The sequence below is a fragment of the Legionella jamestowniensis genome (genome assembly GCF_001467745.1).
Classification (GTDB): domain Bacteria; phylum Pseudomonadota; class Gammaproteobacteria; order Legionellales; family Legionellaceae; genus Tatlockia; species Tatlockia jamestowniensis.
In genome coordinates, this window is sequence record NZ_LNYG01000013.1 from 1,762,815 (window position 1) to 1,820,485 (window position 57,671).

Consider the following 57,671-nt stretch of genomic DNA (forward strand, 5'->3'; position numbering starts at 1 on the left):
GCCAATTGCTGAAAGTGTATTAGCAATAAAAAAGCGCCATTGACTCATTCCCATCATTCCCGCGATGACAGGTATAATTGAACGTAGCGGACCAACAAAACGACCTATCAAAACACTTTTACCCCCATGACGGGCAAAGTAGTCCTTTCCAAACAAAAGCCAGTTTGGATAACGGCTAAATGGCCAAACATTGATCAATCTTTCGCTAAATGTATAACCTAACATATAGCTTGCACTATCACCGGCAATGGCACCTAAAGTCGCTGCCAGTAATGTTAAATCAATGCGCATAACCCCAGAGCCGGCCAAAATGCCAATAGCAGTCATCGTAACGGAACCTGGAATAATACTACCAATGATAGCAAGGGACTCTGTGAATGAAATTAAAAAGGTAATCAACAAGGCCCAGTGAGGATGGGCATGAAGCCAAATAGTAAGTGGTTGAATATAATCAGAAAAAAAATGCATGCTTAATGTTCGAATTGAGTTAAAAATACCTCAGTAAATTGTTTACTGACACCCGCAACATTTACATCAGAAACATAGTCACTTATTTGTGACATTTGTAATTTGGCATATCCACAGGGATTGATACTATCAAAAGGGCTTAAATCCATTGCCACATTCAGAGCAATACCATGATAAGTACAACCATTTTTTACGCGCAACCCTATTGAGGCTATTTTTTTATCGTTAACATACACACCGGGAGCACCTGCTTTTATGGTTCCATCGATCTGGTAATAAGCTAGAAGGGATATTAAAACCTGCTCGAGTTGGCTAACCAATGTTCTTATTCCAAGATGTTGCCGTCGAATGTCCATAAGGATATAACCCACCATCTGTCCTGGGCCGTGAAAAGTAACTTGTCCTCCCCGATCACTTTGTACTACGGGTATAGAACTTGGATTAAGAATATGTTCTGCTTTACCGGCCTGGCCTTGTGTGTAAACGGGAGGATGTTCAAGCAGCCACAATTCATCAATAGTATGCTCATTCCTTGTGGAAGTAAATTCTTTCATATTATTCCAGGCCATTAAATAAGGTTGCAGGCCCAAATTTCTAATATTCCACATCATAATACCATTTTAATATCAGGATGCCGGGTTAACTCAAGATAAAGTGCATCCAGTGTAGCCTGGTTATGAACATAAACAGTCACTGTAATAGCGATATAACTACCTTGTTTACTCTCTTGACAAATAATTGCTTCATCCAAAGTTTCAGGAAAGTGCTTACGTGTAATTTCGGTAATTTCCTTGAAAAAGTCAGCGGTATTCGTGCCAATTATTTTTAAAGGAAAATCACAGGGAAACTCAATGAAAGATTTTTTTTCAGTCATGATTATTAAGAATTAGTTGTTGATACTTAGCATTAATTTGCTCCCAATATTGCCCGGCCACGCCATTTCCTATAAGAACATTATCAATCCTAGTTATCGGATAAATTTCTTTGGTAGTGCTTGTAATCCATACCTCATCGGCTTCAAAGAGAGCTTCAGCCGGCATAGATTCCTCTCGTAATGTCCATGATAAAGACTGTATAAGTTCAATGGTAACTTGCCGTGTAATACCTGGTAAGCATAGATGATTAAGAGGATGCGTGTAAATAATGTCCTTGCTGACTAAAAAAACATTGCTTGCACTTCCTTCAGTTAATAGTCCATCACGTTGTAAAATCGCTGTTTGAGCGCCAAGAGATATTGCATCATCATTGAGCAGGATATTGGCCAAAAGTGATGTGGTTTTAATATCGCAACGAAGCCAGCGTATATCTTCTGCAAGATGTGCATGTAAGCCTTTTCGTTTAAGCTCATCTGACGCATACAAGGTGTGGAGAGTGAAGATAACTACGGTTGGTTTCAAGCCAGCGGGAATGTCATGTTTGCGAACCCCTTGATCACCACGAGTGATTTGCACATAAATTTGTAAGTCACCGCCACCATTTTGTTGGATAAGATGTTGAAAAATTGCTAACCAATTCAATTTAGGGTTAGCAATTCTGGCGTTTTTCAAGCTTGCCTCTAAACGTTCTAAGTGTCTTTCAACAAAAAAAGGACGACTATTGTATACCGGAATAACTTCATAGATTGAATCCCCAAATAAAAAACCACGGTCAAACACCGAGATTTTTGCTTCGGATGCATTCACATACTCGCCATTAAGATAAACAATACCTGACATCTATAATCCTAACCAAACCAGCGTTGAAAAGCCAAGCGAACAGAATCTTTCATACGAGTAAATATACCCCCTTTAGGGACATCTTGAAGTGCATAAAGATCCTGCGTTTCTATCACGTTATTGTCGAACTTTATAACCAATTCGCCCACTTTATCTCCTTTTTTAATGGGGGCCTGTAAGTTTTGGGAAACTTTGGTATTAATACTTAATCGTTGGTACTGGCCATTAGGGATGGTGACAAACTGATCATTTCGCAAACCAATATTAATCCTGCTTACAGCTCCTTTATAGACAGGAATTTCAGTGATGCTTTTGCCGCTTTTGTAAAGTTCGTGAGTTTCAAAAAAGCGAAAACCATAATTTAATAAACGTTCACTGTCGTCAGCACGGGCAGTATCAGTAGGGGAGCCCATAACAACTGCTAAAAGTCGCATATTGTCTCGTTTTGCAGAAGAAACCAGACAAAAACCGGCCTCGTTAGTATGACCTGTCTTTACGCCATCAACTTGGCTGTCGCGCCAAAGCAGGCGGTTGCGGTTAGGTTGACGTATTCCATTATAAGTAAACCATTTTTGCTTATACCAATGATAATATTGAGGAAAATTAAGAATTAATGCACGTCCCAAAATAGCTAAATCCTTAGCACTGGTATATAAATTTTCATCTGGTAGGCCTGTGCTATCCGTAAAATGGCTGTCTTTCATTCCTAAGCTTTGCGCCTGTTGATTCATAATTTGCGCAAATCCTTGTTCGCTACCACCAAGATGCTCAGCCATGGCAACACAAGCATCATTACCAGAGTCAACAATAATACCCTTTAGCAAATCTTCAATAGCTACTTGTTGACCTTCTTTAATGAACATGCGTGAACCACCTGTTTTCCAGGCTTCACGACTAACTCTAACATTATCAGTTAAATGAATTTGCTGGTTGTGGAGTGCATTTGAAATGACATAGAGGGTCATCATTTTTGTTAAGCTGGCAGGAGGCAATTTTTGCTCACTGTTTTTCTCAGCAATAATTTTTCCGCTATTTACATCAATAAGGATATAAGCCTTTGCATTCAGTGTAGGTGCTGAAGGTGTAATGAGAGGTTTACTGCTAACCGGTGTTGTTGGAGAAACGGTACCAGACAAGCTGGTTGGGGGTAAGACGTCTGCGGCATAAAAAATACCTGATTTTACAAGCAAACTGGCTACTAATAATAATCGATGTGCTGAGAATGTTGACTTCATGTTTCTATACTCATGGTTACAAAAAAATACCGCCCATATTATCACAGCCTCAATCTTACAACCAAATTACATGAAGGGTATTTTCATAGTTTTTTTCTTTGTATATATTATGGTAAAAAAACAATAACTTGAGTATCAATAATGCAATTTGCCTTCTTTATTTTCTTTCTGTTGATTGGTGGCTGCGCTACATCTCCCACGTCAATGAATTCCACTGGTAAATTACCCAGGACAAAGCATATAAAAGCAACATCAACAACCAAAACACCCTCAAGATATACCCAAGAAAAAGATGGCGCTCCTAAAGGGCCTGTGCCTTCTTCATTTAAAGAAGTTAAACCCAAATCTGAACCTCTTAGTCGTTATGGAAATCCTGATACTTATGCTGTGGAAGGGCGAACTTATGAGGTATTGAAAAATTCCAGTGGTTATAAAGCACGTGGAATAGCCTCTTGGTATGGAACGAAGTTTCATAAACAACGAACATCAAGCGGTGATGATTATGATATGTATGCAATGACAGCCGCCCATAAAACATTGCCACTACCAACTTATGTAAAAGTAAAAAATTTGAGTAATGGGCGTGTTGCCGTTGTGAAAGTAAACGATAGAGGTCCTTTTCGAAATGATAGGGTAATTGATTTATCTTATGCGGCAGCAACAAAACTGGGACTACTCCCCCACGGCACAGCACCTGTTGAAATTGAAGCTTTGAACATTGGCAAGAGGGTCGCACATTATTATGTCCAGGCTGGTGCCTTTAGTTCCGAAAATTTAGCTGTTATTCTCCAAAGTAAATTAGCCAAATTAACTCCTTCCCCTGTACTCATTGAAAAATATGATCATCGTTTCATTGTTAGAGTAGGCCCTTTCGCAACGAAACAAATGACAGATTCTTTGAAAAGCAAACTTGCGGCCAACGGGGTAAATGGTGCTTTTGCATTATTACGTTAATGTGGAAACACTAAATGCCCAGGCGCCTGCAATGTTCCTAAACAGTTACTTCCTGTGCTATTCTTTACACTTATTTTTTTATTTAATTTGATTATAAATTTATCATTGAGAATCTAAAATTATCATATAACGACTCGAAAAATTTAGTAATCGGTTTAAGAGAAGTATTGAATGAGTAAAAGACGACAAAAATTACCAACCGAAACAATCATTGCTGAGATAGAAAAATTTAGTCATGATGGTCGTGGAATTGCTCGCATAAATGGAAAAACTACTTTTATTCAAGGTGCACTTCCGAATGAGAAAGTTTCATTTCAATATACCCGAAAAAAAAGTGATTTTGATGAGGGGAGGGTTGTTGCAATTCTCTCGCCCTCTACTGAACGTGTCGAACCTTCCTGCTCCCATTACACCCTTTGCGGTGGTTGCTCCTTACAGCATCTAAGTGAGCAGACGCAAATCCAGGTTAAACAGAAGTTGCTATTGGATTTGCTAAAACGAGTGGGTCATTGCGAACCTCAAACTATTTTGGCGCCACTGACCAGTGGTAGTTGGCACTATCGGAATAAAGCCAGGTTAAGCGTTCGTTATGTCGAGAAAAAGCAACGAAGTCTTGTGGGTTTTAGAGAAAAAAATAATCCGCGCTTTATCGCTGAAATCAATGAATGCCCCGTCTTAAATAAAAAAATTGATAAAGAAATCTCTAATTTACGTCTTTTAATTGATTCATTTGATGATCCGAAAATTATTGCTCAGATAGAAGTTGCAGCAGGGGAAAAGGACATTGCATTAATTTTTCGTAACTTAAGCCCATTAACCCATGGCGATGAAGAAAAGCTCCGTGCATTTGGCGAAAGAACGCAGTTTCGCTTATTCCTGCAACCAGGAGGAAATGATACGGTAGAGCTTTTTTATCCACCTGAAAGTCTTAGTTTTTTAACGTATACTCTTCCAAAAGAAAATATTGAATTCAAATTTTACCCTACTGATTTTACCCAGGTTAATTCAGGTTTAAATCCGTTGATGATTACACTGGCACTGGAACTAATGAATTTAGATTCTAAGGATGTCGTATTAGATCTATTTTGTGGTTTAGGTAATTTTTCACTACCTTTGGCAAAATATTGTGCGAGTGTAGTCGGCGTTGAAGGAAGTAACGCAATGGTTGAGCGCGCCAAAATGAATGCTCAGATAAATGGCTTAACCAATACCGAATTCTTCTGTGCTGATCTTGAAAAAATGGAAGAAATTGCAAAATTAAGCAGGCAACGTTTTACCAAACTTTTACTCGATCCTCCTCGCTCAGGGGCTGTGGAAGTCGTTAAACAAATTGAGAGTCTCAATCCTAAGCGTATTGTGTATGTCTCATGTAATCCAGCAACTTTAGCAAGGGATGCTGATATTCTTGTAAATCATAAAGGTTATCATTTAAAAGCCGCCGGTGTAATGGATATGTTTCCTCACACAGCCCATGTTGAATCGATAGCTTTATTTGAGAAAGGATAAATAGTTATGGTCAAAGTTAAAGAAGATACCCCTTGGTCAGTCGATGGTAACATCGATGTAGAACAATGGTTACAGCAATTAGGAAGCAAAGGGTATTTTCAAGACTTGGATTTAATTCGTAATGCTTGCACATTAAGTCAACTGGCAGGACAGGATCATGCTACGGAAACAGGAGTCTCCTGCCTGCAATTAGGTTTATCCATGGCTGATGTGCTTGCGGATTTAGAAGTTGATCAAGAAACGTTATGTGCGGCCATCATTTTTGAAAACGTCCATTATGCAGAATTATCCCTGGATGATGTTGAGGAACAATTAGGTAGTTCCATTGCCAAATTGGTAAAAGGAATTGAAAAAATGAGCGCCATGCATAATTTGCAGGCACTTAGTAAATACCCTCAAAATAAACATCAACTTGATAACATCCGCAAAATGCTATTAGCCATGGTTGATGATGTACGTGTTGTACTCATTAAACTGGCTGAGCGCTTGTGTATTTTACGTACCTCAGGGCAATTACCCGAGGGAATGCGTACTCAGGTTGCTAATGAAGCAATGGAAATATATGCCCCTCTTGCAAATCGGTTGGGGATAGGGGCTATCAAGTGGGAAATGGAGGATTTGGCGTTTCGCTATTTGCATCCTGAAGATTACAAAGAGATAGCCAAAGGGTTAAAAGCAAAACGCCTTGAGAGGGATCGTTATGTAGATTTTATTGTCGAAGAGTTAAATCGACAGATTCGCGCCACTGGTGCGCAACATTTTGCTGTTTATGGACGTTCCAAGCATATTCATAGTATTTATCGTAAAATGAAGCGCAAAAATGTTTCATTAGATGAAATTTATGATGCAACTGCAGTCAGGGTACTGGTTGAAACCAAAGAGCAGTGCTACGAAGTTTTGAGTATGGTACATGCTTTATGGAAACAAGTACCCGCTGAATTTGATGATTATATTGCTAATCCGAAATCTAATGGGTATCAATCCTTGCATACTGCGGTTGAAGGCCCTGAAGGACGTGTTTTTGAGGTACAAATTCGAACTTTTCACATGCACGACCTTGCAGAAATGGGAGTAGCAGCACATTGGAAATACAAAGAGGGCGGTGTTAGTCAAAAGGAAAGCCACGAACGTAAAATTGAATGGTTACGCGATGTATTGGCCTGGCATCGGGAAATGGCGGCTTCCAAGGGGGTCTCAGAAGCCATTGAAACAGAATTTCTTGAAGACAGGGTTTACGTATTTACACCCGATGGGGATGTACTGGATTTACCCCAAGGCGTAACTCCCTTAGATTTTGCATACCATGTCCACAGCCAAATAGGGCATCGCTGTCGTGGGGCAAAGGTAAATGGCACCATTGTCCCTTTAACGTATGAATTAAAAACAGGTGATAAGGTCGAGGTTCTAACCGGTAAGGATGAACGACCATCAAGAGACTGGATTAATCCGCATCTTAATTATTTAAAAACTTCACGGGCCAAAGCCAAGGTTTTGCATTGGTTCAAAATGCAAGACTATGATAAAAACAGAGATGAAGGCCATGAAATTCTTGATAAAGAATTAAAAAACTTAGGGATTAAAACGGATCGCTTAAATGATATTCTCTCTTCGTTCAATTTTAAGCGTATCGATGATCTGTTGGCAGCTCTTGGTAGGGGGGACATTAAGCTCGGACAAATACTTAACAAATTATCTCCGGCTGAATCTGTAACCCCTTCCATCCAACAGATTGTGAAGCCTCAGGCAAAACCAGAAACCACTGGGAGCGACCTGCGGATTGAAGGTGTAGGGAACTTGCTTACGCATATGGCGCGCTGTTGCCAGCCTGTACCAGGGGATGAGGTAATAGGCTATATCACCCTGGGCCGAGGCGTATCTGTGCATAAACAAGATTGTCCAAATATTTTACATGCCAGTGAAAAACAACGTCAGCGTTTTCTGCAGGTAAATTGGGGAAGTTCTACTCGTGATCATTACGTTGTTGATGTCTTAATTAAAGCGTTTGATCGGGCAGGCCTATTAAGAGATGTTACTTCTCTACTTGCTAATGAAAAGGCACATGTCTATGCTCTTCAAACACAAAGTCATAAACAGGACAATACCGCGCATATTAAGTTAACCGTAGAAATTGATGGACTTAATAGTCTTTCTCGGCTATTAAATAAACTGGAACAGATCCCGAATGTTCTGGAAGCAAGAAGGCAGGTTTAAATTATTTATCGACTATACTTAGCTGTATAAAATCTAGGGATAACAATTACAGGAGTTGATAATGTTAAAACAATCCAAAGCATTTAGCGGATTTTCCGTTAACGATCTCAAAAAAGCCAAGTCATTTTATGCTGACACCTTAGGTTTAAATGTAACTGAAGAAGAAAAAGAAGGTTTAATTTTACATCTTGCCACTGGTGCTGACATTTTTTTATATCAAAAACAAGATCATCAGCCTGCTACCTATACCGTTTTAAATTTTCCGGTAGACGATATAGACAAAGCTGTAGATGCACTTGCAGCGAAAGGGATTCAGTTTGAACACTATACAGGGGAATTGCAAACGGATAACAAAGGGATTTTCAGAAGCCAATCTAAAGATGAATGTCCCGATATTGCCTGGTTTAAGGATCCAGCGGGAAATATATTATCCGTGCTTGAAGAATAATAAACCAGGTTTTGTATAAGTCCTCTGTTCATTGTCTTAAATAGACTTTTTCCTACCCTAAGATGGGTACTTTTACCCATTGATACTGATTGCCATCAAATAGTATTATATTTATACAGTTTAGGTATTTATTTATAACATCGGTGAGAAAATGGCAATTCGATACTTAATTGATGTTGACTATACGTTAATGTCTATGAATGAGAAAGAGGGCATACCAGTTTTTAATCAGACTCTGATTGATGAACTTAAAAGAGCAGGGGTTAATAAAATTGATATTTTATCAAGAATGGACCCAACTGATCTTAAACCAAGTAAAAGCCTTAGGGTTCGTTTAATTGAACACCTGGAAAAAAACGGCATTAAAGTTGGAAAACTATTAACATCAATGGACATCATGTTTTTAAATTCAGGTTATTTTCCCAATTTTGAGTTAGGGGATACTTACGATAAATTAATGAAACCTCTTGAACAGGCGGTGAATAATCTTAATCAAATTAAAGATTATAATAAACGCTACGCCCGAACTACAGCACTTGTAGATGTGAAGAACGAGGAAAATTTAGATATTGCTCAATATAGAGAATACAAAAATACTGAAAAGAAAATCAGAATCATTGAATTTTTGGTCAAAAAAGGCGTCTTATCATTAGATGATACTCTTAAGGTAGCGATAAATAAGGTTATTACTCCGCGTGCACACGTTCTTTCTGATGTAATTAATGATGTTTTAACCAAGAAAGAAGATAAGGATTTCGACTATATTCTCCCTCTTATGTTGGAGTTTCTCAACGCAAATAACAAAGTTACGCTTAAAGGCTTCTACAATGAACTGGTTATAAGCGCCGAGGCTGAAAATTGTCCGCAGGAGAAACGTAGCGAATATCAAAGAAAAATGAAGCTTATTGATTTTTTAGTCAGCAATAACGTCTTGTCATTTGAAAATACTGCTAACCAAGCTGCTGCTAAAGGCTTGCATCTTCGACAAAAAGGGATGTCCAATACCATTAACGACATCATAATTGATCATAAAATTAGTAAAGATGATGATCCAATGTTTAATGATATTTATGGTTTTTTCGAGGAGTTGGAGTCAGAGAAATTAGATTCTAAGCTTGGAAGTTTTTACGACCAATTAGTCTTAAGTCACAAAATGTATGAGCCAGCTAAAACTCTCACGCTAGAAGAGCGACAACTAATTGATACCTCTTTATTAGAGCTGAAGCATTATAACAACCAGCGTTACATTGCTTCTCTAATGTATGGGAAGAATAGGCGTAATCACGACCCACATGGGAGCAAAGGTGAAATCTACCATTTATGGGTTAAACAAAATACCTGCAAAGATGCTGAGGTGGTATACATTGATGACTCTATTGGCGAGCGAGAAACCTTACAGGTAACTCACGACAATCTAAATAAAAATCCCAATGTTAAGTCTCTTTTACCGACTCAGCTTCGCATTTTCCGTCCTCCAATGCATGATGGTCTAGTAGCTGATTTTTCTAATTCAACTCATATGTTACCAAATGACTTTAAAAATGAGCATACTAAAATATATGAAGAAAGGTATAATAAACTACGCCAGGCGGGAGATGCAGCACTAAAATCCAAAAACTCACATTTGGCTGTAGAGTGTTATAAAGCAGCCTATATTTGGATTGATACTTTAGGAAGAGAGGATGTTGCTAAAGTCAAAGAAAAAGTGATTGAAAAGATTGTAGATGCCTATAAAGCACATCATCCTCAAGTACCTTACGCAGGCACAGAGAGCGAAATGTTTGTTGCCAGTTGTACCTCTGAGGTTAATCAGGGGGGAGTTAGAATTAAGTTAAGAGTTTTAGAGAGAGAGATAGCTATCCATAAGGGACGATATCCTGAGCTTTATGATGATTTTTCTCTTAGCGCTTTAATTAAAAATAGCTTCTTAACTAAAAATGAGAATGCTCCTACTCAAATAGATCGAGAGTTTAAGACCAAGATTTTAGGTATGCTTAATGAAATTCGGTACGATCTTCAAAATGAAGATGAAGGATATGCAGATGAAGTAAGAGTTGAATGCATTAAATTTTTAAGCTCTTGCGGCTGCAAACATGAAGTATATAAAAAGGCTGTATTTGAAGCAATGGTTGATATGGGGAAACCAGCAGTCGACAGGAAAGGAATTCAGTTATAATAAAAGCATGATTACGCGTGCCAATAGGCACGCAGTTTTTATCTAAAATGGATTAATATTTGCATTATTCTCATCAGTAGCCGTAATTGCTTTTTAGTTGGAAAACACCTGTTAAATATAAGCCATGTTTGCAAGAATGATCTTTTTAAGATACAAACCTTTTGGATTCACGTTCTGCCATACTTTCTTTTATTGAAAGCAATACTTCTCGACACTGACTTATAAAATTATCCTTTATTAACTCTGCCTCTGCAGTTGCAGAGGGTAGTGCGCCTATTTCAGGAATTAATTTTTCCAGGAACTGGGCACAATCTTCCGAGTCATGCTCATGAGATCTTTCCTCAAGAGTTAGCTTTTCTTTATTAAAGTGAACGATATTCGATTTACTTGGTGCACCAAGCATTTGTTCAAAATAGGGCGTAACAAAAGGACTTGCTTTCAACTCGTCATTACCACCATACCATCGTTTTAGTGCTTTTTTATATTCTTCAATTGCTTCAGGCTCAAGAAAATCAGTATAGTTATGAACTCCTGAAGGAAAATTTTTGCCTAAATGAAATCGAGGCTTTATTTTAATTTCAGCAAAATAGTTCAATAACTCTTCCTCGAAATGGGCAATACCAGGGGCATCAGGATGCGTTACTATATCAATTGCCAAAACATGCTCATCTTCTGAACTGGTGGTGGTAGTAGATAGGCCTCCTTTACTGCCTTTAATATAACGCGCATAAACAGCATAGGTAATAGGAAACTCTCCATGTTCTGCAGCAGCCTTTGTCAATAATTCAATTCTATGTAAAACATCCGCAAGAAGAGCCCCTGCATGTTTATCTTCAACAGGTAAAATATAACTTACATCTCGCATTGCTTTAGGGAACGCAACTTGGTAATGCGTAATACTATTTTCATGATCAACAAGAGGGGTGGTACCGCGCGTCCCCATAATAGTTGCTGCTGCAAGTAATAAATAGGGGGGAATAAGACTTTTAAGTTTATTATCCATAAGAAACTCTTGTATCGAATCGCCGACCCTCACACTCAGCTCTTGTGCCCAGGAACGTGCATCCGCAGCGTAAGGAGGTGCTTGCACTTTTGTGCGCGCTTCTTCTGTGTAATTCCAAAGGCGGATTTGCCATTTATCTTGGTTAAAAAGACCATCACCATGGCAAGGGATACCAATTAAACTAAAGTATTGGTTTTCTGTTAAAAATTCATTTAAACGAGGTTTCATCGTTTTTACATCAGGGAAATTATAGACCGTTTCTTTAAGGTTAAACGCCTCAACGGCTTTCATCTTCATGCTTAAAACGATGCCCAATGCACCGGAATGAGCTGAACATAAGGTAAGGAAGTCAGGATCATCCGCATTGATTTCACGAATTTCTCCGTCCTGATCACAAATTTTTAGACTAAGAATTTGGCCGCTGAAAGCAGGCTCATCACGCCCGGTTCCATGCCCACCTGTCCCTGCTAAACCCACAGCACTTGCCCAGGAGAGCATACTTGCAGTCCTTAAGGATAAATTCGCATCTCTTAGTTTTTGCGCCAGTTTTGCAATTTGTACGCCGGAGGTCACCAGCACTTCATATTCTTTGAGATGATCTAGAGGATTTTTTGTATCGACAGTGATAATTCGCTTTATTTGGCCTAATTTTTTTACTTTTTGATACTTAGGACTAAACCGAATAATGACATCTGCAACCGAACCATCCGAGAAAGAAAAGGATTCATTATAGCGTTGCTCCTGCTCTTTTGCCCAAGGAAAACAACACCGATTCGCTTTTTTATCGGCCCAACCAGCCGTCGCGCGTACTGTTATTTTTGTATCGGGATACTGCTTATTTTGTTCTTTGACAGCACGCATAACTGCTTGAACTTGTTCTTCGCTGTCTACTTGGACAATAACAGCCTGGCTTTTGCTTACATTTTCCATGTAGTTCTTCCAGGTTTTAACTTTGTATGAAATATTTTGTGTTGTGAGGTCGTGCAAGAGTGCGTTTTTTGATTCCAGGGTTGCAAATGGCATAGTCATTCCTTGAGTTAGGCCAATGAATTTATACTGTCATGTGTGTGGACAATTCGTCAATTAAAATTGTTTTCGCCTTCACGAGAAAGAAAAGTAGGTGAGGTGGTTTTTGATCTAACAAGCCATACTTACTAAGCATATGATTTATACATAAGTTAAATAATGTATAAATTCCTCATTCTTACCATGCACTAAATCCATATAGGCTTTTTTTATCATGGTAGTGATGTTGCCAACGTTTTTACTTAATTCTCTATCATTGATGGAGCGTATCGCTGTCACTTCTGCCGCGGTACCGGTAAAAAATGCTTCATCAGCTTGATAAGCCTCATCCAAAGTAATATCCGTTTCAAATACGTCCAAACCTAATTGATGGGCTAATTTTATGACAGTATCCCTTGTGATACCTGATAATATTCCCCCTAATTTCGGAGTATAAAGCCTGGTATTTTTTACAATGAAAAAATTTTCACCTACTCCTTCCATGATATTTCCATGGCTATCCAACAGTAGAGCTTCGTGGTAATGCGTTCCTTGTAATTCCAGGGATGCAAGAATGCTATTTACATAATGGCCGCAAATTTTGGCATCAACCACAGTGGACTCAGGATGAATACGAATAAAACTGCTCACTTTAACATCGATACTTTCATGCGGCAGATAAGCACCCCACGGCCAACAAGCGATAATTAAATCAGTAGGATTCCCTGTGGGATTTACCCCCATTTTACCATAACCATAAAATGCCAGCGGGCGAATATAACCTTCTTCCAATCGATTTATAACTACCACTTCTTTTATTGCGGCGGAAACCTCTTCTTTAGTATAAGGAATGGTCATTTTTAATACGGATGCTGAATAAAAAAGACGCTCTACATGGTCATTTAGTCGAAAAATGGCTGGTCCTTGCGCTGTCTTATAAAAACGAATACCTTCAAAAGCACCACCGCCATAATGAAGTGTATGGGATAGCACATGAACTTTAGCATCAGCCCATGGTATGAGGTTTCCGTTTTGCCAAATTGTTTCAGTGACTTGCATTATATTGCCCTAAAATCAGAGTAAACCTTTTTAGTACTGGACATTACCAGCATTCAGGTAATGTTAACCATTATTATCAATGACCGGCGTAACAGGAACACCATTCTCAGTAACTCTAAAAAGAGCTTCATTAATACCAATAACTGTTCTTGAAGTAACTGGTTGTAGGCGTATTCCAATTGCATCGAGTGTGGCGTTGCTATTTATTGAGTTAGCTTCAATAACATTTAACCCGCCACTTACATTGACGATCCCTGAAAAAACCTGTGTTCCTTGTGCCTGATAACCAACAGCAGTCACAGAACCATTTGAACCTTGATTATCAAGTGCTACAACATGTAAAAAGGGTCCATTTGCAACAATTAAACCATTATTGATAAACACACCTTGAGCAACTACATCATTACCCATTCCACCACGGTTTTCCGCCTCAACATTGATAATGTCCTGAGGTAAACTACCGGTATTGCTATTTGTCCGGTAGTTAATTAAAAAATCCGAAGAGAGCATACTAACTCCTTGGGCAAGAATCGTGTTGTCGCTGCCGCCTACGTTTTCCGCTTTTACGTTGAATGCCGCAGTTGTTGATGGATTTAATGCAACATCAGTAGGTGTTCTAAGTAAAGAATGCAAAGCTCGTAGCGCTTCAATAACCTCATTTGAGATTGGGTTTGAAGGAGATCTGATAAGCGTTGGATTGTCAAATAAATTTCTATCATCGCTATTGGATACATCAAATCCTACAGCCCGTGTTGTAGTATCATTGCCGCTACCTAAATTATGAGCTTGGACATCCAATTGTCTGTTTTCAATGTTGACTCTTAAGCCTCGATCAATTTGAACTCCTCGTGCAACAACAGAATTCGCTGTCCTTTGAGTTGCATCAACCAAGATAGTATTGTTTCGCAGAGTAATGTCTGATGAATTGAGAATAGCGACACCTGTTGTGGTCACATCAAAATTATCATTGCCATCAGCAAAGGCTATTAGCACACTGTTGGAAATATTGATCTCTTGGGCACCTTCAATACTAATTGCCGTCCGATAGCCTCGATCATTGGTGTCAAAGCCGATTGCAGCATTGGAGATGTTGACTCTCGGTCCCACGATAACAATACCTGCAGGATGTTGGCCATCCTGATTAGTTAAGATCAATGAATCGATTGTTTCAGTTAATGGTCTGCCTTGTTCGTCCTCCTTGCCACCAGTAACTAATAAGCTTCCTTGAAGTATTTGCGCCTGTCCTGTTTTAAAATCAATACTTCGACCATAGAGTGACTGCCCATCTAAAGTAAGAAGTGAAGTTGCCATAGCCGTTATAGAGGATGGAGAGGTAGTAGTACCAATATTGCCATAGGTGCCTGGACCAATATAAAGATTGGCATTGGGCGAAATAGTATTAATAGCATCGAGGGTTGGCTGGTTAAATGAGCTATCCAGGCAATTATTTTCAAAAGTACAATTGCCAAAACCATTTGCAGCAACAAAGGGGGAACCTGTACCACTAAAAAACCAAATATTGTCCCGCGTTAAAACGCGTACCCCAGTATTTAAATAAGCTTGCTGGCTAGGAATGCCAGAGCCAGTATCCCATGTACCTAAATGTCTTGGAATAGGATCTAATAACCGATCACGGACAGTAGGTTGTTCACTCTTTTTGATACCACCTAATGTGAAGCGAACAGTGAAAAGTGCCGTATTTTTTTGCACATTATCATAGCTATCTCGAAACGCAACAGTAAGATTGTGGTTGATAGGCACCTCTACGCCACCAACAATACCATTAATATCGCTGGTGTTTTGAGGGGCAAAATGATAGCCACCACCAAATAAGCGTAAGTTTCTCGTCTCAGGTAGAGTCAATCCTATTTCACCATCAACACCATTCCCAACTTCCTCGACCACATTAATTAAACTATCAAACTGGCTGTGGCCGGTAAAACTGATATACTGTGTAGTCCCTAAGTCAGAGCCTAAAAAAATACCCTCACTTTTTTGCTTGGTAGTTGGAAAATAACCATTCACATGGATATCCAGGTAATTTGTCATTAATTCCAGGCCAGGATTCACTACAGGAAAATGCTGTCCTCGTGAGGTACGGTTATAATCCCCAAATACGTAGGCTCCCCACAAATAATTGTTATGAATGCCACGAAGCCCACCACCAATGCTACCTAAATAACCATCGTCACTGCCTAGTTTCCCCAAACCATCCACGTATAAAATCCCATCTTGATTCCCGTATATTGGCACCATGCCGTCAAATTCACCGAGTGCTCTATTTCCAAAATAACCTTCCCCTGATAATCGAGGAATTAAAGGGAATGAAGTGGGTCGAAATTCTGCATGAAGAGAGGAGTTATAAACAGCAAGTAAAGAAAGACTTAAAAAAGATAACTTTTGACTAAGGCCCGACATCGAATAACTCCCTGTAATACAACAAATTTTGTAACTGACTATAAATTAATATTTTATTTCATTCAATGAATATAAGCCCATAATTTAATCTTTCTATTATAATTACCGATAATGCTCTGTGTAGAACAAAATTAGGATCGTGTCGTTGCAAGTGTTAGCGAAGCAATCCCGTGCAATTCATGAACAAAAGCCAAATCTGGATTGCTTCGCTAACGCTCAAACAACGGCTATATAAAAAAAATTTGCTCTATAATATCTGTACCTAAGCTTTCTCGTAATTGGCTTTTAACAGGACAATTAAATGAGGAAATTTTTTCTTTTAGTTGTATTTACACTAGGGATAGGTAGTGAAAATCTTGTATTTTCAGCAAGCAACAGGGACAGAGAAATTAGGGAACTCATTCGCTTTCTTATTTCTGACACAATGCTTGTTACTAGCAAGAGCGCGTCTTTAATTCCTTTAAGTTTTTATGTAGGAAACACGGAAGACGTTGCTCGCTACTTTGGGGATTTTACTTGTTTGCCAGAAGAGACCTGTAGAGTAGTCGACAGCTTATATAATAATCCTTATCCATTCTTACCCGTTCCCTATGCTATTTTGGGAAAAGGTTTGCCTCCGCAGGAAGGTACGGTCCAAGAATGGTTTGCAGCACAATCACAAATTGAGCGGACAACTATAAAATACGGAACGGATATTTATCATGCGGCGACGTGGCAAATTGCTTTGGCACTTGCGGCGGACAACGATTATTTGGAGGAAAAAACGGCACAGGCATTAATTGAAAATGAACTTGACTCGGTGATTAACCCAGCTAATCGAGCCACAGGGATTTTCTTTCTTTATGGTTATCAACTTGTAATTTTTGATTTTCTTAAGGCATTTACTTACCGTTTAGTCGCTACCAATTATTACAATAAGGATCCATTTTTTGGAGGACGCTACCAAAATTTTATTAGTTGGGATTTCAATCTTTTTGATCTAGCTAAAAATGATCCAGAAGGTCATTCTCCAGATTTTTTTAAATATGTTACCACCTGGTCAGACTGGAAACCTTTAACAGGGGAAAATGCATGGGCTCAATTAATTGGTCCTCTTCAAGCAGAATACATACTGACAGATGGTGAGGTTTCTGCCAGCTCCAAAGCGGTCGTTAATGCTATCAATACCCTCTATGCTTTTTCGGCCATGCAAACTGCTATCGGTGCTTTTTATTATTCGCCTGGAGGGACGAGAGATACTCAAGGAGAGTTTCCAATTGGAGAAATTTCAATAGAAGATAATTTTTCAGTATTAGCTGGCTTACAAATACTAAAAGGAATTCTTGAAAAAACGCAACGAACAGCAGAAGTAGAGCACGCACTTCATCTAATTGATGTCATGCTTAACGGAGGTATGACTGTCAATGGTTATGAAACCAGAGGGCTATTGAGTTTTCTCTACAATGGCGCATTCGATGTGCAAAAAGGTGTATTCTATACACGTGGTTCAGTAGACAAACCTGCTTCGAAAAATGACTGGAGTCCTGATATCTCAGAAGCACTCGGCTCAATGGCTATTGATGTTAATCTTTGGGCTTTATCTGCCTTAGGTGTTGCAAATATAGACAAATGGTACGGAGAGGGTACTGCTCTTAATATTTGGCGAATTGTGCGTAACCAAGGGGGCTATTTTCAAAATAATCAGTTATGGGGGCTAGGCTTTACATTAAATAATCGCACGGACTTTGAACCAGACGACATTATGTCCGGAGAAAACACAGCGAGTGCCATCAATGCCTTACAATCACTAATCGAATACTATTTTCACTTAGGCCAAGATACCCAAGAACTCGAGCAAGATTTACAAAGCATACAAAATAACTTTTTCCATTTAAGGAATGATGAATATTTAAGTGCCAACTTTGTCGATGCTACACCGCGAGAGTTTTTTATTCGTTTACCTGATGAGATAGGGCAGGCTTATCTCTATGCAAGCAGGCGTTTTCCTCTTCTTTTTTTATGGAATGCCAACACACTATCAAGTACGAGCGTGACCTCCTGGGTATTGATTAATAAATTTAAGTTTAATCCACTCCAGTATGCTGGAAAATTTTCCAGTGAAGATTATCCTATTCCAGTAAAAGTAGACATTTTTGATCATGATAATGAACCTGATGGAGGCGCTTTGCCTAAAACAATTAGGGTCAAATACACGCGTGGTAACTTAGGACCAATTAAAAAGTTGGTTATTAGTTATAACCTTGATGGTTCACAAACTAAATGGATTGTTTCTGCAAGCACCTTGCAAAATGAAGGGATTGCATTACTGCCCAAAGGGGCAGAGGGAATTATGATTAGTTTTTTTGACAGCGGCTGGGCTAATGCTTGTCAAATTATTCCAGCAAGGCGTATCTGCAAGGATAGCGCTTGTTTGGGTACGCATACCATTGTTGCGCGTTGGAGTTCAAGTGGCAAGGGGCGATGTGCACTTGTTGATTAAAACTGTCGTGTTGGTTGCCACTGAGCTGTATGAGTACTGCGCATAAAGAACATAAAGCAAACAAAATAGAGGCCTTTGTGCTCAAAAAAGTAAATAGGTTTACCCTTGATCACGGTAAATAAAAGAGTGTTAAACCCTATGATTAATATTAATAAGATTTGCCAACATTTTTCTCTAGGTGAGCCAAAAAGTAGTTTGATAAAAATTGCTAGTGGGCTGACTAATGAGGTTTTTTTGCTAGCCACCACGGAAGGTAAATTTGTTATAAAAAGAATCGATTTAGGATCTGTGCGGGCACGACCAAAAAGAGAGTATCAATACACGGAAAATTTGGCTGCAAAACTACACTCTTTGGGTATTCCAACTGTTGTAGCCTTAGCAGTCAATCAAAATTTTATATTGGCAGAACATCATCATATTATATTAGCCTATCCTTTTATTTCTGGCGAGGTTTTATATGGTCCCATTGGCCCTGTTAGTGAAGAAGATGCCAAAAAATCTGGTACATTGTTAGGACTTATTCACCAACTCAATATTCGTTACTCACCCGTATCAACATCCTTTGGTTATTCCTATGTCATTCCCATACAACAATGGCATGAATACATTGATACTGCGAAGCAGCAGAAGTTATCCTGGTATACCGAGCTAGGGAGTAAACTCGAAACATTTCTTAATTGGAATAGAATGCATCGGGAAGCTGATCAGCGTTTAGCAAAAAATTTAATCTATAGCCATGGCGACTATTTTCCTCATAACCTTATGTGGCATGATAATAAGCCAATTTTGATTGATTGGGAGTTAGCCGGACGTATTAACCCCAGTCTAGAGTTCGCTTTGGCCCTAATCTTGTTTAGTGGTTTCGCAACAGAAAATCAGTTTAACAGGCAGGTAGTTAAATTTTTTTTAGACGGCTATTATGCTACTGGCGCATGTTTAAGAGATGATCTTGATGATGCTATTTGGGGAGCGATAGGAAAAGCATGGCTTAACTGGATGGCTTTTCAGGCAAAACGCTCTTTAGATAAAAAATTATCTAAAGAAGAAAGACAAGCTGCATCGCAAACTATTATAGCGTTTTATTCGAATTTAGAAACCTTATTGGCGAGAATTCCACTGATGAAATCTCTTTTAAACACCTGAATAAAAAAGATTTCATTGAGAACCGATGAAAGTGCTTCTGATTCAACCCTCTACGCTTTAAGCTTTTATTATTTGGTAACTTCAATTACACCAGCAGTACTATTAGCTTTCATGCTGGGATCATACATTGATTCCGCAACAACTGCTGGAACTTGATAATTACCGGCATTGGTTGCTTTTATGCGATAGACAATTTCTTTAGTCGTTGCCTCAACACTGGTGAAGAAAACGACACGATCTTCACGTGCATCTGCATAATCTACATTTTCTGAATTAACAGAATCTCGTAGTACTTCAAATCCGCCAGGTAAAAGATCAATGACAGCTACATTATATAAGAGACGATTATCAAGCGCGCGTACTTGAATATGTACTTCGACTTCCCCCCCCAATGGAACGCTACTAACCACATTACCTTTTATGTCACGATATTCACGATAAACCTCTAATCCATTGGAAATTGCTTTCACCGGTGAAAGCTTATCAAATCCTGCTTGGGTTAATTGATAAAAGTAGGGCAGCCTATTTGGATTAATAAAATTAACTAGTTGGGCATCCTCATCAATCTTTGCTTGTCCATAATTACTATCTGTAGTAGTCAGTATTTTTTGAGTTTTGTCGCTTAAGACTTCACTAATAGTAAAAGAACCTTCTTCAGCCGGCGCTGCTTGTCCGTAAGCACTTAAAGCAAGACTCGCATACCCTGAAAGGATGGTATTAATTTCATCACTATTCATTGCTTTAACCAGCCGCATTACTAATTGATTACCCATTTGCGGTAAGCGTTGTGGAAAATGACGTGCAATCAGATAAAGATATTGTGCATTAGCAGTATTACTATCATAAAAATCAGTTGTATCTTCTATCTGTGTTTGAATCTTATACTTTGCTATTAGTTCATTCGCTTCTGCATGGCTTTTTAGCAATTGGTAAGTCGCCGCAAAATAAGCGCCTGTAATATCAGACTGCCATTTTTGCGGCTGTTCTTTGTCTAAATAAAGCTGCAAGTTGGTTAAATAATTGGTCGTGACAATTTCATTTCTTGTTAAAATATAAATGGCGTAGGCTTGAATGCGAGCCACATCAAAGCTCGTTGGATTTTGTGCAGCCAAATCCCTGAGATAGCCTAGACCCGTGCTAAACATCTCATTAGGCACATTATAGCCTTGGGCGCGCGCTTCTGTTAAAAAATGCATTCCATACACCGAAGCAAAACTATTGCTGTAATTATCGCCAGCACCAGGCCAATAGCTAAAACTGCCATTCGAGAGTTGCCGTTGTCCCAGCATTTGAATGCTATTTATTATTTTATCATTGATGTCTGTTAAATTTTGTGTAAACCAGGGTTGGTTAGCCATTGCTAATAAAGGCATGGATTTGCTCGTTAATTGCTCAGTACAACCATAGGGAAAATTATCCAAGTATTGTTGTAAACCTGTCACCAAAATCATGGGGCTTGTTGACAAAGAGGCTGTTACAGTGCGGTACTCTGGATACAGTTGTCTTTCAAGAGTTAAGGATTTTGTTTTCTCTTTACTGCTACCGCTGGTAATTGAGGTATTAAATACAGTAGAAGGACGTATGCTTATTGTTGAGTCCATGGAGCTTGATTTGCCATTTGTACTGGCTATTAAGTTTACAGTAGCAGAGCCCAGATTTGATTTAGCCTTCAGTTTAAAATGAACCGTTTGCTCCTGTCCTTCAGCAATGGTTAATGATGTCTTGTCAGGGCCTATCACCTCAAGTTCAGGGGGCACAGTTAATTGTACCGAAACATTTGCATCGTCGCCTGAATTTTGAACATTATTGGCAATGCTCGCTGTGACTTCAAATGTATCACCGGGTGCCACGAAGGTAGGGGTATTGGGATTTATGACAAAATTGCCGCGAATTTCCGATTTTTTTTCTGTTGAACCAACGGAGTCTAATGCGACAGCAACGGCCATAACGCGCAAAGTACCATTGAAATAATCGGGAATATCGTAAGTTAATTGACGTGACAAGTTATCTGTATCAACAATTCCTGACCAATAAGCAACTGGTAAATCGGTTTTTCGTTTAAATGGATTAAGATGCTGCGTTAGCAATTCACCACCATCTCCGCCAACAGCAGAAAGTTCTCGTTCTTTGATAAACTGCGGTAAGATTTGGTCAACTGTCTGCTGAGTCAAAACCTCCAGCGCTCTTTTTTGAAAAAAGAAAGCGAGTGGGTTTGGCGTTGCGTAGTTTGCAACCTGTAAGATTCCCTCATCCACAGCGAACACAATTATTTTACCCGGTTTATCGCTGCTGTAATTAATTGTGAATGGTTCTCCAGGACGTGCTAGTTCTGGCGCATCTAAATTAATATGAATGTTATGGCTATCATAATCCACATTAAAAGGCGTTACGCTATAGCTTAAGGGGCTAATAAAAATGTCAGGAGAATTCCAATCACGAACAAATGCAACATTGACATATCCATTACCTTGAAAATTTTCCGGTATATGGATGCGTTGTACCGAATTGGTAGCGCCTGTTTTAAACCATTGGGTAGCATAAACCTTGTCACGTTCAATAGTAATTAAACCTGATCCGGTATAAGGTGATGTGATTTGCAACTCAATGTTTTCGCCTGCCTTATATTCCTCCTTATTAAGTTTAATTGTCAATTCAGCATTTTTAGCCAAGGGCAATTGACTTGCTCCAATGATGCTAAATTTGAAATGACTCAGCTCTTCATTATTTTGATCGAGTATATTTACAGCAAAATCTCCGATTTGTTGGGTAGGTAAATTAAATTCCGTACCTTGTGCATCGATGGAAAAAGAGGTTGTGCTAACTATTGTTGTTTGCATAATTGATTGATATTGATAAGTACCATTTGGTTTTTTAACCAGGGTAGTAACAGGGTGCAGTGAGACTAGTTGTAGTTTAAGGTCACTAACTGACTGTTGGTTTAGTTGTGGATTTACCGCGATAAAGCGCACACCACGCTGGCTGTCTTGTTTGATATATTTTAGGTCACCATCCGGTTTATAACCTATGAAAAAGGGCAGTGGGCTTACTAGGGCTGTTGACTGAGTAGTTACACTACGTCCGCTTTCCGCTTCAAAACCTTCGGCAAAAAATGTAAGTTCATAAGTAGCTTTATCAAAGCGCTCCAAATTTAAATTAAATGCTGCTTCACCTTGATCATTTGTCTTCGTATCAGGCAGCGTATCAGTAAATATTTTTGCAGGCTTACTGGGATCTACTAAAGGATCATGAAAAATAAACTGTGGATATTTTTTAAATTCCACTCGTTTAGGAGACAACAAAAGTTTACCCGCCACCCGGCGCTCAGTCGCTGGAGCACCGTAAAGATTCCAAAGCTGTACTTTTGCGGTCAATCCAGCCGGGGAGATCCAACCTTCGGTGGCTATTGCAGAAAAATTGGACTTTATACGCATTCTGTCAGGTTGGAACTCTGCAACTCGTATTGAGGTGGAACCCAACAAACTATCCGGATGTTGGTCTTTAACAATATAGAGATTAATTAAATATTGTCCCGTAGGAGAGGCTGGATTAGTTTCTAAATCAAAGCTGGCATAGCCACTCGCATCCAAAGTAATTTTCTCATCACGAATGGTAGTCCCACGCGAATTAATCACCGTTGCTTCTACCATTAATCCTGGAGGTTGTGGTTGGACATAAGTTTGCTTAACAATGATACCAATATGTGCGGTATCACCAGGTCGATAGATACCGCGATCTGAAAATAAGTAAGCACCTAAGCTATGCTGATCCGGATTAGTATAAACGCCACCAATGTCAAAACGTGAATAATTCAGTTGGCGATTAGGATTATTATAAGGAATGAATGAAACATCATTTTCCAAACTTGCCAGATACACTACGGGCTCGCGATCATCCACAAAATCACTTAAGTTTGGAAAAGTTACCCGACCCTGTGCATCCGTCGAATAGGTTAAAAGAGGAAGTCCATTTTTACCCAAAACACTCACACTCACATTAGGAACAGGGATTCCTTCCGTAATGGATTGTACAAATACATCATGGCTACCATCACGATTATCTTTAGCAATCAAACCTAAATCAGTGATTAAAACCAAGCGGCTAGCTTTCGCATCCAATGCTGAATTATTTTGGACATCCCACCCAGTCGCTTCCAATAAAAATAATCCTTGTGGACCTGCGGTATTGTTTGTTGCGGAAAGATATTTGGTAAAATCAAGAGCTGTGTATTGCTGTTGTGTAAAATCAGAGGCATTAAATTGTTGCACTTCAGAGAAAATCTGGCTGATATTTTGTGGGTTGAAACTCTGATTAATGAAGTAGGGATTGTTAAAATCACCTTGCGTTTGGGTAACCAATTGATTAATGTTCGAGGGTAAAACACGCGCGAAATTAAACTTCACAGCAGGTAAGCCCCGCACCAATACAGAGAGTTTCTTTTCACTATTTAACGCTAACAATGCACCTTTGTGTAAGAAGGTGATTTCTTTTGGATATTCAGGCACTGTAATGACTGCTGCATAGTCATTACTTAATGTAAAATTACCAAACCCTTTAGTCCCTTTATCTATTTTCAGGTAGATGTAGCGGGGGCTTGAGGCTGTAAATTTATAGCTGTGCAAGTTTGCATAGTTGCGATCAGCAGGTATAGCTTGAAGCGAGAGTGGCGTTGCCAACTTTAAGATACTTGATGTGACTTCCCCAGGCGTACTCCATTCATAATTTTTTTTCTCTGCTTCATTCGCTGTAGCGGGATAATTTTCCGGAAGCAAATAGACATGAAGTGATTTCTTAAGCTCACCCTCTGTCACACCAAGAGTAGTCTCTATAGCTAATACTTGTTCTGGCCTATCCTGTTCGTTACGCACTATTGAAGCAGTTGCTTCTACCACTTTAAAATAATTGCTTATGTCAGGAATTAACAGATTTTTTGTTAATGTAGTATTTGTCTCACCGGGGCCATGTAAGGCTTTCAAACCCTCTTCAATATTTAACACTAAATAGCGGGAAACTTCAGGTAAGTTAAGTGATTCCGAACGTAAATAAGCTACTCGTTTAAATTCATCAAAACGAACGTTAAATTTAAAATGCTGCGCATCCAGATCAAGGTTTCCTTTCTTCAAAGCTTGAAGCATTAGCGAGGTTTTATTTTCGAAACTTGTTGGGTCAACGGGGAAGTTAAAATTAATTGTTGCGATTGCCTGTCTTAGTTTAGGATTAACAGGGTCCTGATAAAAAGAAAACTCAGTAATTTTTGCTTCGAAGGGCAGGGTAGTAAATGAATATTCATACCGTTCCATTTTGACGTTGGGTGCAAAAAATTCCTTGGCAAAATGAATATGGTAAGTTTGCCCTGCGGGCCAATCTTCCTCCGGACTAAATACTAGTCTACTATCACTTTCCCATACCCATTTACCTTTAAGCGCTGGCTGAATGTCAATCCCTTTATTAACTTCTTTTCCAATTTGTTTAAGGGGAGCAACCGATTTTGTCATAAAGCCATTATCTACATTTGAATCAGTCTCCTCAGTTGAATGTGTGCTTTTATTGGTATGTTGAATCCCAAAATCAATCATCAGATTATCAGGCACTAACTTATCATCTTCTATTGCTGTTATTTTAGGTGTGGTCATTGCAGCGGTGATTAGCTGTGGTTTGGGTAAATTTTTATACCAGTAATAACCGTATCCAGAAGCGGCCAATAATAGTACAATACCAGTCACTGTTCCCCAAAATGATTTTGGATGGGTATTAGCCTGATGGCGCAAATGTCTAACCCAAGGCGGACTGGTCCAATTTAAACGGCCTATTATAAGGGCAAAAAATGCACCTATTGCTGCAAAAAACCGATAAAATGACGTTTTGTTCATATAATTTCCTAACTTCACAAGGTTAGCCGAAATGTTCCAGGGGTTATGGCGCGCCAAGCACGGCTTAAATTTTAAACCAAAGCGCTTCTGATAGAGCTCAATTTACATGAAACGATTTTTAAAGATGCTTAGCATAACGTTTGTTGTACTTTTTGTCAGTGGCTGGGCATTATTATTTTTTTCGTCCAAACCACCCTTATTGCAGGGGATGAGTTTCTCTACAGCCGTGTATGATAGTCAGCATCATTTGCTCAGACTTACATTAAGTCATGACGACAAATTCCGCCTTTTTATACCGCTTTCGCAAACTTCACCCAAACTGATTGATGCAACATTACTGCAGGAAGATCAGTACTTTTATTGGCATTTCGGGATTAATCCGTTGGCCATGCTAAAGGCAGGGTGGCAAACCTACTTTGTGAAATCCCGCCGCCTTGGAGCTTCAACGATTACGATGCAAGTTGCCCGTATTCGTTATCAAATTAATTCAAAAAAAGTATCAGGTAAACTCTGGCAAATAATTCGCGCGTTGCAATTAGAAATGCACTACAGTAAAAAACAAATTCTTGAGGCTTATCTTAATCTTGCTCCTTATGGAGGAAATATTGAAGGCATTGGGGCAGCCAGTTTAATTTATTTTAATAAACAAGCAAGCAAACTGAGTTTACCTGAATCGCTCGCACTCAGTGTTATTCCGCAAAATCCAATTAAACGTTCCTTGCAAAACGAACATCTCAAAGAGAGCCGTTATAAACTGTTTACACGCTGGATAAAGACTCATTCCGAAGATATAAAACAGGAAGCGGCTATTAATCTCCCTTTACAAATGCGTCAGGTACACGACATGCCATTTATTGCACCACATTTGGTTCATTCGGTGCTGAATGATTTTTCATTCAAATCTCAAGAGGTAATTACGACTTTAGATGCGCATTTACAACATACGGTTTCTCGAATTACAAGCCATTACGTCAACCGTAAAAAACACCTTGGTGTTTATAATGCGGCTGCTTTATTAGTTGATACACGCGATATGGGTGTAAAAAGCCTGGTTGGTTCCGTTGATTTTTTTAATAAAGCCATTGGTGGGCAAATTAATGGGACAGAAACAAAACGCTCCCCCGGATCAACATTAAAGCCCTTTGTTTATGGATTAGCATTTGATGAAGGATTAATTCATCCCAATACCGTATTAAAAGACGTGCCGCACAGTTTTGGCAGTTATAATCCAGAAAATTTTGATTATGATTTTATGGGACCGATAAAAGCCAAAGATGCATTAATTTTAAGTCGCAACATACCAGCAATTTACCTTGCCAGTCAGTTAACCCATCACAGCCTGCACCAATTTTTAGTAGAGGCACAAGTTAGTCATTTGAAACCAGAGTCTTATTATGGACTGGCCTTAACCTTAGGGGCAGTGGAATTAACCATGCAAGAGCTTACAACGCTTTATGCCATGCTCGTTAATAAGGGCCAATGGCGTCCATTACGCACACGTCAAGAACAACCCCTTGATGCAGGGAAAGCTTTGTTAAGTCCTGAAGCCAGTTTTTTAGTGTTAGACATATTAAAAGATACTCCACGACCTGAGTCTCACAGTTTTTTTAAACAAAAAGGGACACTTCCCATCTCCTGGAAAACAGGTACTTCTTCAGGATATCGCGATGCCTGGTCCATAGGCTCATTCGGGCCTTATGTGTTAGCTGTGTGGATTGGAAATTTTAACAACAAAGGTAATCGAGCTTTTATTGGCAAGGACATTGCTGCACCATTATTTTTTGAGATAGTTGAAGCAATTCAGCAGGAAAAAGGACCTTTACCTGTTATTGAGCAATATCCGGAATATCTTCGTCTAACACAAATAGAAGTGTGCAAGGCATCAGGAATGCTACCCACACGCTATTGCCAAGATACAGAAATGACCTGGTTTATACCTGCGAAATCACCTATCAAAACCGACAACATTTATCGCGAAGTAGCGATTGATAAACGTACGGGTTTACGTACATGCCATTTCGATGATAATACCCAGTTTAAAGTCTACGAATTTTGGCCAACTGATTTGCTAAGAATATTCAAACAGGCAGGAATTCAGCGTCAAATTCCTCCAACATTTACCCCAGACTGTTCCTCTATCGCCAATACAGGCATGAGCCCTCAAATTACCTCTCCGCAATCCGAGTTAAGTTATATTGTTCGTGTTAATCCATCAGTGAAAACAAAAATTCCGTTTACTGCGATAACGGATGCTGATATTCGAACTATCTATTGGTTCGTCAATGACGTGTTTGTTGGTAAATCCACGCCGGATAAATCGTTTCTTTGGACTGCGAAGGCAGGAAAATATACAGTAAGGGTGGTTGATGATCATGGCTTGTCTGATGCTAGAGAAATTCGGGTTCAACTTACTGGCTAACATTTCTATTAAAATAAGGGTAATGTTAATTGTGGCCCTTCTTTCTCATCATAAGTGCTCTTCATTGAAATGAATTGCTGAATAATAGAAAGGGTCAGTTTAGACTTAAGATCAGAATTTTTAATAAAGAAGTGATAGCCTTTGTAGTCAATGCTTACATAAGCATCTTTAGGGGCTTCTTTGGAAGAATATATCGTCATCATTTCATCCATGACTCTTCGCCAATTAAATTCCCTACCATGATTATCTCGAGTAACCTCTACCCATCCTCTTCGCTTATGTTCTTCAGGTACAATAACACTATGAGATAGCATAGAAATTATGCCCAAAACTGAACGCGTTTGTACATAAACCGCATTTCCGGCAGGTGGTTCAAATTGTTGTGTCAGGATGATTTCTGGTGAAGTTCCTGGAATTCGCAATAGTTTTCTTATCTCTCGAGCTTCGGGCGTGTTTACTGCCTGCTTTGCAAAATAAAGTGAGTAATGCTTGTCTTTACCTTCTTCAATATAGTAATAACCCAATTGATTTTTTAAATGCAACGCTCGAATTAAATCAATGAATCGATCAAATCGTTCATACTGAGGCATAACTTGTGAATCAGGGAAGGAAGCACTACCTATATTGACAAGCGTGTCTATACGTTTAATGACAAGACGCAATAGCGCATCAATTTCTTTATTATCACCATAGCTCATTAAATAAATTTCATTAAGACGGATAGGTTGTAATATGAGCTTCACAAAACCGGAGCTTTCCAAAGGAATATAACTGATTGTGGGGGAGTCTCTGTAATCGGCTCCTGCTTCAGCTTGAAGGGTTCTGCTTCTGAATAACTGATTGTCCCAAAACCAGGATCCTCTTCCAACCGTGTGTGCGCCTAGGGAATATTGACCTGTGATATTACTAATCTGAAGAAAATAACTCGACTCGATATAACGAGCCCTTACGATATTAAATAATATTTGTTTGGCATCTGTATGTTGTAGTGATTGATTATAATCAATACGATCTTTGTTAATGACATGAGGTCCTAAATGACTGCATCCGAAAAAAAAGGAACAAAACAATGCAATCAAAATACTTCTCATGATATCTCACATAACTCCATTTACGCAGAAACCAAGGATGATACCTTATCTGATTAAGTTAAGAAACCGATTATTTTAAAGAGCCGAAGAGTTGACGCCAACGCGTCTGTTCCAACTTAAATAGGAGTAGAGGTTGTTTGAAGGAGATTCTTCACTACGTTCAGAATGACGTTACTATGCACGGAATGATGTTACATAACAGAATGAGTAGCTATAACTGAATTTCGACGTCATCCTGAAAGCGACGTCGTCGCGAAAAGGATCTCCTGAAATATGGCGCAAAGAAGTTTTTCCTACGTTTACCGAGGAGGCTTCTACACTCAGACGGAGAAAGAATAATCCCCCCTTACTAAAAAATAATTCCCAGGGTGATCTCTCGTTGCTCACTCAACAAAACATTGAAAGTGCGGCAGGCAGCCCCAATCGACATACACTCCAAACCAATTCCCTTTTTTGCCAGCACGTCAACGATAGGAAAGGGGGCAAATTGTCCCTGTTGATTATGGCCAATGATAATAATTTTAGGATGAAATTTTAACAGAGGCCACATTGTCTCTTCACTAAGGTCTTGAATCTTTTCAATTGACCAATCTGCAATAATTTCATGGCCACTAACAACCAGGTTGTTGCTATAAGTCACTGAGTCAATCTGTAAAGCTTTTTCATTATAAGCTTGAATTGTATGTTTCTCGTTTGCTTCTAAGCTGATATGCATGGTGTTTAATCGAGCAATAATTTATACTATTCGCTCAGTATAACACAGAGGCGAAAAACATGAGTCAATTTCCCCGTATTAAACGTTTGCCACCTTATGTATTCAATACATTAACTCAGTTGAAATCTGAGGCGCGAGCGCGAGGCGAGGATATCATTGACTTTGGGATGGGTAACCCGGACCAGCCCACACCACAGCATATTGTCGATAAATTGATAGAAACTGTACAACGTCCTGATACGCATCGCTATTCCATGTCAAAAGGCATTCCGCGCCTGCGTCGGGCCATGGCCACTTGGTATAAAAGAAATTATGACATCAATCTTAATAGCGAAACGCAAGTTTTAACTACTATTGGTTCTAAAGAGGGGCTAGCGCATCTTGCTTTAGCAATTAGTGGTCCTGGTGATACTGTTTTAGTTCCCGACCCGGCATATCCCATCCATACTTATGGATTTATCATTGCTGGTGCCAATGTCAAACAAATTCCCTTAATTGATGAAAATCAATTTCTTGAAGCCGTGGAGGTGGCCATCGAGCAAACCTGGCCAAGACCTAAAGCATTGGTGATTAATTTTCCCGCAAACCCAAGCACTCATTGTGTCGATTATAATTTTTTCGAGCGAGTTATAGCATTAGCCAAACGCCACAGTATTTGGATTATTCATGACTTAGCTTATGCAGACATTGTTTTTGACGGCTATAAAGCCCCCTCAATTCTTCAAGTTCCTGGAGCAACTGACATTGCTATTGAAACCTATTCAATGTCAAAATCCTACAATATGCCTGGATGGCGTGTTGGTTTTGCCTGTGGTAATGAAGAGCTTGTAGCGGCCTTAACACGAATTAAATCTTATCTTGATTATGGCACGTTTACACCAATACAAGTGGCTGCGATTACAGCTCTTGAGGGCCCTGATGACTGTGTTCATGAAATTAGAGCTCTTTATGAACAACGGCGCAATATTTTATGTGAAGGCTTGCAAGACATTGGTTGGTATGTAGAAAAACCTAAAGCAACGATGTTTGTCTGGGCTCCCATTCCTGCAAATTATCAACATATGGGTTCCCTGGAATTTTCCAAATACCTCCTTAAGGAGGCTTATGTAGCCGTTTCACCGGGTATTGGCTTTGGTCAGCAGGGAGACGGGTATGTGCGTTTTGGATTAATTGAAAACCATCAGCGAACTCGTCAAGCACTGCGTAATTTAAAGGCTTTATTTAAACGAGATGGCTATTTGCAGGCAGTTTAATGCAAATAGTAATTAACAGTGCAACGGAAGCTCCTCCTGGCAGTCAGTTACTGCCTAGCCAGGGTAGTTATTATCCTAATGCTTTAACCTGCATGGGCTGTGATGCCCACAATCCACCAGTGGCTGAATTACTCTCTTCTTACCATCAACTTGAAGGGAAATGGTTAATTGCCTCTCCCATTCATTGGGAAGCCACACATAACGATGCAATGATTGTCGCTGTTGATGAAATGCTTCATTTAGAGGAGGAAGAATCTCGCCTGTGGTTTTCAGCACTAACTGAGTTTCTTAATGCTAGTGGTATGAATATTTTTTACCATGATGCATACACCTGGCTATTAAGAATGGATGATAAACCGCTTATTCACAGTCAATCTGTCTATCGCATTCTGCATCAATCGTTAATGCCTGTACTTGCTTCACTTGACAAAGGACTCTTTTGGCAACGTTTTATTACAGAGTTGCAAATGTTTCTTAGTTCGCATCCACTTAATTATCAGAGAGCAGGCAAATTACCTATCAATGGATTATGGTTGTGGGGAGATGGTGAATTTAAGCCTGCAAGGAAAGAAAACGTCTTTACTGATGATGAAATTCTTCTTAAAGGTGTAAAACAATTACACCCTTTGCCAAAGCCTCTAATCCCAAGTAAAAATAGTTTGCTACTGATAAAACATCCCCAGCAAATCGATATAGCCTCATTGCAAAAAAATACACAAAATAAATCCGTTCAATGGTATTGGAATAATCTTGCTTACTCACAGGGTCCCACAAAAAGATGGTTCAGATTATGGAGATCATAATTTATGCATATTAAACAACGAAAAGTACCCCCATTAACTTCATCTTTATCCGAATATCCCCCTTTTCTTCAACGAATTTTTGCTTCTAGAGGCATTCAGGAAGCCAGGCAACTTGATAAAACATTCCAAGCTTTATTACCCTTCAATTCACTTCTTGATATTGAAAAAGCCGTTATCCGTTTAGAGCAGGCTTTACGTATGCAGCAGCGCATTTTAATCATTGGTGATTTTGATGCAGATGGCGCTACGTCAACAACGCTAGCGGTCTCTGCACTGCGTGTAATGGGAGCCTCCCACGTTGAGTTTTTAGTGCCCAACCGATTTGATTTTGGTTATGGCTTAACACCTGCCATTGTTGACGTTGCAAAAAAATGGCAACCTCATTTAATTATTACTGTAGACAACGGTATTGCCAGTATCGATGGTGTAAATGCAGCCAACTCACAAGGTATTGACGTATTAGTTACCGACCATCATTTACCAGGTGAGGTTTTACCTAAAGCTTGTGCAATTGTGAATCCAAATCAGCCCAATGATCCATTTCCCAGTAAGTCAATCGCAGGGGTAGGTGTTATTTTTTATGTCATGCTTGCCTTAAGAAGACAACTGGCAAAAAATGAGTGGTTTAAAGAGCAGGGGTTGACTGAACCAAATATGGCTCAGTTTCTGGATTTGGTTGCGCTTGGTACTGTAGCTGACGTAGTTCCGCTGGATCAGAATAATCGGATCATGGTTAATCAAGGATTAGCTCGTATTCGACAAGGACAGTGTCGTCCTGGAATAAAAGCATTAATCGAAATTGCCGGTCGTGATTGCACTCGCCTTCGGGAAAGCGATTTAGGGTTTGCTGTTGCGCCTCGCCTTAATGCAGCAGGGAGACTTGATGATATGTCTTTAGGCATCGAATGTCTTTTAGCTACTGATATCCAAAAAGCACGCACGCTGGCAGCGCATTTGGATGAATTAAACCAGGAACGTCGGGTTATTGAAGCTGAAATGAAAGAGCAGGCTATGTTGGCAGTGGATAAACTAACAAAAACGATAGAAAATTCACACTTACCTGCCGCCTTATGTCTGGTAGATCCTCAATGGCATCAAGGTGTTATCGGTATTCTTGCAGGGCGGCTTAAAGAGAGATACCATCGGCCAGTGATTGCTTTTGCTAAAGTAAGCGATACCGAATTTAAAGGCTCAGCGCGTTCCATTGCGGGTTTAAACATTCGTGATGTACTAGCAGCTGTCGATAAGGATAACCCCGGACTTATTACAAAATTTGGCGGACATGCAATGGCTGCAGGACTAAGCTTGATGCCAGGATCTTTTACCGCTTTCCAACAAGCTTTTATAGCTGAAGTAGATAAGCACATTGATGTGAGCCAGTGTCAGGGAGAATTGTGGACGGATGGCTCATTAAACCCGCAGGAACTCACATTTGAAACAGCCTTACTTTTACAAAATGCGGGTCCGTGGGGACAACAATTTCCTGAACCTTGTTTTGACAATATTTTTGAAATTCTAGAACAACGCCTAGTTGGACAACATCATTTAAAACTTAGCTTGGCTCATCCAGACGGGGGAGTGTTTGACGCTATTGCATTTAACATTGATGTAAATCAATGGCCGAATCATCGGGCACGCCAGGTTCATGCAGCTTATAAACTTGATATTAATTCTTATCAAGGTAGAACTCGGTTACAACTGGTTATTGAAGCTCTGAAAGTGTATAATTAGCGCTTGTTGCCTTTAAATTAACCGATATCCTTAATATCGTTGTGTGGGAAGCTAAATTTGTCAGCCGCATTAATTTCTCCATTATCCATTGCTCCAATGATTGATTGGACGTATACGCATTTTCGTGTATTTATGCGTCTTATAGCACCTCGTGCCCTTTTATATACTGATATGCAAACAACAGGTGCCATATTAAATAATCCCAATCGCGCGCTTTCATTTAATTCAATCGAGCATCCATTAGCCTTACAACTGGGTGGTGCTGATAAAGACAAATTAGTCATGTGTGCCAAACTTGCTCAAGATGCAGGTTTTGATGAAATTAATTTAAATTTAGGTTGCCCCAGTGATAAAGTTCAAGCGGGCCGCTTTGGTGCTTGCATGATGAATGAACCAGAGCAGGTGGCAGCTTGCATTAGTGCTATGAAATCTGCCGTTTCAATTCCTGTTACGGCCAAAACCAGAATTGGTGTTGATAATCAGGACAGTTATGATTTTTTTGCTGGTTTTGTACATCAACTGGTTAATGCAGGTTGCGATAAACTAATTGTTCATGCCCGAAAAGCGTGGCTTTCTGGGTTAAACCCTAAGCAAAATCGTACTATTCCTCCCATTAACTATGAGTTTGTTTACAGAATTAAAAAAGAACTCCCTTCGCTGCCGATTGTTATTAACGGTAATATCAACACGCTCCAGGGAATCGATCAACACATGGTTTCCGTGGACGGTGTCATGCTTGGAAGGTTAGCTTGTCAAAATCCCTATGCATTAGCTGTTATTCACCAATACTACTACCCCGAAGTCCCAATTCGATCCCGTTATGAAATACTGCAGAATTATATACAATATATTGAGTCTGCCTTTTCTCAAGGTACGGCTTTAAGTGTGTTACTAAAACCTTTGTTTAATTTTGCGCATGGACTAGCCGGAGCCAAGCAATGGAAAGAAGTATTAATGAGTATTCAGCAAAATAAACAAATTGCAAAATTGCAGGATGCAATTACTATGTTTACGGCCCTGGAACCAGTATAGAAAATAATGAAAAAATTATTAATCTTGTGCCTCTTTGCATTTATCTCAAATACTTATGCCTACATTTGTTTTCCTGGCTACCATTACAGTCAGGATTATATTTTTGAAGCGCCTTGCGATTTTGATCGTTTTAAGGATTTATACAATGGAAGAACCTATAATTTAGAATGTTATCAAGGTTGGATTTACTATTATTATTGTATAAAAGATTAAAAATGGACGTGAATTTATAGTTAACTTCTACGCTTTAAAACCAATCTGGTAGATATCTTTGCTATTTCAATAAAACAATCATGCTTTACATGGCATTTTTAGCAAATTTCTAGTAAATTAAGCAGTTTTGAAGCTGGACTTGTCTAGAGGATTATCAAGGCTATGTTAAATACCCTGATGAAAAAAATGTTTGGTAGCCGCAATGAGCGTACTTTGCGTCGAATGGAAAAAACAGTGGAAGCAGTCAATGCGTTTGAAGCACAGATGCAGGCACTGTCAAATGAAGAATTAGCAGCTAAAACTGCGCAGTTTAAGGCGCGCCTGGCTGATGGTGAGACCCTGAATGAACTGCTCGCCGAGGCCTTTGCTGCGGTAAGAGAAGTTGCCGTGCGAACATTAGGGCTGAGGCATTTTGATGTGCAGCTCATCGGGGGGATAGTGCTCCATGAGGGAAACATTGCTGAAATGCGCACTGGGGAGGGTAAAACCCTGGTCGCGACTCTTCCTGCTTATTTAAATGCACTTACCGGACGAGGCGTCCACATTGTTACGGTTAACGATTATCTTGCTAAACGTGACAGCCAATGGATGAAACCTATCTATGAGTTTTTAGGCCTGACAGTGGGTGTTATATACCCGGATATGCCCCACCCTGAAAAGCAAGCGGCTTATCGTGCCGATATCGTTTACGGAACCAATAATGAGTTTGGTTTCGATTATTTGCGTGACAACATGGCTTTTAGTCTAGACGATAAAGTACAGCGAGAATTAAATTTTGCTATTGTTGACGAAGTTGATTCTATTCTCATTGATGAAGCGCGAACCCCATTAATTATTTCAGGTGCTGCTGAAGGAAGTTCTGAACTGTACAGAAAAGTTAATGAATTAATTCCTCATCTTAAAAAACAGAATGAAGAGGGCGATGGTGGCCATTATACTGTCGATGAAAAACAAAAACAGGCTCATCTTACCGAGGCAGGACATCAATACGTAGAAGATTTACTCACTGAAAGAAATCTTATTGATCCAGGCGAAAGTCTCTATCATGCAAGTAATATTATATTAATGCACCATGTTAATGCTGCGTTAAGAGCGCATACCATGTTTCATCGTGATGTAGATTACATTGTCAAAGACAATCAAGTGGTTATTGTTGATGAACACACAGGCCGTACCATGTCGGGCCGTCGTTGGTCTGAAGGATTACACCAGGCTATCGAAGCGAAAGAAGGTGTTGCCATTCAACATGAAAACCAAACTCTGGCTTCTATCACATTCCAGAATTATTTCAGGCTGTATAATAAATTAAGCGGCATGACAGGAACAGCAGACACAGAGGCATACGAATTTCAACAAATTTATAATCTTGAAGTGGTCGTTATTCCCACTAACAAGCCCATGCGCCGTCATGATCAACCTGATCTGGTTTACTTAACACAGCAAGATAAATACGAAGCGATTATTGAAGACGTAAAAGATTGCGTGGCAAGAAAACAGCCCGTATTGGTTGGTACTGCCTCCATTGAAGCCTCTGAATTATTAAGTAATCTCATGAAAAAAGCAGGCTTAAAGCATCAGGTATTGAATGCCAAATTCCATGAAAAAGAGGCTCAGATCATTGCAGAAGCCGGGCGGCCAGGGGTGGTAACAATTGCTACGAATATGGCTGGGCGTGGTACAGATATTGTGCTGGGCGGCAGCCTATCCGCCGAACTTGCCGCCTTACCTCCTGAAGCAACGGATGCACAGCGCCAGGCAATTAAAGCAGATTGGCAAAAGCGTCATGACGCTGTCCTTGAAGCAGGGGGCTTAAGAATTGTTGGTTCTGAACGCCATGAATCACGACGTATTGATAATCAGCTTCGCGGCCGTTCAGGGCGTCAGGGTGATCCGGGAAGCAGTCGTTTTTACCTTTCACTAGATGATAATCTAATGCGAATTTTTGCTTCTGAGCGAGTCGCTGCAATGATGCGTCGTTTAGGGATGAAGCCAGGAGAACCTATTGAACATAATTTGGTTACTAAGGCTATTGAAAATGCTCAACGTAAGCTGGAAGGTCATCACTTTGACGTTCGTAAACAATTGCTTGATTATGACAATGTTGCTAACGAGCAAAGGAAGGTAATTTACAGCCAGCGCGCCGGTCTCATGGCTGTGAAAGATCCTCAAGAAGTCGTAGAAGCTATGCGCCAAGACGTTATCTATGGTTTGGTGGATAACTTTATTCCACCGCAAAGTTTAGAAGATCAATGGGATTTAAAAGGTTTATCTCAAACACTAGCCGAAGATTTCAAAATTAAAGCGAATATTAATGAATGGGTAGAGGCTGACCATAGTCTGCAACCTGAAGAAATTCGTGAAAAAATTTATAAGCTTGCAGTTGACCGTTACCACGAAAAAGAACAATTAACAGGAAGGGAAGTACTCGCTGACTTTGAGAAATCGGTTATTCTACAGACACTTGATAACCATTGGCGAGAACATTTGGCAGCAATGGATCACTTACGTCAGGGAATTCATTTACGAGGTTATGCCCAGAAGGATCCTAAACAAGAATATAAACGTGAAGCATTCACACTGTTTTCCATGATGTTGGATAATTTAAAATATGAAATTGTCCGCTTACTATCTTCAGTTGAAGTACAAACAGCGGAGGATGTTAACGCCGTAGAAGAACAACGTCGTGCAGAGCAAGTACAAAAAATGCAATTTCTTCATCAAGAGGGTGATGCTGGGAATAGGGAGCAAACGGATACGACATTTAGACGGGCCGAAAGAAAAATAGGCCGAAATGATCCTTGTCCTTGTGGCTCCGGTAAAAAATACAAATCATGCCACGGAAGTTTAGTTTGAAAGTAGCCGTTGCAGTTATACTTAATCAATCAGGTGAGGTACTCATTACACGCAGGCCATCCCATGTTCCTCATGGAGGCCTGTGGGAATTTCCAGGAGGTAAAGTTGAACCTGATGAAACGCCTGCTGAAGCGCTTGTTAGGGAAATAAAGGAAGAAGTAGGTCTTGAAATTCTTTCATTTCGTTTTTTGGAAGAAATTACTCATGCCTATAGTACAAAGGTTGTTAGTTTACTCATTTTTGTAGTGAGAGATTATAAAGGAGAGCCTCATTGTCTTGAGTCCCAAATGGATCTTCGCTGGGCTACTATTAGCGACCTAACTACTTATGAATTCCCTGAGGCGAATATCAAAATCTTTGATTTATTGCACGGCCTCGAAACAGTTAATTAATCAGGTTTAAAAAACTGTAAAGACAATAAATCAATAACACTATCCTTCACCATGCAATAAGCATCTTTGTTAATTTCGGCAGAGGCTAATCTCTCCTTAAATTGCATGTAGGCAAAACGAGCATTCTTATTTGCAGTCATAAAATCTCTGAATTGTATAGCGAACTTCCAATTCAAACTGTTGTAAATACGAATATGAATATTATATTTTTGGTTGTTCCATACCCCAGAAAAAAAGCGCTTTTCCCAATTCGAGTTAAAATAATCTTCCGACTGAAAAGGAACGTGATCCTGCCGTATTGAGTCAATAAAGGTAAAACCAAGAGATTCGAGTACTAATTTAATTTGATTTATTCTGTCAAATGTACTAATAGCACATTGTATGTCGATAATATCTTTTGCAGGTGCTTCTGGAATGGACGTTGAACCGATGTGAGCGATTTCTAAAATTAAGTTATTGGTAAGCGATAATAATAAATCCCTTAATTGTTTAAAATTGTCATTCCATTTTGGGTTATACGGCAAAAGTTCAATCATACTTAATACCAAGGGTAATACTAGGGCGGCCTCTGTATTATCTCGTCTTATTCACATAAGTACAAGTTAGGATCATTTTCGACAATAGCTTGAATGTAGTCTGGTTGACGTCTTAACGACAAAAGCTATCGAAAGAAATGTGTCCTTTGCTACTGGCTCTTTTATTTGGGGTCGAAATAAGCGATTCGATGTGCCCGAAGACTTTCCAAGTCCAAAGCGGTTGCCGTAGAATCCGAAGCACTGCCTAGACGCGAGCTGCCAAAAAAACGGCTTGTAGAGACTTGCGCGGGAGTATCTTTCTTTAAGTTATAGTTTTTCGAGTGATTCAATTCCAGCATAGAATAGACCATATTTACATAGAGTTGTCTATCTGCATAAAACCTATCTCTTACCTCTTGTTCATCATCAGTATAAAAAAGTGTGGTAAACGGATCTACGCTTATGATTTTACAGGATTTTAATGAGCGACATTCTTCAGGTGCCTTAGTTACATCCAATCCAGAGGAAATGGCTTTAAAGAGTGATAAATTTAGTAAAGAGGGTACTCCTGAATTAACTCCAGTCGGTATACCGTAATTTGCTTTTTTATGGGGATCTTGTTCGTGAAGCACTTTTATACCTTCTTCACTAATTTGATTATGATGAATAATTAATTCCTGGATGTTTTGAATAGATGCTAAGATTTTTGCACCAACATCAGTAATTTGATTATGACAGAGATCTAGATGAGTAATTTCTGGATGTACCATTAGGAAATTACAAATTAAAGGAATATCCGAATCAGTAATGTTAAGGTAAGATAAAGTCAGCTGCTCCTCGCATCTTTTTCGTTTAATCATATCAATAGTCAACATATCAATCTCTTTGTGTATTCTATGAACAACTAGCATGCTAAATGATTTTATCAAAAAGGAAAAAAGAAATTTTTTCGCATCTCCATTCCATTTTAGAATGCTATAAAAAGCTTGAAAGTGGCCTCTGGCGACATCTCTGTGCGGAACAAAAATTTAGAGTCGCGTCATTGTGAGCCAGCGAAGCCATCTAGTACGCTCTTTGAACAAAATAGCTTCACTTCGTTCGAAAACTTGGTCCTGAATAGAGTTGCGATATATCTAACACTTGTCTTATTAATATTTTGTTAATAACGAATGTATATAATTTATACATAACTTAACGTTTTTTACTTTGATGCGTAATAAATTTAATGAAGAGGATGCCGCTGCTGATGTTGCTATTGTAGGACTAGGTCCAGGTGGGTTATCTGCTGCTCTTGAAATAGCACATCAAGGAAAAGAAGTGCTTGTCTTCACAAATCGAGAGCACTACATTCGCGGACAACGCTTAATTTTAACCCGCGAGACAGAGCAATTTTTGTTAAAACATTTTGACCATCAGAATCCTTTGGATGTTACATTTTGGAAAAAATATGGTCTAGAGAAAACATTACAGACCAAAGACATTGAAAAATATCTTTATCGCAAACTAAGTAAATTACCTAATGTTACTATTGTTAAAGTGCCTAAGAATAGCGATCATGCTATTCAAAAAATAACCCAGGGAGCAGAGGGAAATGCTGATTGTTTAGTCCTGAATAATAATGAAAAATATTACTTTCATAATCTTTTAGGTGCTGACGGTGCGTGGCATTCTACAGCAAACCTTGTTGCCGATTGTTTTAAACAGCCCATTGAATACGAATTAGCAACCTCTCAAGAAAGACACCCTTATCATGCTGTTGTACAGCTTAAGTTGAAATCTAACGTAAACCCTAATAAAAAGCAGTTTCAAACAGATGTCATCAATGAAATGCAGTTTTTAGCATCGCAAGGATGGCAAGAAAGTTATTCACCTAAATATTACATATTTACCAATGCTGCCTGTACCAAATTTTATTTTGCAGGTGAAATTCCACAACAAATTTTTGCTGCTTCAAAACCAGAACAGACAGAACTTTTAAAAAAATGGGCTTCTTCATTTATAAAAAAGCACTATGGTTTCGATGAGGAGCACCTTGAGTATAGGGAAAGTAAAAATACACCCGCAAAGGATAAGCTACAAACAACAGTTTTTTCAATGACCATAGAAGTTTGCAAAACAGCCGTTCTAAATTTGAGTAATGGTGTATTTGCACAAATCGGTGATGCCAGGCGGCCGCCTAATTATAATCTGGCACATGGTGTCAATGATGCAATTATAGGAGGATTATTGTTTGCCAAGGCAATGTCTTCAACTCCATTTGCAGAGGAAAGCTTCAAAAAATCCCTTAAGGATATGGATGATGAGATTGAAAATAAAATGCAAGAAATTAAGCTAACCCGAAAAGATGCAAAAGAAAAAGCAAAGAAAAAATTAATAGATGCCATTGATAACTTACTTTTACTTCTTCAAAGTAATTCTGAGAATACCCCTTTATCCATTTCTAAGCTTGAACTTGCCAAGCAAACTTTTGAAACAACAGGTCAGCTAGCAGTAATGTATGACGCGCTCAATGAAATGAAATCTATTATTGAAAACGCGCAGAATGTCAGTATTTTTTATTGGGCCTATACTCTAATTAATTGCTGTGCAAATTCAGAAGCTCACTTAAAAACAACAGGCTTTAAAGAGGTTATAAATACGTTAGAATCGTTTTTACAAGAAAAGCAACCTTCATCTCTTTAAGTCAGGGCCCGAACGCATCGTACGCCGCGTTGTTCAAACTTGTCATCCCTATCCTGCGTGGTTCCACCGATCAAAAAAAGTTGTGCCCAAGCTGCGCCAGCAGGGTTAATAGACCCTTCCGTGGATGACCAGTAAACCCCAAACAAATTCCCTACATTGTTCTCCACCAAGTTGGATTGCATATTTTGCAGGCGTGGGTTTGCTTGTGAACCACAACCGCTTCCTGTAGAAAACGCATCATAGCCCATTTCACAAATCGCAGGTAAATACCAGTCCGAATAACCACCAATGGTGGCTTCACAGAGGCCTGCGGCATAATAAGATAAATTAACGGCCAGATTTGTTTGGGGCGGTGAATAGTAAGTTATAATAACGTTACTATTACAAGCTCCCTCGATTGCTCCGTTACAAGCACTAGGAGGATTAACGGATGTTTCTAAGATACCAGGAATAATGTCTAAAGCAGCATCACCGGTAGTTCCCCCATTACCATTAGAACTCCATATAATTCCACTCATTGGGAAGGATTGATCAACTAAAGCTGCCACTTTTCCACCAATGCTACCACTATTTGGGGTACTGTCATCAATGGCAAATAGAAAACCGGATTGATAAACGCTGCCATAAGTTAGAATGTTAATTGTTGGTTTCAAACTATTGGTGTTATCCCCTTCAATCGTTAAAGTGATTGGTGTTGGATTAGTATTACCGGGGGCTGCACTGGGTGATGCTCCTGGATTAATTCTTAACGTACACTTTCCGCCTGGAGCAATAGTTCCACAGCGAGTTGGAGTAATGGTCGTTCCTGTTGGCAAGGCAGCTGCTCTAAATGCAGATGAGGTTTTATAAGTCACATTGAATGCAGACTCATTACCTCTATTAGTAATTGTAATAATGCGTGGAACACCATTTGTTTGTAGCGCCAAAGTTGAAACACTGCTTGAAAGTATCGTATTGCCAGGTTCTGCTACCAGCTTCACGTTAAGAATATCGTCGGAAGAGGGTTGATAACATTCCAAAGGATTTTGCTGTTCACACACATTAGGTCCACCCACTATATCTCTATTAAGGTTTCTTCCTGTAATACGAAGTGTGAGTAAACAAGATTGATGATACGCCAATGTAAAATGTTTCGGGCAATTATCATTGGTTATTACTTGCGTAACACCTTTAATTGGTGTCATTACCAAAGTATGTGTTTTTCTGGATTGATTGGTTACTGTGTATTGTACAGTGGCAACACCACTAGATGTTATTGTTATAGAAGTTTTTGTTTGCGGTAAGAAAGTCCAAACCGCTTTTTTTGCTTGCGCTGTGTTTAATACTAATAGCGCAACAACAGTAACAAACAATTTACCAGTGATGTTCATGGCCGATCCTTATGCCAGATAAGTAATATTAAACATAACGCCATTGGTATAAAGATGCTCGAGTGAAAGGCCACTATTTAGCGTTTGTCCTGCTGCACGATTAAGTTGACTCTTTCCCCAATCAGCAAATTCATAGCCGAGACCTACTTGCCAGTTATTCGACACTGCTTTTTGAATCCCGGCTCCTAACGTATAAGAAAAAGAGGTTTTTGTATGGGAAGAAAAATTAGGCATTTGAATTGCTTCAAAAATTAACGGGGTATTATTAAAATCATAGGCATGATTAAAGCCCACACCTGCACTCCCAGATATCCAGGGGATAACCCAATAACCCGCGTTAAATAGCAGCTTGGCTTTTGCTGCGACATGCATATGATTGATGCGATATCCATAGCTATAATTATCAAATTGGGGATCAGCGTCATCCCAAATAATGCCAGATAACCTTGCATTACCCGCAGCTGCAACTGCAAGTCCTAACTGCCCCTGCAAATGCTCGCTTAAGGTTTTTTGTAGCCCTAAAAAAAGCTCTCCCGCAGCCAAAACGTGGCTGGAATTATCCGCTACGAAAGTTTTTTCGATGCCGGGAGCTAAATAAAATGTTTGTGTTTCACCAGGATCTGCCCAAGTGGGTCCAGCGCTTAAAGTAACAACATAATTCAAAGACATAGGACCATCCTTGGAAACAGCATTGTCGTTAAATAAAGCAGCTGAATAAAGAGGTGTGCTAAGAGTAGCCACTTGAATAAACATCAAGGCACATTCTTTTCCTTTAATAAAACGCATAGGCTATCCTTATGTATTTCGATTGCTTATCATATATGATTCTTTTCACAATAGAAAAGTTTTTTAGACAGTAGCTTAGACTCTCCTATACAAGCTCCAAGGAAAATTTATTCAAAGCGATAATTGAGCAGAGAAAGCAATGCTCCTACAAGCAGGATAATCACCCCTAATCCTTGAACAAAACTAATTTGTTCCCCTAGAAGTGCTATGCCAAAAATGACTACAAAGACCGGCTCTAAAACGGATAATATTGCTGCTTGCAATGAACTAATGTGCTGTAATCCTTTTAAAAGTAACACCATTGGCAGGGCAGTACATATAATCCCAATTCCACAAAGATTAAACCAGACATCTAAACCCCCCGGTATAAAAAATGTTCCCTCAATGAAAGCTGCAATTAAAGAAGTTAGCATTGCGCCAATAGAAATAAACAATGTTGCTAATAGTGCCGGAACAAAAATACCCTTACTGGCAATTAAATAAAGAGCGTACAAAAGGGCGGATAATAAGCTTAAACCGACTCCCATTAAGTTAAAGCTAAATGTATCCCCATTAACCAATAATATCATCCCTAAAAATATTATTAGCAATGCCAAATAATAAATTTTGCTAATTTTCTGTTTAAAAAATAAGAAATTAATTAATAGTACCATTGATGGATAAGTAAAAAATATAACCATGGATAATCCCGATCCAATATATTGGGTGGCCACAAAATAAAGAATGGAGCAGGTACCATAAAAGACAGCGCCATAAAAAGTAATTTTAGCTAATTCTTTGGCATCAAACGTGAGTTTTTTAACATGGGGGATTAAAAGCGCACCAAGGAAAAGACTTGAAATTAAAAAGCGCCAAAATAGCATGTTGTTCACTGAAATGTTAGCATTCATCACGCTAACACCAAAATAGCCAATTAATCCAAAAAAAAGTCCCGACAGGGCTGCATAGAACGCCCCATAATGTTTGTACGACAAAGGAATACCCCATTAATTATTCTTGAGTATTATGCCAAAATAAAAAAATTACAGAAACCAGGAAACGCTACAGTCACAGCTGACAAATCGCCAGGTCAAGTTTTGCGTTTGTTTCACGCACTTCACGCATTGTGCTGATATCGCATAGACGAAGACTTAAGCCATGATGGCCTAATTGCATTCTGGGGACAATGCCAAATGATTTTTCAATCCTTAACAGAATAAGATGACAAGACGATCGAGGCGGTAGGGACCGTTGATAAAACCCGTTGTACATATCAATTTTATTAAACTCAGCACTGTCGCGCAGTAATGATAGGTATAACTCAACCGTAGAATGTAAAATTTTTAAATTTTTTAACCAGTTTTCCAAATCACGCTGTCGTAGTTCTGGCTCTGAACCTAACCACAGGAGAAGCTGAGGGGAATACATTTCACAATCATTATTTTGGGTTGAAGAGTAAACCCTAATGGATTGCAAGAATGGATTATTATGAATTTCGCCACCAAATCGTCCAGCAACATGCGTTAAAATTTGGATTTGTGTGCATAGGTTCTTATATTGAGGTTCAGAAATTACGGTATTGCTTTTATTTAAAGCATGCTCAATACGCATTAATTCTTTTAAAAAACGACTCTTAAGCTCGGGTTTCTCAATTAACTTGAGAATTTCAATCACATTTTTTAATGCATAATGATGGATAACTGAATGAGTTTCTTCACATCCTTGTTTTATTGTTTGATAAAGATACTCAAGACGCAAGGCAATTTTTGGCAGGAAATGAGTTGCTAATTGAAAAGTGATTGTATCTTCAGACATATAAAATTTGCTGTCCTTAGCTGATTTTTTTAGTGTAACACAAAAAATTTATACTAAAAAATATCATAAGAATTAAAAAGTTACAATATATTATGCTCTTACCGAAGTAAACGCTTCTAATGAGCGCAAATTGCTTCTTTTACCTACTTGCCGTGCTTTATGCACACACGCATTCAATCTTGCTCAAATGCAGAGGAAGCAAATCGTAAATACTGCTGATGCAAGGCTTCTACTTTGAGTTTTAGTGCTGCAAGAGAAGTATTATTGAAAATAATATCATCTGCTATTGCAATTCTTTCAGCATCACTCGGTTGGGCCGCAAGGATTGCTTGAGCCTCTCTTTGTGTACAATTATCCCTTTCCATGACACGTTTAATTTGCTCTTGTGGTTCTGCTAACACTACTATTACACGGTCAAGATAAGGGTAGCTTTTACGCTCTTTTAGCAAAGGTATTTCGACAATGGAATAAGAACTTTTGCTATTGTGAACTAACTCCACAATTCGTTGTCTAATAAGAGGGTGTAACAATTGTTCCAACCATAATCGTTGTTCTGGATTAGCAAAAATGATTTGTCGAAGTTTGATACGGTCAATTTCTTTGGAAGAATTCAAAATAGACTCCCCAAATTGTTTTACAATTTTTTCCTGTACCTGCTCATCAGATTGCATTAACTCACGAGCAACCTGATCCGCACTAATTACCGTGATTCTCTTGTTTTTAAATAAAGAAGCCACGGTCGACTTTCCACTTGCAATACCACCTGTTAATCCGACGCAATACATTAAAAATTCCGTACATTTAAATTTCGACAAGTGAACAAATAAACATAACAAGTTTCCGGTAAAGCACTATTAGCCTGGCAAAATGATTTGGCCGCCATTGCTGCGTCGGTGGCATTCTCATAAATATTGCTAAACCACGGGACAGCAGCTAAATCCAAAGCCAGGCATCGCCACATGGGGCGAGTCGTCATACCATTTACGATTGCTTCACAATCTTCTTTAGATGTTTTGCAAGTTGCAGGTACCCGACTTTGCTTTTTACAGGCATCAAAAGCTCTATTAATGGAGGTTATTTGATAATCACTATGGCCAACCCAGGATCTATTTTCAGCATCATAAGCGGTACACTTCCAATAACTAGTATCTAAAACTACGGCTGCCGGAGATGATTGTGATATCAAAAAAAGGCTGTAACAAGCAATCGCTAATAATTTATTTTTCATGTTTTAATCCATTAATTGTTCTTATTAAACGTTCATAAGGCATCGCTTTTTCAAAAAACCAACCTTGCATAAATCTTACATGACATTGACGCAAAAACATAAATTGCTCTTTGGTTTCTACACCTTCCGCAATTATTTGAAGCTTTAATGAATTTCCCATATGAATGATAGCTTGATTCAAGCTTTCTGTAATAGCTCCCGTACCAATTGCATGAACAAAAATCTTGTCTATTTTTAAATAGTTAAATGGAAAATGTTGTAAATATTTAATACTTGCATGACCTGTACCAAAATCATCAATTGCCAAAGCATGGCCTCGGTCTCTTAAATCATACATTTTTGCTATAAGTGCTTTATTATTTTGATCAAATAATTCCCTTTCAGTCAATTCAACCATGACTTGCTGTGGTCTAATATGATACTGCTCGCACAATTGATAAAATTTAGTGAAAAAATGTTTATCCAGAAAATGACCGGCTGACAAATTTAAAGCAAGATGAAAATCCGGATGTGCCCTCAAGAAGTGATGTAATTCTATAAATGCTTTTCTTAACACTTGTAGCGTTATAGGCACAATCAGACCAGATTGTTCAGCTTCCTCAATAAACGACTCAGGCAGAATTTCATGCCTGTCAGTTTGCCAACGCAATAAAATTTCAGCGCCACAATATCTATTTTGTTCACAATCCATCACAGGCTGATAAACCGGTTGAAAACTATTGTTTTTAAGAGCAACCTGTAATGCATAAATTAGTGAGAAACGTTTATTTAAAACATTTCGTAATTGCCAGTAAATCAACATTGAAAGAAACAGAATGACAGAAATTGCAATCAACAAACGGAAAATAAAACTTAAGGTGAAATGTTTAGGGTCAGCTATCAAAACAATTTTATATGCATCCAGATTTTGTAGTTGCGCATCAGCCCGATGAGGTTCACTTTCATGTTGTCTTTTTAAGGGGGCTACCCCTTCATAGAGAATAAATTTTCGTTGGCGTTGATTATAAAGCCCAGCAAATACAACCTCCTTGGGCATTGAACTTAGTATATTTTGAATCAAGGATTCAACAATATAAACCCCGAGATGGTAGTTACCAAGTTTTTGCTGTAAGAGGAATGCATTTTCCCTTAAATTATCAATTTTTAAAGGTCCAAAGAGTGCCGGACTTTCTACAGAAAAAGGAGGCAGAACATATTTTTTCCCTAACGTGGAACAAATAATCTTATTTTGGTCATCGCTAATAACAATGTCTGAGATAATAGGGTTATTAAATACAGCACTTTTCAAAAGGGACAGTAGATTGGGTTTACAATCCTCCAAATTTCTACCGTATAACGGGAGAGCGTAAACAGACTTTAACGCATTTTCTATTAAATTATCAATTTTGACTCTTAGGGAGTTAGTCATTAAGCTTACTTGGTGTTGCTTTTCAACTTCATTATGCAGCCATTGAAAGTACAACGCAAAAATAAGAAAAATAACTGTAAGAAACATCCATATGATATTGAGTGCTTGCTGCACAGGGGCATGTTTATGAGGGCCGTTCTTTTGCATTAATTTCAGCTGTAAATTGCCTTTATAGAGTTTAGAGTGATTTCAGCCAAATTCTCAACAGTTTGGTACTCAATATTAAGAGGAGGTAGCCAGTACAATGTATTTCCCAATGGTCTTAGTAAGGCGCCGCGACTAATAGCTTCTTTTGATAACTCGTAGCCGATACGTTGACCTTTAATCTCAATTAAATCTGCGGCGACCATGGCGCCTATGGATCGAATATTATTTATTTTCCCGGTGATGATGCCTATTTCCTCCATAAGAGAATGCATTAAATAGCCAAGACGTTCTGCCTGTTCGTAACTTTTTTCTTCTTCCATTGTTCTTATCGTTGCCATAGCGGCACTTAAAGCTAAGGCATTACCACTGTAGGTGTGAGAATGCAAAAATGACTTTCCTTTCTCATAGTCATCATAAAAAAGCTCAAAAATTGAATGACTGATTAACACACAACTTAAAGGCAAGGTCCCTGAGGTTAATCCTTTCGATAAACACATTAAATCGGGTTTAACATTGGCGTAATCACAAGCAAACCATTTACCCGTTCTGCACAAGCCGGTCATAATTTCATCTGCAATAAAATAAATATCGCTCTCTTTTGCCCATTGTGCCAATTTTTTTAAAAAATCAGCACTGTAGCACAACATCCCTCCAGCACCCTGTACAATGGGTTCAACAATAACGGCACAGGCATTATTTTTTATTTTTTCAAGTTGTAAAAGTGTTTGTTGCCAGTACTCGTCTGAATCGATCCATAACGGGGAAGCGGTATTAGGTACATAAGGTATTGATTGTAAAAAATGACAAGTTACCCCATAACCTTCGTAGGGTTTTTTATAAAGACCTAAATCGCTGATGCTTAATGTTCCCAATGTCTCCCCGTGGTAGCTGTTTTTTAAGGCAATAAAATTTGTTTTATGAACGTTGCCTTTTAATTGGGAGGCATGTAGGGCTAATTTCATTGCAATTTCAACAGCACTCGAGCCGTCACTTGCGAAGAAAACATGTTGATTACCACTTAAGCCAGCAAGCTTTTCACCTAGTTCTGCTAAAAGCGGATGAGCTGTATTTGCTCCGATAACATGCTCAAATGTTTCTAATTGCTTTTGAATAGCCGCAATAACAGCAGGGTGACCGTGGCCCAGAGATTTACACCACCAACTTGATAAAGCATCAATAAGTGGTCCTTTATCCGTATACAAATTACTGCCTTTTGCTCCATGAACAACCAAAGGGGGATAGTTTTGAAAATCTTTCATTTGACTGCACGGATGCCAGATATGCTTTAAATCTTTTGTAACGATGCGATCAATGTTAACCATTTGATAATTTTTTGGTTGACAATAAATGGACTGACTTTATCATGATGAGATCAGGAGAGAAAGGGGTAATTCATTTTCTCTTAAGAACAATTAATCAAGGGGCGATAGTGACTAATAAGCCGTGGACACTCGATGAAATAACCGCAATTTATGAGCAACCATTTAATGATTTGATTTATTCAGCACATGGCGTACACAAAGAAAATCATTCAGAAAATACCGTCCAACTTGCCAAATTGCTAAGTATTAAAACCGGTGCTTGTCCGGAAGATTGTGGATACTGTTCGCAAAGCGGTCATCATAAAACCCATGTGGAAAAAGAAAAACTAATGACAGTTAATGATGTTTTGCTGAAAGCCAAGGACGCTAAAGAAAACGGCGCCAAACGCTTTTGCATGGGAGCAGCGTGGCGATGTCCTCCAGATAAAGCAATGCCTCAGCTAAAAGAAATGATTGCTGGCGTTAAGGCGATGGGGCTGGAAACATGCATGACTCTGGGCATGCTAACCGCAGAACAGGCCAATGTACTAAAAGAAGCTGGCTTGGATTATTACAATCATAATATTGACACCTCACCGTCTTATTATGACAAAGTAGCAACAACCCGCAAATTTAGCGACCGACTGGAAACAATTGAGCATGTAAGAAATGCGGGGATTGGTGTTTGTTGCGGCGGGATTTTAGGGTTAGGGGAGACGCGTCAGGATAGAATAGAATTTCTGCTGACTTTAGCCAATATGGAACCCCCTCCTCAAAGTGTACCTATTAATCGTTTAATCCCTGTTGAAGGTACACCGCTGGCAAAAGCACAACCGGTTGAAGGCATTGAGCTGGTTCGCACCATAGCCACAGCGCGCCTTTTAATGCCCAAAAGTGTGATTCGCTTAACGGCCGGCAGAACGGAAATGAGTGATGAGCTCCAAGCGCTTTGCTACTTTGCCGGTGCAAATTCGATTTTTATTGGTAATAAATTGCTTACAGAAGACAACCCCAAACAAGACAAAGATCAACTCCTTTTTGAAAAGTTAGGGTTAAAAGCATTCGCACAAACATGATAGAAAGCGCACTTGTTAATTATTCAAAAGCACTTCATGCCACAGACCTCCACCGGCAACGGCAGTTGGTGTGCAGCTTAAAACCTGCGCTAAATTTCAGTTCAAATGATTATTTATCATTGACAAGCAGCAGCCGTATTAAAAAAGCCTTCCAGCAAGGGTTTGATAAATATCCCAGTGGCAGTGGCGGTTCGATGGTAGTATGTGGTTACCATTCTATTCATAAAACACTTGAGGATGCGTTTTCAAGTGCTTTAAACACAGAGGATGCTTTATTATTTTCATCAGGATATGCTGCCAACCTGGGGATTATCTCATTACTGGCTCGACTAGATGGGCATCTTTTTATTGATAAATGCCTTCACGCTTCCTTCTACGATGGAATTCAGCTCAGTAAAGCGCGTTATACCCGATTTTTACATAATAATTTTAGGGACTTACAAGTCAAATTAACCATGGAAACAACGAATACCGTGCTTATAACTGAAGGAATTTTTAGTATGAGTGGTCAAATAGCCCCGCTCTCTGAAATGGCAAATTTATGTAGAAAAAAGAATGCAACGATGATCGTTGATGAAGCCCATGCTTTTGGTATTTTAGGTTCACAAGGACTTGGGGCGGTAGCACACCACGAGTTGACAGAGCACGATGTGCCTTTAAGAATTATTCCTTTTGGAAAATCACTTGGTGCTCAAGGAGCCGTTGTAGTAGGGGAAGCCAGGTGGATTGATGCGTTGTTACAGTCAGCTAGGTCTTATATTTATTCCACAGCCATTAGCCCCGCCATTGCTTATGGTGTATTAGAGTCCCTTACGCTGCTTCTTGAAGCTGATTGCAGACGCAAGAAGTTGTTTCAATTAATTGACTATTTTCATCATGCAATCAAATTATCTTCTTTGACATGGCAACAGTCAGAAACTCCTATTCAGCAATTGCGACTGGGTTGTCCTCGCAAAGCATTGCATTACGCGGAACAATTAAAACAGCGTGGTATTTTTTGCCAGCCTATGCGAGAACCAACTGTCAGTAAAAGGAATACTGGGCTTCGGGTTATCTTAAATTATCATCATGAACCTGAAGATATCGATGTCTTATTTTTAAATTTAGAACGAATTTATGAGTCTGAACATTAAAATACAAGGGGAAGGGCTGGCGCTTGTTCTCCTTCACGGTTGGGGATTTGATCATACTATATGGTTTAATATAGCCGCCCCGTTGGAAAGAAAATACACGCTTTATTTGGTAGACTTGCCTGGATTTGGTCTTAGTTCATTAATGAATTGGGAACAATTCAAGTGTGAACTACTCAGACAACTACCAAACCAATTTGCTTTACTTGGTTGGTCTATGGGTGGACTCTACGCTTCTCGCCTAGCCGTAGAGCTCCCCGAGCAAGTGACTCACCTAATCAATATTGCTTCTTCTCCGCGATTTATTAAAGAAAAGAATTGGCCAGGGGTTGCTGAAGCTGTTTTTAACAATTTTTTTCACAATCTAACAGTAAAACCACATCAAACTATTTCCGAGTTTGTTAGCTTGCAATTAAAAAATCAACCCTGTCATTATTTTCCCCAGTCCTTACCCCCTGTGGAAAGTTTGCAAGCTGGATTGGACATTCTTGCAGGCTGGGATTTACGAGAATCGATGCATCATTTTAAAAAACCCACCAGTTATTTATTCGGTCGACTTGATGCGATTACACCGCATACAACAATGGCGGCAATGCAAAAGCTATATCCTTCTTTCAATTACATGATGTTTCCAAATGCAGCACACATGCCTTTTCTCTCCCATGAAGAGGACTTCATAAATACTCTGGAGACGATTTTTAAATGAGAGCATTTTTTATTACGGGTACCGATACCAATTGCGGTAAAACCTATGTTACTTGCCAGATTCTTGATTATTTGACGCAACTTGAAAAAAAAGGGATGGCCATTAAACCGCTTGCTAGTGGCTGTATTGAAAAAAATGGGGAATTAATTAATGAAGATGTATTGCATTTGCAAAAACATAATAAACAGGTTAATTATCCTGTTAATAACTGGAAATTTCGACTTCCCATTTCGCCACATTTAGCTGCAAGAGCAGAAAGTATAGAGCTAACAGCCCATGAAATTGCTGCTTTTTGTCAACAGGAATATTATAAAACCCTGGATTATCTTTTTATAGAAGGTGCAGGCGGTTTAATGGTTCCTCTAAATGATGAGGAAACCTGGCTGGACTTTTTAAAGTTAACCAGAATACCGGTTATTTTAGTGGTGGGGATGAAATTGGGGTGTATAAATCACGCATTATTAACAACCTCAGTTTTGCAACAACACAATATTCCATTTAGCGGCTGGATTGCTAATTGCCTGGATAAAGATATGTTAGCGTTATCAGAAAATATAGCGACCTTATCTGAGAAAATTTCAGCACCATTGCTTGCTACCCTACCATTTCAAGGAAAACTAATACCGCATTTTCTCACTTATTGTTTCGAATCATCTTTGGGAATACCCTCTATGGCATAGATTTCATTCAAAGCAGCACACTGGCATAACTTCCCAGCATACTATCTGGAGTTGAAGACTCCATCATAGAGTGAAGCGAAAAGATCCTTCAAGCGGCTAATGCCGCTTTCTGGATGACGTAACCGTCGTCATCCAGAGCGTAGCGAAGGATCTCCTGAATTTAGCAGCCAACTAGCCTAAAAATATACCTGTTTATGTATACAGTCGCTGCATTAAGGCAATAAAGAAGACTATAAAAGCAATAAATACTGATACAAAAACCCCTTAATGCATTGTTCCTGGACATCAGGTTAGCTATAATTCAGTACTATTCTCAATAAGCTAAAAAATAGCGTGAATGGTCAATTTTTGGAGATTAATTGATGCCAATTTACGAGTACGAGTGTAAAAAATGCCATCATCAATTTGATTTGATGCAAAAAATTAGCGATGCACCAGTAAAACAGTGCCCCAAATGTTTTGAAGAAACTGCTGTACGCTTAGTTTCAGCTGCCGGTTTCCAATTAAAAGGAACGGGTTGGTATGCAACTGATTTTAAAAATAAAGAAAAAAAGACGACGACTCCAGCTACATCTGATAAATCAGCAGTCACCGAAAAAAAACCGGCAGCAGAAACACCAACTAAAACTGAAAAAAAGGGTAATAAAGATTGAAATCTAAAATTTTCCGCCGATATATTCTTGCGGGCTTGGTAGTTTGGTTGCCAATTGTCGTTACATTCATCGTCTTACGATTTGTTATTGAATTACTTGATAAAACCATGGCTTTGCTGCCAAACGCCTATCGCCCTGATACATTGCTAGGCGTCCATATACCAGGTTTAGGGGTAATTTTATCGCTTTTAATTATTTTTGTGACCGGTATTATTGCTACCAATTACTTTGGCCAACGCCTCGTTGATTTTGGTGAGAAGATACTCGCTCGAATCCCATTGGTTCGCTCCGTTTATAATGCATCGAAACAAGTCATTCATGCGTTGTTTGCCAGTAACAGCCAGGCATTTCGCAAAGTACTCTTAGTAGAATATCCTCGAAAGGGAATGTGGAGTATTGCTTTTTTAACGGGCAGTACTGACGGCTCAGTGATTTCTTCGCATACTGAAGAAGAAATGATCTCCCTTTTTATACCTACCACCCCCAATCCTACCTCAGGTTTTTTGATAATGGTTCCAAAGAATGAGGCCATTGAAATATCAATGACGGTAGACGAGGCATTGAAATTTATTATTTCTTTAGGGGTAATGCAGACTACTACAGCTGTAGCCCCTGATTTAAAAAATTTAATTACATAACAGGCGGCTCAAATGAGAACACATTATTGCACGAGTATTCAGGAATCAATGATTGGACAATCAGTTAGCATTTGCGGCTGGGTACATAATCGTCGCGATCATGGTGGCGTTATATTTTTGGATATTCGTGATCGCTCCGGATTAGTGCAAGTTGTTTATGAACCGGAGTTCGCCGATATATTCAGTGTCGCTGAAAAGTTGCGTCATGAATTTGTCGTACGTATTAAAGGTACTATTCGCTCTCGTCCACAAGGAATGATTAATGAAAAAATGGCTACAGGACGCGTGGAAATTTTGGGTACAGCGTTAGAGATATTAAACCAATCAAAAACGCCTCCATTTTTGCCTGATGATCATCAGACGGTGAGTGAAGATTTGCGCTATCGCTATCGTTATTTGGATTTACGACGTAATGATATGCAAAACAATCTCATGCTTCGCCATAATTTGATACGCTCTATACGCGAGTATCTCAATTCTCAAGGCTTTCTGGATATTGAGACGCCCATGCTCACAAAAGCAACACCTGAAGGCGCAAGAGATTATTTAGTACCCTCTCGCGTACATCCTGGGCAATTTTATGCACTACCTCAATCACCCCAATTGTTTAAACAATTGCTGATGATGTCCGGTTTTGATAAATATTATCAAATTGTACGTTGCTTCAGAGATGAAGATTTACGTGCTGATAGACAACCTGAATTTACTCAGCTTGATGTTGAAATGAGTTTTATCAATGAAAATCATATCCAAGATCTTATCGAAGGAATGCTGAAAAAAGTATTTAAAGAAACCCTTCAGGTTGAATTGCCCGAGAAACTCCCCAAAATGACCTATGCAGAAGCAATGCGACGTTTTGGAAGTGATAAGCCGGACTTACGTATTCCTTTAGAATTAATAGACATTGCTGATTTAGTAAAAGACTGCGATTTCAACGTATTTTCGTCCGCTGCAGCGAACCCTGAAGGGAGGGTTGTTGCTTTAAAATTACCCAAAGGTTGTGAGTTAAGCCGAAAAGCACTAGATGATTACGGGACTTTTGTTGGAATTTATGGCGCCAAGGGCTTGGCCTATATTAAAATCAATGATCTTGAACAAGGCATGCAAGGTTTACAATCGCCCATTCTTAAGTTTTTGTCTCAAGATTGTGTAAAAGCAATTATCGATCGAGTAGAGGGCCACACTGGTGATGTTATTTTCTTTGGCGCAGGCCATGCCCAATTAGTTAACGAGTCCATGGGGGCTTTACGCGTTAAACTGGGACACGACAACAATCTTGTGGAGCCAGGCTGGCGCTTGCTTTGGATAGTCAATTGGCCAATGTTTGAGATAGATATGAAAACCAATCAGCTGCAATCAATGCACCATCCCTTTACTTCCCCTCAGGAATTATCGGTAGAAGCATTAAAGCAGCACCCGACCCAAACACTTGCAAGAGCTTATGATATTGTCATTAATGGTTTTGAAATTGGTGGTGGCTCAATTCGTATTCACCAACCCCAATTGCAACAAGCCGTATTTGATTTACTGGGAATAGGAGAGCAGGAGGCTCAGGAAAAATTTGGATTTTTATTGGATGCGCTAGAATATGGTTGTCCTCCGCATGGAGGCATTGCTCTAGGCATTGACCGTTTGGCAATGCTGTTAACCTATTCTAGCTCCATTCGTGATGTTATTGCGTTTCCTAAAACCCAGTCAGCCTCTTGTCTGTTGACAAATGCCCCTACTGCGGTTGGAAGTGCGCAACTTAATGAGTTAGGAATTCGCCTTGCACCATCAGCAACAAAGTAAACGAGTCAAAACCGGTAACTTAAAAGGTTGCTGGTTTTATTTCAATTTTTTATTGAGTCTGGCTATTGTCTGGCTATTGTCCGTGCACACAGGATTTGCCAAGACAGAGGCTAGCTCAAGCAAGCTAATCGAATATCTAGTACAAGAAAAAAATAAACTCACACTTGCCATTAATGAAATAAAACTCCTTCCTCTACCCGTTGATCAGGCAAATTATCAAAAGCAGTTACAAGAAAATAATGCCATGATGGCGCTTAATCAGGCAAAAATTACGAGTCTTGAAAGTTTTCTCACCAATCAAAAGCAATTGCAGCAAGACTTTACACAACGTTTAAAACACTTGCAGCAAACCCCTTTATCGCAAAACGACTCTCAAGAACGAATTGGTAAAATTAATACGCTTACCGATGTTAATAAAAAAACGATTGATTTGATTAATGAAAATTTAGCATTAGCCAATCGTTATCAGGACGCCCTAGTTTTACATAAACAACAATTAGACTTATGGCAATCCAGAACGCTTATGCAAAAGCAATTAGAAAAGTTTCATGAACAGAAAGAACAGTTCAATCAATCTTTAGCTCGCTTGTATGAACATACTATTAAATTACAACAGGAAATAAAAACAGATAATGGTTTTCCTTCTGTCTACCGCGCAGAGGCTAAATTATTACTTAATAATCAAGTCATTAATTTAACTCAGTATAAAATTGCCGAGCTTGATTTGCAAAAAAAACTAGTGAAAGCCGACTATCTTTTACTAAAAGACCCCAATATAAGAACGCTGCAAAGCATTACTGAAACTTACAAAGAAGCTATTACCCAGTTATCTGAAATGGAACAAAGCTTAAAGAAGATGGTTTCCATGCTAACGGATGAACGGGCCCATTTAACGGATGAAAACTTAAAAAAACAATTTTCTGCACTGATGCGTATTGTAAATGCAAGAATTGAAGGGATTGTGATTCAACAACAAACGTTACAAGAAGATTTAGAAAATCACCAGGAAGAGTTAAAAAAACAGCTATCGGTAAGACAAAGTTTATCAGAATACCGGTTAGACAGTTGGCCCATTATTTTTGATCAATTAATCCATATCCCTACTCAAATTTACAATTATTCCAAATCGTTAGTATTCAAAGTTAGAGACAATTATTTATGGCAAGATTTTTTCCCGGCAACCATGCTTTGGGTTATTTTAGGTCTTCTTATTCTCGGAGCCTGTGGTTTACATAAATTGTTAAAGCAATTAACCCGTGATAAGGAACGCTCAAGACTTTCAGGGCATTTATACGATGGAGCACTGATATTACTAAGTCGTAACATTCCTCATTTAACCATTGTTGCCTCGATACTGATTTTGCTTTACGGTAACCACATCCTTTTCTCAAACTATCAATTATTACTTAACCTAATTTTTGTCTGGCTTGCTTTTCGAATATTAATTTTAGTGGCACGACTTGTGCTGCTGGAAAGGGTTAGTGACTCCTCAGGAACTGATGTCCGTCTCTATTATCGCATCAAATGGCTTTTGTTAGCTGGAGGATGGGCTACAGCTTTAATGGTTATTAGCCATC

44 protein-coding genes (2 of these 44 cut by a window edge) are annotated in these 57,671 nt (G+C 39.1%); 23 read left to right on the plus strand and 21 right to left on the minus strand.

The genetic code is table 11. From position 1 onward, the window contains the following. The 5 genes in view from Ljam_RS12170 to Ljam_RS12190 are tightly spaced (at most 8 nt apart) and all read right to left on the minus strand, a layout consistent with a single transcriptional unit that may run on beyond the window. Positions 1-468, minus strand: the 5' portion of a protein-coding gene (locus Ljam_RS12170) for a bifunctional DedA family/phosphatase PAP2 family protein (protein ID WP_058450279.1). 1,578 nt of this gene lie to the left of the window's left edge; only the first 468 of its 2,046 coding nucleotides appear in the window; its start codon is at positions 466-468; its stop codon lies off the left edge, out of view. Positions 469-470: 2 nt separating this feature from the next. Then, positions 471-1,076: a lipoyl(octanoyl) transferase LipB gene (gene lipB / locus Ljam_RS12175; protein ID WP_058450280.1), complete on the minus strand. Its 606-nt coding sequence runs from the start codon at positions 1,074-1,076 to the stop codon at positions 471-473. Beyond that, positions 1,076-1,342: an HP0495 family protein gene (locus Ljam_RS12180; protein ID WP_058450281.1), complete on the minus strand. Its 267-nt coding sequence runs from the start codon at positions 1,340-1,342 to the stop codon at positions 1,076-1,078. Before Ljam_RS12180 ends, lipB begins: the two co-directional genes overlap by 1 nt. Then, complete coding sequence (locus Ljam_RS12185) at positions 1,335-2,183, minus strand: D-amino acid aminotransferase (protein WP_058450282.1); 849 nt, start codon at positions 2,181-2,183, stop codon at positions 1,335-1,337. Before Ljam_RS12185 ends, Ljam_RS12180 begins: the two co-directional genes overlap by 8 nt. 8 nt (positions 2,184-2,191) lie before the next feature. After that, a complete protein-coding gene (locus Ljam_RS12190) occupies positions 2,192-3,418 on the minus strand; it encodes a D-alanyl-D-alanine carboxypeptidase family protein (RefSeq protein ID WP_058450283.1) in 1,227 nt (408 codons plus the stop codon). Positions 3,419-3,559: 141 nt separating this feature from the next. Between Ljam_RS12190 and Ljam_RS12195 the strand changes: the two genes are divergently transcribed. From Ljam_RS12195 to Ljam_RS12215, 5 genes are all read left to right on the plus strand, one after another. Next, a complete protein-coding gene (locus Ljam_RS12195; protein ID WP_058450284.1) occupies positions 3,560-4,372 on the plus strand; it encodes a septal ring lytic transglycosylase RlpA family protein in 813 nt (270 codons plus the stop codon). Between the two features lie 171 nt (positions 4,373-4,543). After that, entirely contained in the window at positions 4,544-5,878 is a 1,335-nt protein-coding gene (rlmD, locus tag Ljam_RS12200) for a 23S rRNA (uracil(1939)-C(5))-methyltransferase RlmD (protein ID WP_058450285.1), read from the plus strand. A 6-nt stretch (positions 5,879-5,884) separates the two neighbouring features. Beyond that, positions 5,885-8,089 (plus strand): GTP diphosphokinase, encoded by a 2,205-nt coding sequence (relA, locus tag Ljam_RS12205; protein WP_058450286.1) that lies wholly within the window; start codon positions 5,885-5,887, stop codon positions 8,087-8,089. A 61-nt stretch (positions 8,090-8,150) separates the two neighbouring features. Continuing rightward, positions 8,151-8,537: a VOC family protein gene (locus tag Ljam_RS12210; protein WP_058450287.1), complete on the plus strand. Its 387-nt coding sequence runs from the start codon at positions 8,151-8,153 to the stop codon at positions 8,535-8,537. Between the two features lie 151 nt (positions 8,538-8,688). Continuing rightward, entirely contained in the window at positions 8,689-10,713 is a 2,025-nt protein-coding gene (locus Ljam_RS12215) for a hypothetical protein (RefSeq protein WP_058450288.1), read from the plus strand. 145 nt (positions 10,714-10,858) lie between these two features. On the opposite strand, the gene Ljam_RS12220 is transcribed toward Ljam_RS12215, so the two are convergent. The 3 genes from Ljam_RS12220 to Ljam_RS12230 form a co-directional block, all read right to left on the minus strand. Continuing rightward, positions 10,859-12,739, minus strand: a complete 1,881-nt coding sequence (locus tag Ljam_RS12220) for an FAD-binding protein (protein ID WP_058450289.1) — start codon at positions 12,737-12,739, stop codon at positions 10,859-10,861. Between the two features lie 144 nt (positions 12,740-12,883). Further along, positions 12,884-13,780 carry a branched-chain amino acid transaminase gene (locus Ljam_RS12225; RefSeq protein WP_058450290.1) on the minus strand — a complete coding sequence of 299 codons (897 nt, stop codon included), beginning with the start codon at positions 13,778-13,780 and terminating at the stop codon, positions 12,884-12,886. A gap of 63 nt (positions 13,781-13,843) precedes the next feature. Further along, positions 13,844-16,198: an inverse autotransporter beta domain-containing protein gene (locus Ljam_RS12230; protein WP_058450291.1), complete on the minus strand. Its 2,355-nt coding sequence runs from the start codon at positions 16,196-16,198 to the stop codon at positions 13,844-13,846. A 301-nt stretch (positions 16,199-16,499) separates the two neighbouring features. Here Ljam_RS12230 and Ljam_RS12235 point away from each other — a divergent pair, with 301 nt between their 5' ends. Then, positions 16,500-18,677 (plus strand): hypothetical protein, encoded by a 2,178-nt coding sequence (locus tag Ljam_RS12235; protein WP_058450292.1) that lies wholly within the window; start codon positions 16,500-16,502, stop codon positions 18,675-18,677. Between the two features lie 138 nt (positions 18,678-18,815). Continuing rightward, entirely contained in the window at positions 18,816-19,820 is a 1,005-nt protein-coding gene (locus Ljam_RS12240) for a phosphotransferase (protein WP_058450293.1), read from the plus strand. 68 nt (positions 19,821-19,888) lie between these two features. On the opposite strand, the gene Ljam_RS12245 is transcribed toward Ljam_RS12240, so the two are convergent. After that, a complete protein-coding gene (locus Ljam_RS12245; RefSeq protein WP_058450294.1) occupies positions 19,889-25,687 on the minus strand; it encodes an alpha-2-macroglobulin in 5,799 nt (1,932 codons plus the stop codon). 106 nt (positions 25,688-25,793) lie between these two features. On the opposite strand from Ljam_RS12245, the gene pbpC reads away from it, so the two are divergent. Further along, positions 25,794-28,106: a penicillin-binding protein 1C gene (gene pbpC, locus Ljam_RS12250; RefSeq protein WP_058450295.1), complete on the plus strand. Its 2,313-nt coding sequence runs from the start codon at positions 25,794-25,796 to the stop codon at positions 28,104-28,106. Between the two features lie 8 nt (positions 28,107-28,114). Here the strand turns inward: pbpC and Ljam_RS12255 are convergent, their stop codons facing one another. Both Ljam_RS12255 and Ljam_RS12260 read right to left on the minus strand, forming a co-directional pair. Next, a complete protein-coding gene (locus Ljam_RS12255) occupies positions 28,115-29,197 on the minus strand; it encodes a hypothetical protein (protein ID WP_058450296.1) in 1,083 nt (360 codons plus the stop codon). A gap of 349 nt (positions 29,198-29,546) precedes the next feature. Then, entirely contained in the window at positions 29,547-29,912 is a 366-nt protein-coding gene (locus tag Ljam_RS12260) for an Mth938-like domain-containing protein (RefSeq protein WP_058450297.1), read from the minus strand. 59 nt (positions 29,913-29,971) lie between these two features. Between Ljam_RS12260 and alaC the strand changes: the two genes are divergently transcribed. The 6 genes from alaC (at position 29,972) to mutT (ending at position 38,189) form a co-directional block, all read left to right on the plus strand. Further along, positions 29,972-31,165 carry an alanine transaminase gene (gene alaC, locus Ljam_RS12265; RefSeq protein WP_058450298.1) on the plus strand — a complete coding sequence of 398 codons (1,194 nt, stop codon included), beginning with the start codon at positions 29,972-29,974 and terminating at the stop codon, positions 31,163-31,165. Beyond that, positions 31,165-31,968, plus strand: coding sequence for a hypothetical protein (locus Ljam_RS12270; RefSeq protein WP_058450299.1), 804 nt, complete (start codon positions 31,165-31,167; stop codon positions 31,966-31,968). Before alaC ends, Ljam_RS12270 begins: the two co-directional genes overlap by 1 nt. Positions 31,969-31,971: 3 nt before the next feature. Next, a complete protein-coding gene (gene recJ, locus Ljam_RS12275) occupies positions 31,972-33,699 on the plus strand; it encodes a single-stranded-DNA-specific exonuclease RecJ (RefSeq protein ID WP_058450300.1) in 1,728 nt (575 codons plus the stop codon). A gap of 57 nt (positions 33,700-33,756) precedes the next feature. Next, a complete protein-coding gene (gene dusA / locus Ljam_RS12280) occupies positions 33,757-34,731 on the plus strand; it encodes a tRNA dihydrouridine(20/20a) synthase DusA (RefSeq protein ID WP_074881794.1) in 975 nt (324 codons plus the stop codon). A 375-nt stretch (positions 34,732-35,106) separates the two neighbouring features. Next, complete coding sequence (gene secA / locus Ljam_RS12290) at positions 35,107-37,797, plus strand: preprotein translocase subunit SecA (RefSeq protein WP_058450302.1); 2,691 nt, start codon at positions 35,107-35,109, stop codon at positions 37,795-37,797. Continuing rightward, a complete protein-coding gene (mutT, locus tag Ljam_RS12295) occupies positions 37,776-38,189 on the plus strand; it encodes an 8-oxo-dGTP diphosphatase MutT (RefSeq protein WP_058450303.1) in 414 nt (137 codons plus the stop codon). The genes secA and mutT overlap by 22 nt, the downstream gene beginning before the upstream one ends. Here mutT and Ljam_RS12300 read toward each other — a convergent pair. Further along, entirely contained in the window at positions 38,186-38,725 is a 540-nt protein-coding gene (locus tag Ljam_RS12300) for a GrpB family protein (protein WP_058450304.1), read from the minus strand. The two genes, mutT and Ljam_RS12300, sit on opposite strands and share 4 nt — an antisense overlap. 161 nt (positions 38,726-38,886) lie before the next feature. Beyond that, a complete protein-coding gene (locus Ljam_RS12305) occupies positions 38,887-39,579 on the minus strand; it encodes a leucine-rich repeat domain-containing protein (protein WP_058450305.1) in 693 nt (230 codons plus the stop codon). A 334-nt stretch (positions 39,580-39,913) separates the two neighbouring features. Between Ljam_RS12305 and Ljam_RS12310 the strand changes: the two genes are divergently transcribed. After that, positions 39,914-41,386: an FAD-dependent oxidoreductase gene (locus tag Ljam_RS12310; RefSeq protein WP_058450306.1), complete on the plus strand. Its 1,473-nt coding sequence runs from the start codon at positions 39,914-39,916 to the stop codon at positions 41,384-41,386. Here the strand turns inward: Ljam_RS12310 and Ljam_RS12315 are convergent. The 8 genes from Ljam_RS12315 to bioA all read right to left on the minus strand — a co-directional run bounded on the left by Ljam_RS12315 (position 41,383) and on the right by bioA (position 49,441). Continuing rightward, positions 41,383-42,756 carry an Lcl C-terminal domain-containing protein gene (locus tag Ljam_RS12315; RefSeq protein ID WP_058450307.1) on the minus strand — a complete coding sequence of 458 codons (1,374 nt, stop codon included), beginning with the start codon at positions 42,754-42,756 and terminating at the stop codon, positions 41,383-41,385. The genes Ljam_RS12310 and Ljam_RS12315 overlap by 4 nt on opposite strands. Positions 42,757-42,765: 9 nt before the next feature. Next, positions 42,766-43,425, minus strand: coding sequence for an outer membrane protein (locus Ljam_RS12320; protein WP_238583752.1), 660 nt, complete (start codon positions 43,423-43,425; stop codon positions 42,766-42,768). Positions 43,426-43,649: 224 nt separating this feature from the next. Then, positions 43,650-44,516, minus strand: a complete 867-nt coding sequence (locus Ljam_RS12325) for a DMT family transporter (protein ID WP_058450308.1) — start codon at positions 44,514-44,516, stop codon at positions 43,650-43,652. A gap of 73 nt (positions 44,517-44,589) precedes the next feature. Then, positions 44,590-45,336: a cell division protein ZapD gene (gene zapD / locus Ljam_RS12330; protein WP_058450309.1), complete on the minus strand. Its 747-nt coding sequence runs from the start codon at positions 45,334-45,336 to the stop codon at positions 44,590-44,592. A gap of 173 nt (positions 45,337-45,509) precedes the next feature. After that, positions 45,510-46,121, minus strand: coding sequence for a dephospho-CoA kinase (gene coaE, locus Ljam_RS12335; protein WP_058450310.1), 612 nt, complete (start codon positions 46,119-46,121; stop codon positions 45,510-45,512). Continuing rightward, positions 46,121-46,564, minus strand: a complete 444-nt coding sequence (locus tag Ljam_RS12340; protein WP_058450311.1) for a hypothetical protein — start codon at positions 46,562-46,564, stop codon at positions 46,121-46,123. Before Ljam_RS12340 ends, coaE begins: the two co-directional genes overlap by 1 nt. After that, positions 46,554-48,119 carry an EAL domain-containing protein gene (locus Ljam_RS12345; protein WP_058450312.1) on the minus strand — a complete coding sequence of 522 codons (1,566 nt, stop codon included), beginning with the start codon at positions 48,117-48,119 and terminating at the stop codon, positions 46,554-46,556. Before Ljam_RS12345 ends, Ljam_RS12340 begins: the two co-directional genes overlap by 11 nt. Before the next feature lie 5 nt (positions 48,120-48,124). Then, complete coding sequence (gene bioA, locus Ljam_RS12350) at positions 48,125-49,441, minus strand: adenosylmethionine--8-amino-7-oxononanoate transaminase (protein WP_058450313.1); 1,317 nt, start codon at positions 49,439-49,441, stop codon at positions 48,125-48,127. A 107-nt stretch (positions 49,442-49,548) separates the two neighbouring features. Between bioA and bioB the strand changes: the two genes are divergently transcribed. The 8 genes from bioB to Ljam_RS12390 form a co-directional block, all read left to right on the plus strand. Continuing rightward, positions 49,549-50,496 carry a biotin synthase BioB gene (gene bioB, locus Ljam_RS12355; RefSeq protein WP_420795620.1) on the plus strand — a complete coding sequence of 316 codons (948 nt, stop codon included), beginning with the start codon at positions 49,549-49,551 and terminating at the stop codon, positions 50,494-50,496. After that, entirely contained in the window at positions 50,493-51,629 is a 1,137-nt protein-coding gene (locus Ljam_RS12360) for an aminotransferase class I/II-fold pyridoxal phosphate-dependent enzyme (protein ID WP_058450314.1), read from the plus strand. Before bioB ends, Ljam_RS12360 begins: the two co-directional genes overlap by 4 nt. Continuing rightward, a complete protein-coding gene (locus Ljam_RS12365) occupies positions 51,613-52,332 on the plus strand; it encodes an alpha/beta fold hydrolase (RefSeq protein WP_058450315.1) in 720 nt (239 codons plus the stop codon). Before Ljam_RS12360 ends, Ljam_RS12365 begins: the two co-directional genes overlap by 17 nt. Then, positions 52,329-53,012 (plus strand): dethiobiotin synthase, encoded by a 684-nt coding sequence (bioD, locus tag Ljam_RS12370; protein WP_058450316.1) that lies wholly within the window; start codon positions 52,329-52,331, stop codon positions 53,010-53,012. The genes Ljam_RS12365 and bioD overlap by 4 nt, the downstream gene beginning before the upstream one ends. Positions 53,013-53,374: 362 nt before the next feature. Then, positions 53,375-53,665, plus strand: a complete 291-nt coding sequence (locus Ljam_RS12375) for an FmdB family zinc ribbon protein (protein WP_058450317.1) — start codon at positions 53,375-53,377, stop codon at positions 53,663-53,665. Continuing rightward, on the plus strand, positions 53,662-54,303 hold the full coding sequence (locus Ljam_RS12380; protein WP_058450318.1) for a DUF502 domain-containing protein: 642 nt from the start codon (positions 53,662-53,664) through the stop codon (positions 54,301-54,303). Before Ljam_RS12375 ends, Ljam_RS12380 begins: the two co-directional genes overlap by 4 nt. 12 nt (positions 54,304-54,315) lie before the next feature. Further along, positions 54,316-56,094 (plus strand): aspartate--tRNA ligase, encoded by a 1,779-nt coding sequence (aspS, locus tag Ljam_RS12385; protein WP_058450319.1) that lies wholly within the window; start codon positions 54,316-54,318, stop codon positions 56,092-56,094. Continuing rightward, positions 56,072-57,671 carry the 5' portion of a mechanosensitive ion channel domain-containing protein gene (locus Ljam_RS12390; protein ID WP_082651624.1) on the plus strand. The gene runs 1,355 nt beyond the window's last position, so the window shows 1,600 of its 2,955 coding nt (coding positions 1-1,600); its start codon is at positions 56,072-56,074; the stop codon falls past the right edge of the window. The genes aspS and Ljam_RS12390 overlap by 23 nt, the downstream gene beginning before the upstream one ends.

Excerpts from the sequence above, each read along its gene's own strand:
- lipB (WP_058450280.1), bottom strand. The coding sequence starts at position 1,076 with ATGTGGAATATTAGAAATTTGGGCCTGCAACCTTATTTAATGGCCTGG.
- Ljam_RS12180 (WP_058450281.1), bottom strand. The coding sequence starts at position 1,342 with ATGACTGAAAAAAAATCTTTCATTGAGTTTCCCTGTGATTTTCCTTTA.
- Ljam_RS12185 (WP_058450282.1), bottom strand. The coding sequence starts at position 2,183 with ATGTCAGGTATTGTTTATCTTAATGGCGAGTATGTGAATGCATCCGAA.
- Ljam_RS12190 (WP_058450283.1), bottom strand. The coding sequence starts at position 3,418 with ATGAAGTCAACATTCTCAGCACATCGATTATTATTAGTAGCCAGTTTG.
- Ljam_RS12195 (WP_058450284.1), top strand. The coding sequence starts at position 3,560 with ATGCAATTTGCCTTCTTTATTTTCTTTCTGTTGATTGGTGGCTGCGCT.
- rlmD (WP_058450285.1), top strand. The coding sequence starts at position 4,544 with ATGAGTAAAAGACGACAAAAATTACCAACCGAAACAATCATTGCTGAG.
- relA (WP_058450286.1), top strand. The coding sequence starts at position 5,885 with ATGGTCAAAGTTAAAGAAGATACCCCTTGGTCAGTCGATGGTAACATC.
- Ljam_RS12210 (WP_058450287.1), top strand. The coding sequence starts at position 8,151 with ATGTTAAAACAATCCAAAGCATTTAGCGGATTTTCCGTTAACGATCTC.
- Ljam_RS12215 (WP_058450288.1), top strand. The coding sequence starts at position 8,689 with ATGGCAATTCGATACTTAATTGATGTTGACTATACGTTAATGTCTATG.
- Ljam_RS12220 (WP_058450289.1), bottom strand. The coding sequence starts at position 12,739 with ATGCCATTTGCAACCCTGGAATCAAAAAACGCACTCTTGCACGACCTC.
- Ljam_RS12225 (WP_058450290.1), bottom strand. The coding sequence starts at position 13,780 with ATGCAAGTCACTGAAACAATTTGGCAAAACGGAAACCTCATACCATGG.
- Ljam_RS12230 (WP_058450291.1), bottom strand. The coding sequence starts at position 16,198 with ATGTCGGGCCTTAGTCAAAAGTTATCTTTTTTAAGTCTTTCTTTACTT.
- Ljam_RS12235 (WP_058450292.1), top strand. The coding sequence starts at position 16,500 with ATGAGGAAATTTTTTCTTTTAGTTGTATTTACACTAGGGATAGGTAGT.
- Ljam_RS12240 (WP_058450293.1), top strand. The coding sequence starts at position 18,816 with ATGATTAATATTAATAAGATTTGCCAACATTTTTCTCTAGGTGAGCCA.
- Ljam_RS12245 (WP_058450294.1), bottom strand. The coding sequence starts at position 25,687 with ATGAACAAAACGTCATTTTATCGGTTTTTTGCAGCAATAGGTGCATTT.
- pbpC (WP_058450295.1), top strand. The coding sequence starts at position 25,794 with ATGAAACGATTTTTAAAGATGCTTAGCATAACGTTTGTTGTACTTTTT.
- Ljam_RS12255 (WP_058450296.1), bottom strand. The coding sequence starts at position 29,197 with ATGAGAAGTATTTTGATTGCATTGTTTTGTTCCTTTTTTTTCGGATGC.
- Ljam_RS12260 (WP_058450297.1), bottom strand. The coding sequence starts at position 29,912 with ATGCATATCAGCTTAGAAGCAAACGAGAAACATACAATTCAAGCTTAT.
- alaC (WP_058450298.1), top strand. The coding sequence starts at position 29,972 with ATGAGTCAATTTCCCCGTATTAAACGTTTGCCACCTTATGTATTCAAT.
- Ljam_RS12270 (WP_058450299.1), top strand. The coding sequence starts at position 31,165 with ATGCAAATAGTAATTAACAGTGCAACGGAAGCTCCTCCTGGCAGTCAG.
- recJ (WP_058450300.1), top strand. The coding sequence starts at position 31,972 with ATGCATATTAAACAACGAAAAGTACCCCCATTAACTTCATCTTTATCC.
- secA (WP_058450302.1), top strand. The coding sequence starts at position 35,107 with ATGTTAAATACCCTGATGAAAAAAATGTTTGGTAGCCGCAATGAGCGT.
- mutT (WP_058450303.1), top strand. The coding sequence starts at position 37,776 with ATGCCACGGAAGTTTAGTTTGAAAGTAGCCGTTGCAGTTATACTTAAT.
- Ljam_RS12300 (WP_058450304.1), bottom strand. The coding sequence starts at position 38,725 with ATGATTGAACTTTTGCCGTATAACCCAAAATGGAATGACAATTTTAAA.
- Ljam_RS12305 (WP_058450305.1), bottom strand. The coding sequence starts at position 39,579 with ATGTTGACTATTGATATGATTAAACGAAAAAGATGCGAGGAGCAGCTG.
- Ljam_RS12310 (WP_058450306.1), top strand. The coding sequence starts at position 39,914 with ATGCGTAATAAATTTAATGAAGAGGATGCCGCTGCTGATGTTGCTATT.
- Ljam_RS12315 (WP_058450307.1), bottom strand. The coding sequence starts at position 42,756 with ATGAACATCACTGGTAAATTGTTTGTTACTGTTGTTGCGCTATTAGTA.
- Ljam_RS12320 (WP_238583752.1), bottom strand. The coding sequence starts at position 43,425 with ATGTCTTTGAATTATGTTGTTACTTTAAGCGCTGGACCCACTTGGGCA.
- zapD (WP_058450309.1), bottom strand. The coding sequence starts at position 45,336 with ATGTCTGAAGATACAATCACTTTTCAATTAGCAACTCATTTCCTGCCA.
- coaE (WP_058450310.1), bottom strand. The coding sequence starts at position 46,121 with ATGTATTGCGTCGGATTAACAGGTGGTATTGCAAGTGGAAAGTCGACC.
- Ljam_RS12340 (WP_058450311.1), bottom strand. The coding sequence starts at position 46,564 with ATGAAAAATAAATTATTAGCGATTGCTTGTTACAGCCTTTTTTTGATA.
- Ljam_RS12345 (WP_058450312.1), bottom strand. The coding sequence starts at position 48,119 with ATGCAAAAGAACGGCCCTCATAAACATGCCCCTGTGCAGCAAGCACTC.
- bioA (WP_058450313.1), bottom strand. The coding sequence starts at position 49,441 with ATGGTTAACATTGATCGCATCGTTACAAAAGATTTAAAGCATATCTGG.
- Ljam_RS12360 (WP_058450314.1), top strand. The coding sequence starts at position 50,493 with ATGATAGAAAGCGCACTTGTTAATTATTCAAAAGCACTTCATGCCACA.
- Ljam_RS12365 (WP_058450315.1), top strand. The coding sequence starts at position 51,613 with ATGAGTCTGAACATTAAAATACAAGGGGAAGGGCTGGCGCTTGTTCTC.
- bioD (WP_058450316.1), top strand. The coding sequence starts at position 52,329 with ATGAGAGCATTTTTTATTACGGGTACCGATACCAATTGCGGTAAAACC.
- Ljam_RS12375 (WP_058450317.1), top strand. The coding sequence starts at position 53,375 with ATGCCAATTTACGAGTACGAGTGTAAAAAATGCCATCATCAATTTGAT.
- aspS (WP_058450319.1), top strand. The coding sequence starts at position 54,316 with ATGAGAACACATTATTGCACGAGTATTCAGGAATCAATGATTGGACAA.